We start from the raw sequence: 57,671 nt of genomic DNA on the forward strand, positions 1-57,671 counted from the left end.
GTTGATTCGCCGTCATCAGCACAATTCTCCCTTTGAGAACCCCATCTTTGAACTCAAACACGGGCACGTGGAATACACCGCAAAAACCATTTTTACCGAGGTGAATTGGCGCATCGATAAAGGCCAACATTGGCAAGTGAAAGGCCCGAATGGTTGTGGTAAAAGTACCCTGCTCGGCATGATCTTTGGTGATCACCCGCAGTGCTACAGCAATGACATTCACATTTTCGGTAAGCAGCGTGGTTCTGGCGAAACCATCTGGGAAATCAAAAAGCACATCGGCATGGTGTCGTCAGCCTTGCACCTGCAATATCGGGTTAATTGCAGCGCGTTAGAGGTGATTATTTCGGGTTTCTATGATTCTATCGGCCTGTACAACCAACCCACACGCAAAGAGCGAGAGCTTGCCAAAGAATGGCTGGATATCCTCCATATGGGCCAGTACGTCAAAACTCCATTTCGCCAATTGGAATACGGGCAACAACGCTTGCTACTCATCGCCCGCGCCATTGTAAAACAACCCACCTTGCTGATCTTGGACGAACCCTACCAAGGCTTGGATTACCTCGGCCGCAGGCTGATGAAAAACACCTTGGAATTGATCGCCAAAGAAAACCTCAGCCAATTGCTCTATGTTTCACACTATCAAGATGACGAACTTGAAAGCATTCGCAATACGCTAACGTTTGTGTTTGATGAGGCGAGTGAGTGTTATCGGGCGGAGATTTCAGGGTGTTAATTGGCTTGATGAATAGTGCTACTCGCCCCACCAACAAAACTTGTTTTCGTAGCTTGGTGATAAGGCCGACGCGATCCAAACACCGGGACCGCAAGCATAAGTGTCACCCGCTATTCGTTCTCTGCTCATCGTTTTTACATTGTCTTGTTCGAAATCAACCAGAACATTTAAATCCCCCAGAGGGAACTTGAGAGGGATGGGGATGACAACCGCCCAAACAATAATGCCTTTATAAAATGTTTCGTCAGGATAGATCCATCGCTCTCCACCATGCGCATTTTTGGCGATCAACAAAGGCTCCCCCCATGCTTCTTTTATACCCACTTTATTGCGCTGTTCATCCTTTAAGTACGGGTATTTTTCCTTCGGGTCATTTTCGTGAAAGCGTCCATAAAACTCGTCGACCTTTTTATTTGTGTTATCCGTGATACCCACACAGCCATTCAAAAAAATCAGTCCCAAAAAGGCTAAGACTTTTGCAAAACTCAATGTATCGCTCCATATTTCGCGTTGACGACACGCCGATCTTTGTTACAAAAAAATAATAATTCGGCATATATTCAACAAGTTGAAACCTAAAGAAAGTCATTTATAGAATATCTTTCTTTCTCTTCATAGAATGCATCATCAATGGGAAACATGGCTAATGGTGTGAAATATCTAGCGTTTAAGCCTCGATTTCAATTCAGCTTGTTTTTCTTCTAGCCAGCGAAGGAGCCTTGGCATATTCATGGCAACCATACCAATGCTACACATCACCATAAGATAAACCCATGCCATCCAGCGCAAAGAATCAGGCGCGTCGGGGAGAACAATGAGAGCAATGCCCCACGCCCACTAACAAGCTTATAGTGCGAAAAAACATGACTGAACGCTCCGTGTTAGGTTGATATCACAAGCATACCGCGACATGTTTTGAATTCACTTGCAAGACCAAGATCAAACATCTTCTTCCAGCCTTGGTCGTCGGTGGTTATTCGCTAAGGGTAATGCGCGACAGTAAACACAGAATCATTGAGGTGAACGGGTTTGTTGATGGCATTTCCCGCTCGTCCAACCGTAGCGAATTTCTCTCGCTACAATACCTAGCGACCTAACGTTGTATTATCACGCTTAATTTTTGTTATTGAAGGAAAGCTAATGCTAGAGTGTGATTTGTCTGGAGATTAGAGAACTAGACCCGTACCACCTCAAAGTGCTCGTTCAACGAGAACTTCTCGGCAACCAAACCACACTTTGAGACTCGTCGGTTAACTAGCCTATCATTGATGTTTAAGGAAAAACCATGAGCGACAACCAATATACGCCGCCAAAAGTCTGGGAAAATGCACCCAGCACGGGTAACAAATTCGCAAACATCAACAGCCCTGTATCAGGCGCACGATTTGAGCGAGAATTACCTGTTGGTAATCATGCCTTTCAGCTCTACTCGCTTGGCACCCCAAATGGCCAAAAGGTCACCATCATGTTCGAAGAGCTATTAGCACTTGGGATTACAGAAGCCGAATATGACGCATTCTTGATCAACATTGGAGATTCAGACCAGTTCTCGTCTGGATTTGTCGGAGTGAACCCGAACTCAAAAATCCCTGCGTTGGTTGATAAATCCGGTGATGAACCCGTCAATGTGTTTGAGTCCGCGTCGATTCTGGTGCATTTGGCAGAAAAATTTGGTCAATTCTTACCAGCAAGTGGCGCAGCAAGAACCCAAACCTTTAACTGGTTGTTCTGGGCACAAGGGTCAGCGCCATTCTTAGGGGGTGGTTTTGGTCACTTTTATGCGTACGCCGATGAAAAGCAAGAATACCCCATCAATCGATTTGCGATGGAAGCAAAGCGCCAGTTAGATGTTCTCGACAAGCAACTTGCCAACAACACCTACATTTCTGGTGAAGAATATACGATTGCAGACATGGCGATTTGGCCTTGGTATGGCAGTCTAGTGCTAGGCCGGTTATATGATGCCGCTGAGTTCCTACAAGTACACACGTATAGCAATGTGGTTCGTTGGGCAAAGCAGTTAGATGCCCGTGAAGGTGTACAGCGTGGCCGTGTGGTCAATCGTTCGTTTGGTGAAGCGTGGGAACAAGTCCCAGAACGTCATTCAGCGGAAGATATTGATAATGTTCTGAAATTACGCCCGTAGTGTTGACGTGATTTGAATGTGAAAAGCGCATCTTGATGATGCGCTTTTTTGTGATCCAACACTTAAATGACAAATAGAACCCTTACCTCAACGCCACGATCTTGGATTTGCCAGCGCCTAAAGTTTAATGTCCAACTTGTTTCGCACATATGTTGGGATTGCCAGTTGCTCATCAAGGTCATTGAACGCCGCTTGCTTAGGCATGGATTCGACGATTGTCGCTAGTTCTTCGAAACTGATGCCAACGACTCTGCATGCTGTCATTAGGCCATTTATGAAGCACTTTTTCTCACGCTTTTTTCGATCCTCACTGGTGGGAATGGAAGCGTAAGCTTCACACTCTTTTGATAACAGCGTTAACAACTCCATTTTTTGCGAAACCATACTTTTCTCTGATGATTAATAGGTGTTCGACTCATTATCAAACAATATAAACATCAATGCCAAGATATTGATCTAGTTAAAGATATTGGGAATGAAAAAGTACGCAGCATCAGACTTAGCGAAACAAACAAGACACCACACCGGTCCATCCTAATCTTATCCCCAATTTCTGTGGGTAAGTGTCGCGCAATCGATCGCTTCAATGACTTGTAGATTGCAAGCTTTTGCTCAAATTTCGTTCACTTCTACGCCGTAAAATCCGAATGCAAAAAGGGCAGAATCATCATTCTGCCCTTTTGTTTTTCAGCCCTTTATTGTGGGGCAGGTTGTGCTAGAAGATTGCCTTAAGGCTGGATCACACTTCCGTACTCATCAACCTGTATCACATAGATAGATTTGTCGCTGCCATTTTCAGCGGAATCCACACCTTCATACGTGATGGTAAAAGCACCTTTGTCACCAACCGGAGTGATATCGAAATTAAGGCTATTCACGCTGGTATTTTGACCTGTGAATGTCATTTCAATACCAACTTTCGCACCATCTGAATTGAACTTTTGGAAGTGGACTTCATATCGTTGGCTGTCACCGATTGACGCCCATACAACCAAGTAGTCCCCTGCTGTGCCAACACCAGTAACCTTAGCTGGGCCGTGACCGCCAGATGCCTTGAATTTTTCAACAGCCTGAATCGACATGCCATCAGCACCAAAGTGCTGCATGTAGGTGTACCATTCATTGTTTTCTATGCCACGCCAAACAACAACAAATTGACCTTCTGTCCCTATCTGTGTGATCGAAGGCATATCGTTTTTAGTGGTGCCAGATAAGTTCAAGGTTCGGATTGAATTCGCCACTGGTTCATTGGTCGTTGCATCCATCAACGCTAATTTCACAACACCACCCGATGAGCCAACAACGGCATATTTGCCACCGCCAATACTGACAATGTTGGTTTCTTTATCTGCGTTGCCATCGGTGCCGCCGATAGTGAGTGTTTGTGTATTGCCAATTTTGCTGCCACTCGAAGATAGCATCACGACGTTAGTGGCAGTGCCTGTCGAACCTTGACGCCAAGCGATGGTGTAATTGCCATTGTCCAAGACGCTGATTTCTGGCGCTGCCACAATGGGGTATCCATTTGAGTTGGCGGAAACGGGACCAACGACCTGTGCGCCACCTACTTTGTTTCCGGCATTATCGAGTAACTGCATATAAAGCGAGAAACCGTTATGCCAAACGATCACGCTGGTATTACCTGAACGCTCAGAAGTCACAGATCTAAGCTCTGAAGGACCAAGATCCATCACAGGTCCCATCACCGCACCATTGTGTTGGCTAGGATCGGCATAAATGACCTGAGCATATGAATGTACTGCAAGGCTGGTGCTGTTGTTGTAGCCCGTCCAAGTCACCAACAGATCACCACTATTATTTAGCGCAGTGACCTCTGGCGACTCTATTCTAGCTCTGGTGCCGAACGTTAGCTCGTCACCTTTGAGCGTACCGTCGGCATTAAAGCTTTGCAGATAGACTTTGTTATTCCCACCATATCCTGTATCCCATCCTCTCCAAACAACCGTGTAGCTGCCATCAGGATTGGTCGTAGTGACATAGGCAGAGTCATCGACGGTATTGGTTCCGCTCCCTTCTAGGTTTGTAGAACCTGTACCTGAGCCATCGTCATCAGCGATAACAATCGATGCGCTGCTGAGATCACTCTTGTCATCTTTCGCCCAAGCATTGATGGTGAAATTCTCACTGCTTTCGGCTGCACTGTCATTCACGGTAGGAATTCCTATGCGCACTGAAGTGACGCCTGTTGGTACGTTGATTTCAGTCAGCGTCGAGGAAATAGTGGCCGTCCCCGTCGTTCCATCTGAGTAGAGCAGTGAGACGGTGTTGAGATAATCGCTGTTGAGCGCCGCTGTACCATCTTTAAGCGACAAACGAAGCCTAGATGTCGTTGCCGTTTCACGGTCAAAATTAACAGTCGCGTAGGCAACCGAACCTTCGCTCACAGACGCTGAGGCGAGAGTAATTCCTGTTACGTCAGGGTTTAGCTCACTTGGGAAAACGGTTTTGGGATAACACGTATGGTCTTCCGATGTTACCGTGCCCATTGCACTGATTCGGCTTGGGAAGAGGCCAACTTGCACTCTCTCGCCAGTCGACGGATTAACGCGGAACAGCATATTGCTGTTCACGTTTCCAGATACATTCTGGTTTTTTGCTGCAACCAACAATTGGCCATTCTGATCCAAGGTGGCAGCCGTGACGAAATCGATAAAGTGGAACGCTTTAAGTGATTGAGCGCCAGTGGCGGTATCGATATTGAACGTGCGACTATTGGTAATAAACAAGAGCTCGCCTTCATAAAACACAAACGAGCCCCAGCTTGTGAAACCACCGAAACGCAGGTTGTTATCAAAAGTACCAATATTGGTCGTTTCACCTGTTTCTGGGTCTATTTTAAAGATAGTGCTGGCATCAGACGCATACAGCTCACCCGTATTTGGGTTGAACGCCATTCGCATGATTTGTTTTTTTACTGTCGGTCCAGCAACATGCTCTCCGGTATTGGGATCCATATAGGCAAGCTGGTATTGCTTGTTTGTGCTGCCATGAAGATCAAGCCCAGCAAGCTCTTCCGCCGTGAAATCGCTTTCTTGGACAGCCACATGAAAAGCCGTCGGCTGCGGTGCATTAGCGTAATAGAGACGGTCTGTGATGGGGTTATACGACATCGCAGGCCCGCTAAATAGACTGCGAGAATGATAAATGGAACGATTTTTTGCATCCGTTGTGTAGATACCTGTCATCTTGTCTAACTCTTGAACATCCAAGAGAAGGCCAACGTGGTTACGCCCCGCATTCATCGAATAGACGTTACCTGCACAGTTAGCGATTGCTTGCGCTGATGCGAGTGCTCCGGCTAAAACTGCTATTGAAATCAAAGATTTTTTCATTGTGAGAGACACCCATCGTCCATAATTTTTGGTTAGTGTATAACCCCACTCAACGCGCCTTTTTGAAGTCATGCTTGCCCACACAACTTGACTGTCTTAATCAACCATCAAAAGCGGCGACATTTCTTCGTCGTAATTTTTTTAACGAGTGGGATGTTGTGGTGATCTTATCTTCATGTGATGAATATAAATTTCTCATTATTGGGATGACCTTGAATTTGATGTTTTTACATCAGACTCTTTCATCTTTCTGTTGATGGAGAATGACAAATGAATTGCATAAAATGGAAGAAGAGCATGACGAATGAATGAGAAAGGTGTGTTGTCTGCTACTAAACATTTCACGTAAATGGTAAATATTCGAGCGTATACTCACTCCCCCCCCCAACCTTATCCCCAATTTCTGTGCATAACTCCCAGGTAATCGATGGCTTCAATGGCTTATGGATTGCAAGTGATTGTGTGATTTTTGTTCAACTTTTTCTGTGAATGTCAGGCACAAAAAAGGGCAGGATTTTCATCCTACCCTTTTGTGTTTATCCGCCGTTGTTTGGGGGGCGATTAACACGCTCTGTGCTTATGCGTTGATGGCTTACACGTCATAGGTGGTAGACGATATGTCGCCGCCTGTGCCCGTCCAGTTAGTGTGGAAGAACTCGCCACGCGCTTTGTCAGTGCGCTCATAAGTGTGCGCGCCGAAGTAGTCACGTTGTGCTTGAATCATGTTCGCTGGAAGGCGAGCCGTTGTGTAACCGTTCAGGAAAGTCAGTGCAGAAGACATGCAAGGCATTGGTAGGCCGCTTTCGAACGACTTAGCTACCACTTTACGCCATGCTGGCAGGCTGCCTTGTAGGATGTCTTTGAAGTACGCATCTGTGCCTAGGAACGGCAGTTCTGAGTTTGCTTCAAACGCATCACGAATGTTGCCAAGGAATGCGCTACGGATGATACAACCGCCACGCCACATTAGCGCTACGTTGCCGTAGTTCAGTTCCCAGTTGTTCGCTTCTGACGCTTCGCGGATCAGCATGAAGCCTTGCGCGTAAGAAATGATTTTAGAAGCAAGCAACGCTTGGCGTAGGGCATCTAGCCACTCTGACTTGTCGCCTTCTACCGGTTGGATTGGGTTATCGAACAGCGCAGCGGCTTCTACACGTTGGTCTTTCATTGAAGACAGCACGCGCGCAAATACAGACTCAGTGATCAGGGTCAATGGAATGCCTAAATCAAGCGCGTTGATGCCTGTCCATTTGCCCGTGCCTTTTTGGCCCGCTGCATCCATGATTTTCTCAACCAGTGGCTCGCCGTCTTCGTCGCGGTAACCCAAAATGTCAGCTGAGATTTCAATCAGGTAGCTGTTTAGCTCAGTGTTGTTCCACTCTGCAAAGGTCGCTTGCATTTCATCATGCGTCATACCCAACCCTTCTTTCATGAAGTGGTAGGCTTCGCTGATCAGCTGCATGTCGCCGTATTCGATACCGTTATGCACCATTTTCACGAAGTGGCCTGCGCCGTCACGGCCAACCCAATCACAACACGCTTCACCGTCGTCAGTTTTCGCGGCAATGGCTTGGAAAATAGGCTTCACGAAAGGCCATGCTTCAGGGTTACCACCTGGCATGATTGACGGCCCAAAGCGTGCACCTTCTTCACCGCCAGAAACGCCGGTACCCACAAAGCGAATGCCTTTTTCGCTCAGCTCTGCCACGCGGCGGCTGGTGTCTGGGTAGTTAGTGTTACCACCATCAATGATGATGTCGCCTTCGTCTAGCAAAGGAACGAGGGCGTTGATGAATTGATCGACAACGTCGCCAGCACGAACCATTAGCATCACTTTACGTGGTGATTCTAGCTTGCTCACCATGTCTTCTAGCGAGGTTGCACCAATGATGTTGGTACCTTTCGCTGGGCCTTCAAGGAACTCGTCCACTTTGGCGACAGTGCGGTTAAAGGCTACGACTTTGAATCCGTGGTCGTTCATGTTCAGGATCAGGTTTTGACCCATCACGGCCAGTCCGATGACTGCAATATCAGCTTTCATTTATCTATTTCTCCTTAGGCCAGCTCTTTCGCTGCGTCTGAATCTAAATACCACTCGGTAATACCGGCTTTTGAGCGAACTTGTGCTGCAGGATAAGCTTTTGCGGCTGGCGCGTTGTCAGCGATTTCTTTTAATACCGCTGATTTGCTCGCGCCCAATACCAAGTAGGTAATGCGTTTTGCGTTTTCCAATAAATGCGCGGTTTTCGACACACGAAGCTGATGGCTTTCAGGGTGTGAAGCAATAATCGCTATTTCTTTGGTTTTGTAATCTGTTTGGCCCGGGAACAGGGAAGCGGTGTGTCCGTCTGTCCCCATGCCGAGCAAAATCCAATCGAAAGCAGGAACGCCTTCTTGATCCACTTTGCCTTCTGTATTCGGAATGGTGTCTAGCATTTCTTCCGTAAACCGGATCACTTCGGCTGCTGCAAAATCTTCTCCACGAATGCGGTGAATGTTCTCGGCTGGGATTTGAATGTGGTCAAACAACAATGCTTTGGCTTGGCCGTAGTTGCTTTGCTCATCTTCCGGTGCGACGCATCGTTCGTCGCCCCACCAGAAATGAAGGTTTTGCCACTGAATACGGGTCGCGTAATCTGAATTTGCCAAGTAGCTGAAAAGCTGTGAGGGCGTGCTGCCGCCAGACAATGAAATGTGGACAGGTCGACCCATTTCGCTGTATTCCAACAAGCTCAGAGCAAGGGCTTCAACCACTTGCTGAGCGTCGTCGAATACGCGGTAATTCATGTTACTCATAGTTCGCAATAATCCGTGCTTGCTAGGTTCTTACAAGGAAAACGCCACGAGCGATCTTCTTCATGAAGCAGTTCATCGGCTTCTTTCGGCCCCCATGTGCCTGCGGCATAGCCGTAGAGATGCTCTGGATTTTCCTTGTATTCCAAAATGGGTTGTACAAATTCCCAACACGCTTTCACGGCATCGGTGCGGGCAAACAATGTGGCATCGCCTTTCATTGAGTCCAGCAGCAGGCGCTCGTAAGCGGTGAGCATTTGCGTTTCTTCAAGCGTGTCGTAGTGGAAATCCATCGACACTTCTTTGGCATTAAAGCCTGCACCAGGCTCTTTCAAGCCAAAGCTCATTTGAATGCCTTCGTCTGGCTGAATACGAATAATCAGCTTGTTCTCAGGGGCATTCGCGCCGAACACAGGGTGCGGCGTTTTCTGGAAGTGGATCACCACTTCGGTCACGCGTGTTGGCAAGCGTTTACCGGTACGCACGTAAAACGGCACGCCGTTCCAGCGCCAGTTGTCGATAAACATCTTTAAACCGACATAGGTTTCTGTGCGGGAATCATCCGCTACACCATGCTCTTGGCGATAGCCTTTGAGGTGAGTGCCGCGCACATCTGACTCGGTGTATTGTCCCAGTACCAAATTCTTCTGCAACTTTTCTTCGGTCAATGGCTGCAAACTGTTAAGCACTTTCACCACTTCGTTACGCATGGAATCGGCGTTGATCACCGCAGGTGGCTCCATACCTACCATGGCTAGCACTTGTAGCAGGTGGTTTTGGAACATGTCACGCACTGCGCCCGCGCCGTCGTAGTATCCGCCACGTTCTTCTACGCCAAGGAATTCTGCCGCAGTAATTTCAACGTAGTCGATGAAGTTGCGGTTCCAAAGCGGTTCAAACATGCCGTTAGCAAAACGGAAAACCAGCAGGTTTTGGACGGTTTCTTTACCGAGGTAGTGGTCAATACGGTAGATTTGATGTTCTAAGAAGGCTTTGTGAAGGTTGTTATCAAGCTCTTCAGCGGTGGCAAGGTCATAGCCAAATGGCTTTTCAACGATAAGGCGTTTCCAGCCGTTATCTTCGGTGTTGAGGCCATGCGCGGCGAGGCTTGCAGGGATCACACTGTACAGACTTGGCGGCGTTGCCAAATAGAAAGTGGTGTTGCCATCGGTTTCATAGACTTGCTCGATGTCTGCCAAACGCGCTTTCAGTTTGCCATAATCATCAACATCTGACGTATCAATCGGCTGGTAATGCACGCGCTGTAAGAAATCAGCCAGCATCTGCTGATCGACTTTCTCATTGGTAGTTAGCGAGGCTTGGAGTTTTTCTTGGAACTCGGCATCAGAGTACTGAGTACGGCTGACACCAAGAATAGCGAATTTTTCTGGTAGCAATCCATTCGCAAAAAGATGATAGAAGGCGGGAATCAACTTGCGATGGGTCAAATCACCCGACGCACCAAAGATGACAATACAATTATTTTCTGGTTTGACCATAATGCTATCCCACTTGTCTGATGCTCTCAGCGCAAGTCATTCATTTTTTAGTGACAGAACTATAAACAATAGGAAGAAAAGTAACAGTTGTTTCTGCCTATCGAATTGATAGACGAAGCTTGTTGAGCATAAATTCACCTCATTACTGTGGCACTGTTGACCATTGTCTGGCAGAAGGTGCAGGCAATTTTGAACAGCGCGATTATCCGTTAAGGATGCTCAACGTCCAATTTTGGCAACGGCGAAAAACGAATAGGTGACAAATATGCCGCACCTTCACTTTTTGAGTTATCACTGTCAGACATGATAGACACGGCCGTTAAAGTATCGTATTCCTTGCCATAAAGACGCTTAAAGTCATCTCGTACATTTCTACTCACAAACTGCCACGCGCCCATTTCTTTATTGATATTTGCCGACAGCATTTTAAACGCGTTCGGGGCAAAAGGATTTCCCCACGTGTTGTTATAAGTTTGGTTTGGCGTCCAAACGTAGTAGATGGTTTTACTGCTCATCATGGTAAAACCCGGTGTGACGGTGACGCCAATCCGCAAGGCAAAATCATCTTGGGGCTTTTGCGTTTCGTTGGTTACATTGGGCGGCTGAACCACTTTCCAGTGCCACGATATCCACGGCGTTGTGACCAAATCAATGTCCATTTCTCTAATCAACCCCGACGCAGAAGCGGCACTTTGAGCGAACAGGACAGGCGTGTCGAACTGATCATCTTGAATAACCTGATACTGTGTTTCCCCTTCAAAGCGCTTTTCCTCCCAACCAGACATTGGCAAAAACGCCAATTCCACATCTGCATTGGCATACAAAGAAAACAGCGAGCCCACCAGCGCTAACACGTATCCGTTTTGTGCCATCACAACCTTCCTGTTTGTTTCTTCCTGTTTGTTTTTAGTATGGTTCTTGATGAAATGAACTGCTAACGAGGATTAAATTTCATTCCATCACGAATAAGGTACGAGCTTATTGCAAATAGGGATGACGCTAATTTAAACAATGTTGGTGCTACAGATGGCCGTGCATGATGGAGGTGAAAACAAGAAACGATGAATTGAGGAAGCAACGAGTGAATGCGAACGCCAGTGGACAAAAAGAAAGAAAAAAGCGAAGGCGAGCCTCCGCTGATGAGATTTACACGAAATCAAACATGCTGGCATCCAGATCGGACGCGTTGAACTTATCTAGGACGATTTTAGTCGCTGCGTTATCGAACGTCATGATCACGTCTTCGCCAGACTGACGGATATTAATATCACCCATTTTGGTTGCGAGTGTTTTCTGAAGCGCAATGGTGTCGTACTTGCCGTTGAAATCAAGAATGATGTCGTTTTCGCTGCTGTTGTTAAAAAAGAACACGTCACGACCTGCTCCACCGGTCAGAATGTCGCGCCCCATGCCACCATCAAGGTAGTCATCGCCGCCACCACCGTTTAGGCGATCTAAGCCATCATGACCATACAATTTGTCGTTATCCGCTTCACCAAACAATTTGTCATTACCCAATCCGCCACGAAGCGTATCTTCACCAGACCAACCGTACAGCACATCGTCTTCGGTATGACCGTCAATGTAATCATCACCAAGGCCACCATAGATGGTGTCGTTACCTTCAAGTCCTATCAAGTAATCGTTACCTTCTTCGCCAAGAATAGTGTCATCACCTGAGCCACCATTAACATGATCGTCACCCAGACCACCACTGACGTAGTCATTGCCCGCACCGCCGAATACAAGATCATTGTCGCCACGACCAAATAAGGTGTCATTTCCTTCCCCGCCGTGCAGCTCATCTTCACCATAACCGCCATTTAGCATGTCATGGCCGTTACCGCCGTTCAGCAAATCGTTATCGATACCACCATATAATTCATCGTTCCCGTCACCGCCTTGAAGGTTATCGTCGCCTTCTTTGCCATAAAGAAAATCGTTACCGGCTTCGCCGAACAACTTATCGTTGCCAAGATTGCCGTTTAGGATGTCATCGCCTGTGCCGCCGTATAATTTGTCGTCACCTGCTTGGCCGAATAGTTGGTCGCTTCCGGCGTCGCCGTATATCGCATCGTTACCATTTTCACCGAAGATCACGTCATTGTCTTCGTTGCCGTGCATCACATCAGCACCGTCACCACCGCGTAAGGTATCGTTACCCGCTCCGCCGTTCATGGTGTCGTTTCCAGCGTCACCCCAAAGCACGTCGACACCGTCATCGCCATTTAATGTATCGTTACCTTCACCGCCAAACAGGACATCGTTACCAATACCTCCGTTTAATGTGTCGTTACCGACGCCACCAAACAGACGATCATTACCGGCATCACCAAACAGCGTATCGTCGCCTTCATCACCACGCAGTACGTCGTTACCATTGCCACCATAAAGAAAGTCAACGCCAATGCCGCCTTCTACCGTGTCGTCGCCGTCATCGCCAAACAATTCGTCGTCACCAAATCCACCGCGTACCCAGTCATTACCCTCGCCGCCGCGCACGATGTCATCGCTGTCGCCACCAATCACTGTGTCGTTTCCACGTCCACCATCCACATAGTCGGCATCGCCATCGGCCTGAATAAAGTCATTGCCGTCAAAGCCATAAATCTCGTCCGCACCTTCTGTGCCACGAAGAACGTCATCGCCATTGGTTCCATTAATTCTATTAACCATCGTTATTTCTTCCATATTGTTTTCATTGATGAATGCACATGAAGAAACCGCTTTCACGCACATGCCATAAATACTGCCTGCAATAGAAATAAAGTCATTTTCGCCAATGAGACGATGCCCGCTCAAACGACTAAAAGGCAGTTATCTGAGCAATCACCAGTAAAAAATATCAGCCAGAATTAGTATGGAAATTTCTATTTTGCTGTGATTTTTTCCGCGTGAAGAGTTTGGTCTTTTGAAAGTTTGGGAAGGCGCTTCAAAAGCAATCGATTCCGGCTCATTTAAGCGTCAATACAGAGGCAGGAAATGAGCACGAATCGTTTTCAAGCTATTGAACACATTTAAAAAAGAGTGAAACGAAAACTGTAGTGCTTTTGTCGTACTGATCAAACGTACAATGGATATCGAGAATCACATTGCGACTGGTGATAGCGATTAAATAGGGAAGAAAGTCATGGATGCAAACCCATGCACCACCTGATTGATGTGACGGTTGGTGCTGTCTGCCACCATTTTTGCCATCATGTCTTGGATCACCATCATCTGCCCTAACACGCGTTCATAGCTGTAGTTAGGTACGCCATCTTCGGCAATCCCATTGCTCAACAGCATGAGGTTTCCATTGCTGTCTGTGCGTGTATTGAGTAGCCATGCGACCGTTTCTAGATTACGGGCGCTGTTGTAGAGTTTTTGCTGATCGATATCGTCCAGCAAATAGAACTCCAGTTGGTTGTTGTAACTGCTGCTGATCATGCCCGTAATACCGACCATAAGCGCGAACACACGATCCCCTTCAAATTCCTCATCAAAAGCAAGGTGCAAGGCATCTACCCCGTCTATATTGCCAAGTTCTTCATAGCCATTCACTGGGCGTTTGACGGTCATAAAAGACGCCAGCCTGTCATTGACCGTCGCTCCGGGGACTTTGATCAACTCTCTAGGGTTGCGCTTGTAGAGTTTAATGGTGAGGGTTTGAATGAGATCGCGGATCTCTATGATGTGAATATCCGTGATCAAATCCATGTCAGATTTGGCGAGGTTTTTAAATGCAAAGGGGCGACTGTTACTGCTGCAGGCACTCAACGCAAAAACCAGTACCACACACAGCCAATGTCGACGCATCATCCCTACCCCATGTTTAACAGAACCCAAAGAGTGTAGGTGGCGCATTATTAGTTTGGAAAGCGCTCGGTATTGTGTCTGGGGGATGAATCTAAAAAAATCGCGATATTGTTACTCGCTATGCCATCCTTTAGAATTCGCCCAATCAAATTGATTTCCCAAGGCAAACCATGAACAAAAGTTTTCTGACTAATCTCGTCGCTGCTGCCGTTTTCGCGGCAGGCTATTATCTTGACCAACCCATAGCCCTTTACGGCGGCTTATTTGCGCTGTCTGGTTCACTAACCAACTTGCTGGCTGTGCACATGCTGTTCGAGAAAGTGCCGGGGCTTTATGGTTCAGGGGTGATTCAGGCGCGTTTCGAAGCCTTCAAGTTGGGCATCAAGTCCTTGATGATGGATCAGTTTTTTACCAAAGAGAACATTGACCGTTTCCTTAACAAAGAAATGTCTGGGGGCGCCAACCTGAACCTTGACCCTGTGATTGAGAAGATTGATTTTAACCCGACGTTTGACGGCCTGGTTGACGTGATCAATAACAGCCAATTCGGCGGCATGTTAATGATGCTTGGTGGCGCTGAAGCGCTGACACCATTGCGTGAACCGTTCGTGGCGAAAATGCGTCAGTCGGTCATCGACATTACACAGCAAGAAAGTTTTCGTGATGCGCTGAAAAGCCAAATCGAACAACCGGAGATGCTTGGCGATATCACTGCTAACATCGAAGCTGTGATTGAACAACGCCTTGATGAGCTCACGCCGAATATGGTGAAAGACATTGTTCAGACAATGATCCGCGAACACTTGGGCTGGCTGGTTGTTTGGGGCGGTGTGTTTGGTGGTTTAATCGGTGTGGTTTCTGCACTGGTCACGGCGTAAACATGCTTCCACCTTATCGGTTAGCGGGCGTCTAGCGAACGCTGACACCGTAACCGCAACGGCACCTTCGGGTGCCGTTTTTGTTTCACTAGGTCTCGCCACGCTTTGGGACAGCTCACAAATCTCTGATCTTCATATAGAAATCACCTCAAGTTCCCCACAGAAGAGCCGATTCACTCCTAGACTAACGCAATACATGCGTCGCATAACTAACACTCTTTAATCGTCTTTCACATGAGGTGAAATTATGGCCAAAACACGGATTCTCACATTAGCTTCAGCGCTCATTGGCGCCATGTTTGCTTCTTCTGCTTCAGCAATGGTTCTGCCACTGACCATTGGTGCAGATGCTGGCGTGGCAGATGTGAAATACAAAGGACGCAGTGCGACGGGCTATTTTTGGGCGTTAACGGGTAACCTAAAACTCACCAGCATGACCAGCATTTACTCAGGTTATGGCGAAACGACCGCTGAAATACCCGATACAGATGGCATTGATCAGGATTTCACGTCGATCTCTGTTCCATTGGCACTGCAAGTCACTGTGCCGATTGTATTAGGTGATGTGTATGTGCGCGGCGGTGGTAACTATTATGAAAATACCTACGGCACGGAAGTCGAAGATGGCTACGGCTTGATAGGTGCAGTTGGCTTAAGCCTCGCGCCAGCGATTGGCCCAGGTATGGCAATTGAGGTGGGTTATCGTGACCGTGGTAATGCGGAAACCAGCAGTATTTCAATTGGCGCTCGTTTAAATTTCTAAGCCGACTAAGCCTGTGTGGCCAAGGCCACGAATAGATTATCCAAAAACAGCGCCCTATCGGCGCTGTTTTTATTGGGTGCTTATATCAAGAGCGAGACCAAGATCTAGAGCATACACTTAAACCTTCAACCTTAAGCCATAAGTCAGCAAGGTTTGGCTAAAGCACTTGATGGCTTTCGAGGTAAGTCTCTGCTTGCTCTTTGCCCATGTAGCGCCCCAATGTCTTGGCTTGCACGTTTCGTAAATCCACCACAATCAAGCCGTCTAATGCGTTGTTAAACGCCGGATCGACATTGAAGCACACCAACTTACCGTTTAGGCCAAGATACTGACGCAGCAACACAGGCACGCCTAAACCACTACTCATTCGGCTGATCACTCTCGACAACACTTGCATATCACCCAGCGCTGACAGCATGGAAGTGTGCCATGGCACAGGCTCTGAGGTTTCCAATGGCGTGGTCGGTTTCACCAACTGCGCCATGTTGTCGTCGTAATGGTGAATACTCAAACTTTCAGCCAGCAGACGTCTCGCCTTCAACGGATAGTCATTGCTGATGCTTACCGGGCCAAACAAGGTGGTGATATGCGAATGACGGCTCACGTATTCCGCAATGCCTTTCCAAAGCAACAGCAATGCCGACAAGCTGCGCTGATATTTTTCATCGATCACCGAGCGCCCCATCTCCAGCGATACGTTCATGCTCTCGACAAACCGCTGATCATATTGAAACAGACTACTCGAATAAAGCCCTTCAATGCCGTATGTTTTCACGATGTCTTGCACTTGGCCTAAGCGGTAAGCCCCCACCATTTGTTGCGCATCTCTGTCCCATATAAACAGGTGCAAATAATAGTTATCGTAGTCATCCAGATCGCACGAAAGCCCAGTTCCCTCGCCGACGGCGCGGAAGTTGACTTCACGCATGCGCCCGATTTCTTTAAGAATACTGGGGATATGCTCGCTGGTTGTGCAATACACATCAAATTCGCCCGACGACAGTAACTTGGCATCATCTGGCAGGCTTTTGATTTCTGCCTCAATAACGTCTGCGCCAACCGAATCAATGATGGGTACGCCATCAATACTGGCTGCCACATTGGGGGCTTTTTCTTGATTTAGCAGGTAAGTGTTCAAGCGCAAGTAATTAACAAGCGCATCATCATTTTCAAATGCCCGACACTCTTTCCATTTCAAGGGTTCACCGATGGTGAGAGGGATAGGTTGCCCACGCTTGTTCAGTAACTCTCGCCCAAGTAATACGGTGCGAAGCATCGGGTGAATCGTCCCTGCACGATAAAACTTACGGCTGTTACGCCCACCAATAAACACGGGCACAACAGAGGCTTTGTGCTTTCTGACAATTGCCGCCACAGAGCGGCTCCATGCTTTGTCATTCAAGGTGCCATGTTCATCAAAGGTAGACACTTCGCCGGCAGGAAATACCAGCAGTAACCCACCTTGACCGACATGCTGATGTGCTTCCCGCAAGGCTCGCATATTGGCGCGACGTGCACTTTCGCCCTCGAATACATCCACACCAATGAACAAGTCACTTAGCTCAGGAATACGCTTGAGGTAGTAGTTGGCGAGCACTTTCACGTCAGGTCGCACTTCACGCAGCACTTTGGCAAGGATCACCCCTTCTACGCCGCCGAGCGGATGGTTAGCAACCACCACTGTGCTTCCCGAGCGGGGAATATGATCGACTTCTTGCGTCACGACACGATAGTCAATGCCAAGTACATCAAGGGTATAAGTCAGAAAATGATCGGTATCGATACCTTCAGGGCGAAGGCGATAATATTTGTCTAATTTGCGGAGCCCTGTGAGGGACTCCACCGTTTTTTCAACCACGCCAAATGGCGTTTTTCTTGGCAACAGAAAGGGGCTGGTATTCATTCTCTTTCCCTCATAGAACGTTGTGTGTTCAGCACACAACGTTTCCTTGCTATACGCCCAATGGCAAAGTGATATTAAAAAGTCCCTAACTGCTGCCCACTCACAACTCAATGGTTTAGAAACATGAGACCCTGATGATCTTTAACGTTTCGCCCAGTTTTTATCGCCTCTTTGAATGAAGCCCTCAATATCTTGCTCCCACAAAGCAAACGTCTTGGCGCTGTAGTTCAGATAAAGTTTGTCATTAACGATTTTCCAAATCGTTGGATCACCCGGTGCGAGACCATCATTTTCAGCAATTGCCCATGCGCAGTGCCCACCGTATTGAGGCGCATACTGCTCTGGGTTTGCCAAAAATTTGTCCAGATTCGCTTGATTAACAAACTTCCAGGTCGCGCCTTCATATTCTGTTTTAAATTCACCTTTTCCTTCCAATGGCTTGCCATCAAAAAATGAAACGGTGTCATACCCACTTACAGCGTCATTATTAAAAAAACCCGTGTAGATCTCTTTTGCAGCAAATACGTTGGTTGAGAATACAAGCATGAATAATGACAGTAATAGCGATTTCATGAAAATAGTGCCTTCTTAGCAATGTTAGAATGAATGTTGCGTTGAAAATACAGTCGCAGGTTGATTACCGTTTTGCCCAGTTCAGATCACCTTGAACAATGAACCCAGGAACATCTTTTTCCCATTTGTTCTGCACGGATTCGTCGTAATTAAGGTACAGCTTGTTATCAACGATTTTCCAGTAAGCAGGGTCACCAGGCGCAAGGTCATCTTTCTCTGCAATGGCCCATGCGCAGTAGCCGCCATATTGCGGGGCATACTGCTCAGGATTGGCCAAAAACTTGTCGAGGTTGGCTTGGCTTGAAAATAACCACTCCGCACCTTGGTATTCTGTTTTAAAGTCAGATTTTCCTTTGACTGGCCCGCCTTCAAAATAAGAAACCGTGTCGTAGCCACTCACGGCTTTATTACTGAAAAAACCTGTATATACCTCTTCAGCTGCGAACGTCGCCGCGGAAAATAACAGTGAGATCAGTAGTAAAATTCGAGACATTTCATTACTCCATTTTTTTAATAACTCGTTGTTGATAGATATGACCGAGCAGTGCACTTTTCCTTTCACACTCGTTCGCAATTTGCGACGTTTCTAATCACTTTTTTTTGAGTCAATGCTCACGTCAATCTACCTATTCAACCCTGATCACTTACCACCAATTTAAGTGACAATGACTTTCTCGCCAGTGCTCTCGTGACCGCTTTTCCATGTTGGCATGGCGGACCATCCACGTAGACCATTTCCACCTGATCGGGGGTCACTTTGAGGTGGGTAAAACTTACGGTATTGGCGTCTTCACGGTGCATACACACCGATTTATAACCCGCATCGGGAACGTGAGAACGATGAAATTCCCACGCTTTTTTAACACTGCGTGGCTCTGTCATCATCGCGGTATGTGCCTGTCGGCGCGCTTGCATCACTTCGGCAAACGCAACCGATGAAGAAATCATGGGTTCAATACTTGGCCTTTGGGTCAGCACATGACCGTCCCATTGAAATGCGATCACATGACCTTGGCGCGTCGACAAATCAGGCGCAAACACCAACAGTGTGAATGGCGCGTAAGAGCCTAGATGGAGAGTGTTTAGTGTCGCGACCACATCTGCCACTAGAGCAGACGGCGCGAGCATTTTCACCAATAAGCCTCGGCTTATCAGTGGCAATTCGGGAATGTCACCTTGGTAGTAATTCAATAAACAAAGCGATAATCCATGCTGATTGGTCGCCATCCACGTGCCGCCACCATCAGGGTCCACGGGCATCATAAAAGCAGTATTGCGGTGCGAAAACGTTTGAGGAGATAAGGCGATCGCACGCCCTTTTTGTTCATCGCGATTAAAAAACACGTCGTAGCCCGACTCATTCAGCAACCAACTTACCGTGCACATTTAGTCGCCTCCTCGATAGAAAGTCGCGGTCGCAGGCGCCATACCAAAGGTCTCTGCGGTGGATATACCCTGCGCGCACAAACTCACGCGAATCAACGCAAAGTGATGCACCGCATGGCTAGCAACGAAAGACAACTCTCGACCAAGCGTAGATTGTGTTACTGACGCCACATGGTGCTTCAAGCTCACTTCACCACTAATGTTCATGACCGTTGAAAGATCCGCTTCGCGTATCGTTTCCAGCCAAGAATAGAGTGATATCCACTCATCAATGGCAATGGTTTTGTTTTTCTCAACAGGGTGGGCACGGCGACGAAGGTCGTAATCAACGAAATCAGATTGTGGCCACGCTGTGATGGCGTGAAAAACATCAAGAATGTGGCGCATGTGCTGCCCGATAGTGCTTTGCAGGTAAGGCGATGCCACATGGTTATACTGTTCATCAGACAGCTGATGGAGCAGCTCTAACGCTTGCGCGGCAACATCCATCCCTCCGATGACTTCGGCTGGCGCATTGACTGACGCGTTATTTACAGCGCTGGGATTGTGATTGCTCACGGCATCCTTTGCTAACATGCTTTCCCCTTCATTTTTTGCATACTCTTATTCTTAGTTTTCTGACCCAAGCTCATTGATCGACAAACGCTGTCATCCAAAGAAGATTAATCCGTCGATGGATAGTGCTGCACTAAAGCTTTTTCACGCCGCCACGCCTTATAAAGCGAAATCAATGTCGGTACCTTGTGACCCGATTTACGCTGTAAATCGCCAATTTCAAACAAGATACGATACTGTTCTAACAAGGTTGAGAAGGCGTCTTTTAGCGTCGCGCCTCTATCCCAGATATGGGCAGCCTCACTACTCGCACCATTGACTTCGATAAGCGCAAAGTCGTCACCGCGCATGAGGCTTTCAATATCACGGAACTTGAGATCGATACGCCCGTAGTGATAACCGGGAAAGTCATCGAAAATTTCATCCAGCCTTTCCACCAAGGCGTCAGTGATGTATTCACTGCCATTTCTAAAGATAGCGCCTCGACAATGACTACCTGCAAACGCCAACCTAAATGTTTCACCAGCCGCTAACACCAAATCGAGCCTGTCTTCATGCCTAGCGCGATACAGATGGCGTAATTTTCCAGCACGGGGGTCATCATCAATTAACTGCGCTAACGATCGTTTCCCATCGCCCACCACAAACGGGTTGTACTTCAGCGTGAGTGAAAATATCCGACCACGCTTTTCGCCAGGATAACGCACGTAAAACACGCCTGCTTCGGCGTTGTAAGGGGCTTTCTTTTGCAGCATGAGTCGCGCCCCATCAGGGAAAAGGCGCAGATATTCTTCTAATTCAGCCTTGTTCTCGACCAAACGTACGCCCGCACCACGACACCCTAAATCCGGTTTTGCTACCACAGGAAAACCTAACCCTGCTTGATGTAACGCCGCGAGCGCTTGATGCGCTTGCGTTTCTGCTGACACGGTCGATTTTTCCCACATCACATAAGGCAAAATCCACGGCTTGGCTATTTCTCCTGCCAACGACAAAATCGCGTCTTTGGATTCCCCCACCATGCCACTTAACTCAATACCAGGATTGGCGATGAGGGGTAAACTTGCACTGCGATATTTAATGCCGTGCCAAATCCATTGCACAGCTACAGGTGTGTAAAACACCCAACCAGGCCAAAATTCAAATGCGGAAACAGGGTTACCATCCATGTTAAGCGGCGGCATTCCATGGTTAACAGGCAGAGCCGGTGCTGTTTTTTCTTCCACCAATTTTAATGTGTGCAAACCGCTTTCTCCTTAAGCTTGTTGCCTGCAAAACGGTTAATTGCAATAAGCAAAATCAATACGATAGGGATGAGCGCCCAACTGATATTGCTGTTGACCCACTCGATCGCCCCGAGTTGGTAAACCAAGGTAAACACAATGGCTGTCCATAGTGCGGTCGCCAATAATACGGCGGGCAAAAATGCGCGAAGCCCAACGCGGAAAAAACCACTCAGGCAAAAACCCACAAAGCGCAAACCAGGAACGAAGCGGATGAGGAAAAGATTACTGACCGCATGTGCACGTAATTTTTTGCGAATAAGCCTAACGCTCGGCTTGGTCAGCAGGAATCCGCGCAACCTTCGCCACTTTCTCGCCCAAAGCCCCAGCGCATATAAACCGACATCACCACTGGCAATACCCACAAAAATCGAAAGCAATGCCATAGGCGCTGACATCACCCCCTGAGACGCGGCAACACTCGCGGTAATAATGGCAAGATCTTCAAGCAGGTATGACAGTAAGATCACAGCAAAAAAGAGCGTTAGCGGTGAATACTGTAAAAGGGTTGTCGTTATGTCATTCAAAGAGTTGGCCTACATGGCTGTTGTTCACTTAGAGAATAGACAGGATCAGACTCATTTCGCTTTCAGATTTTTCATAAAGTCTTAAAATTCACAAAAATAGGACACTGCATACTCCAATTTTGTACCACCACCTCAGATTTGCGGATGTCGACTTGTCTATGCTCACGGCTATTTTCGCGGTGTGATTAACGTGACAAACTGAAGCGACACTTACCCAACGACGCTTACCTAACGAGTAAAAACAGCATGAAAGAGACATCAGCATCCCCTTTTCTTCGCTTGCAGAATGAAATGGAAGACTTCGCCAAAGCGCGAGATTGGGAGCAATTCCACAACCCCAAAAACCTTGTTATGGCTTTAAGCGGTGAGGTGGGCGAGTTGGCGGAATTGTTTCAGTGGTTAACGCCAGAACAAGCCGCAGATTTTCCCGCAGAAAAGAAAGAAGCCTTGGCACATGAACTGGCAGACATTCAGCTTTATCTGCTTCGGATTGCCGCAAAATGCAACGTTGATCTCGAAGACGCCTGTGATAAAAAGCTCGCGCTTAACCATGAAAAATACCCCATAGAAAAGTGCTTTGGTCGCGCGGTGAAATACAACGAGCTGTAAATCCCCTCGCTACAAACGACTAAAAAGCCTAATTTCGCATCCCATTAATGAGACTTAGGCTAAACTTTTCCAATGAGCACACACATATCGCGGTCCCCCTTTGGGCGGCGGCTAGGGTAGTGCTCATCTAATCCCGCTAGCAGTCAGGATAAGCAATTAATTTTTCACCATTAAACAATTTTTCACCATTAAACAATGGATGAGTAGATGACACTCTCTGACGAGCAGGCACATTCTAAAGACTTGTTTCCAGACGATGCCTTGCTCACACGGGCGATCCTGCTTTTTATTGCCTGCTTAACCCTTTCGCTTACATGTATCTACTTGCTTAGGCAACCGGGTAGCGCAGCGTTCACTTGGTACGCGAATGGCTTTGCCATCGCGATGGTTGCACTTGCCCCCCAGTCACAGCGATTGGCGCTCATTGGCAGTGCATTCGTGGCTATTTTGCTGGCAAATCTCCTCTTTGGTGATACACCCTTTCAAAGCATTCAACTGGCACTCTCCAACACCGCCACGATAACCGCAGGAAGCTATTCACTCGTTTATGCCAGCAGACACGCATCACCATTTCTGTCCATGCCGAGTTTTTTCCTTTTCATCGGCCTCACTGTTACCCTCAGCCCGTTGCTTGGCGCTATCGCAGGTGGCTTTACGTTGCACCAAGCGCTGGACATTCCGTTTCAAAACCTAGCATTGGCTTGGTATTTCGGCGACGTAATCGGCATTTTAGCCATTACCCCTGTGACTTATGTTTTGTTAAAACGGCCAATCGAACTGCCATCGTCGTTCTCCAAAGTGAAAACGATGAGCTTGATATGCGGTATCACCCTGCTGTCCGGCTACCTTCTTTCACATATGACATACCCTTTCATCGCAATCGCGTTTGCATTAACTTTCGCCTGCGCAATCTTGGATCGACTATCCGCGTTTATTACCGCATTTCTGGTGTCATTTGTTCTCGATATTCTGCTCATTTCACCATCAACCAATCTCACCCTCACGGACGTTGCCGTTAATCCCGGGAACTTGTTGCCGCCGATAGCGGGTGCGATGTTGATTGGTATTTTACTGGCGGTGAAATCTGCCAAGCTGCGGCAAATTCAGAAAATGAGTGATGAGAAAGCGGCCTTATTTTCTGGTGCGATGAATACGTCAGTGATCGGCATGGTCATCATGTCACCTGAAGGCAACATGATTAAAGCTAACCGCAGTTTCCTTGCCTTTGTCGGCCTGAGCGACGAAGCGCTTCAAAAAAAGAATTTCTATCAACTGATTTTTCATTCAGACAAACACAACCTTAATGAGCAATGCCAAAAACTGATAGATGAAGAAACCGACAACTTCCAACTGGCATTACGTTTTTTAACCAAAAACAAGCACGTTGTGTGGGCAAAAATTGGCGTTTCTGCGGTCAAGGACCGTTGGACTGAAGATGTGATTCATTTTGTCTATCAAATACAAAACATCGACAAAGAGCGCCGCATTGATGCGGAGCGAAGCATATGGGCTCAGAAGTTTGAATTTGCGCTGGGCATAAACCGTATTGCGGTTTATGAAATGGAGTGCCACACCAAGTACATGCACCTTTCAGAAAATGCGTATCAATCCATCGGCATTCACGCTCACAACGTTAAACGTTTGTATGAGTGGATGGCGCTCATTCATCCTGAAGATCTCAGAGAGTACCAACATTCTGTCTCTCGCATCGGTTTAGAACCCGTTGCCATGGAATATCGCTTACTTGACGATGAACAAACCTATCGATGGATACGCGATTGCAGCCAGCCCATTGAACAAGCGCCTCACAATACAACCAAGATTGTGATTGGCACGATTACGGACATTAGCCATGAACACAACGCATCGAATGATAACAAGTCGCTGGATCGCCTTGCATTGGCGTTAAAATCTGCGCAGTTCGGCGTTTGGGAATACGACCCTTACAACGATGTACTGTTTTGGAATTCTGAAATGTACACAATGTTTGGGATGCAAATTGGCGAGTTCATTGATAAGCGCATGTGGCGCAACTTGCTTCATCCTCATGATCGCCGCCAATTTGATTCCATGTTCACTCTGGCGAACAATGAATCTCACTACCAGACCCATGTCAGGCGTATGCTAGATGGTGAGGATGGTCTTCATCATTCAATCATGGTCAAAATCACCAACGACGGAGTGCAATCACATTTGGTCGGTGTCTGCGCACTCACGCCAAACCCCTCAGCGCCACAGCGACAAGCAACTGCACAGACGCAGCTTGCCTCCGCCATTCATGCTGTCAGTGAAGGTATTATCGTGTTGGACACCCATCTCAATATCCAAGTGATCAACCAAAGTGCCCGCGATATTACCCATTGCACCGCTGAAAGTATTGGCAAAAGTATCGATGCTTGTTTCACTTTGTTTGATGATGACACTTTGCTAACGTTTGAATATTTACTGATACGAGAACCTAGTGATGATTTTCTACAGGGCAAGGCATTCTGGCTCCAGACCAATCAAGGCCTAGACGTTCAAGTTGCGTTGTCGGTCAAGCCTGCGCTATCAGAAGGCGGTACACTCGATGGGTGGATTCTTACGCTACAACACACAGCGAAAGCCAGTTGGATGGACAGATCCGACAACGATTTACGATTGGATAGAGTCACTGGCCTGCCCAATCGCCGCGATTTCGAACATGTCTTACAGCACCATATTGATACGCTTGCACATAAGCAGGGGGAGCACACCCTTGCAGTCGTTGAATTGCAGGGGTTAGGGGCGCTGACCGATTCACTCGGTCGACCTGCACGTGATCAGGTGATCAAATCTGCAGCACTGGTTCTTAAAGTCAGTGCACACAAAACGGGATACCTAGCGCGGATCAGCGATGACAGGTTTGCTATTTTGCTCCAACACTGCTCGCCATCTCATGCGATTGAAGTCGCTAAAGAAATCACCATCAAATTGAACCAGATCAAGTACACCCACAATACGGAGGCGTTCTCAATAGAAAGCGCCATCGGCCTTGCTGCTGCGGATTCGATAGACATTCTCCCTTTGCAATTGCTGTACCACGCTGAAGTTGCCTTGGCACTTGCCGTTGAGGGTGACACACCCAAAGTGTCACTCTTTGATGAATCAACATTGAAGAAAAGTATGCAGCTCAGCAGAGATAATCTGTTGCAACAAATCGACACAGCGATTGATCAAAACTCATTCACTTTGCTTTGTATGCCGATTGTCCCTCGACGTAACGGCCTTTCAACATGGCATGAACTTTTGATCAGAATGATCACAGAAGAGGGGCAGTTACTGCTTCCTAACCAGTTTTTCACTGCCGCTGAGCAGACAGGACGCCTGATAAATATTGAACGCTGGGTTTTCACTGAAGTACTGGAGAACCAAGCTCAGGCGCTGCATAGCGCCAATTTGTCTGTCGCTATCAACATTTCATCAGAGGCTTTTTACAACAGCGCCTTTATTGAGCATTGCACGGCACTGATCAAGCAAAGCGTGCTACCTGCTTCGAATCTGTGTATCGAAGTCAAAGAAGGCACACTGCTGATAGACCTCATCAAAGCCAGAGAGATCATCTCAGCCTTCCGTGCACTGGGTTGTGAGATAGCTATTGATAATTTCGGTTCAGAGCTCACCTCGTTCACCCATTTGAAAACACTCAACATCACTATGCTGAAAATTGATGGCAGCATTATTTCTCTGATGCGATCGAGTCGCGTTGAAAAACGTATCGTCGAATCCATCAAACAGATTGGCGATACCCTCAACATCAAAACTGCCGCGCAGAAAGTCAACAATGAAGATGACTATCAGCAAGTACAAGCTGCCGGGCTCGACTACACGCAAGGCTATGTGTTTGGTGAACCGCTTCCGCTTTCTCGCGTCATCAGTTCAGCAAAAGCGGGGATCAGTAACAGACTCATGTTCCCAAAATCTGCCAGCTAACACTCTCCAGCCACTCTTTCGCATCACAGCCTCACAATCCCTTCATTTTCATTTCGGTCTTTTTCGCCTTCAATGCTAACGTTGAACGACACGAATTGGACGCACAGCTAGGATTGGCAAATGAAGAATTGTGACTATCTGATAATTGGTGCAGGCATTGTCGGGCTTAGCGTGGCGCATGAACTGCAAACTCGCTATCCCGATGCGCACGTCGTGGTGGTGGATAAAGAAGATCACGTCGCCAGTCATCAAACCGGTCGCAACAGCGGTGTGATTCACGCCGGTGTCTATTACACGCCGGGCAGCATGAAAGCCAAATTCTGTACCGAGGGGAACCTAGCGATTAAAGCGTTTTGCCGCGAGCACGACATTCCTTTTGAAGAGTGCGGCAAACTGCTGGTGGCCACGAATGACGTAGAACTTGGTCGCATGGAAGCATTAAAAACTCGCGCCCAAGAAAACGGATTGGAATTCGAGGTTTTAGACGCCGCGCAACTCCACCAGAAAGAACCCAACATTGAAGGCGTTGGCGCGATATTCGTGCCCTCAACGGGCATAGTCAGTTACCGCCAGATCTGCGAGAAACTCGGAACACTGATCAAGGAAGGTGGCGGCGAAGTTTTATTTAACGCCAGTGTTGAATACATACAAGAAACCAATGAGGGCGTGACCGTTGTTGCCGGCACCCAGATCATACATGCAGACAAAGTGATTGCCTGCGGCGGTGTCATGTCAGACCGCATTGTGCGAATGCTCGGCAAAACGCCAGATTTTCAAATCGTGCCATTTCGCGGTGACTATTTCCAACTGCCGCCAAAACACAATGCGATTATTTCTAGCCTGATTTATCCCATTCCCGATCCTGCACTGCCCTTTCTCGGCGTCCATCTCACCAAGATGATTGATGGCTCGGTCACCGTCGGCCCCAATGCGGTGTTAAGCCTTGCCCGGGAAGGATACTCGCGGTTTTCATTTTCTTTTAAAGACACCGCAGAGATGCTGCAATACGTCGGTTTTTACCACGTTATCAGACGCAACTTTACTTCGGCGATGAAGGAGTTACGTAATGGGATATGGAAACCGGGTTATCTGAAGGAAGTACAGAAATACTGCCCGTCACTGACTCAAGAGGATTTACTCGCGTATCCTTCCGGTATTCGAGCGCAGGCGGTCTATCAAAACGGCGACATGGTGGACGATTTCTTATTCCATCAAACCCCACGCACCTTGGTGGTATGCAATGCGCCATCGCCTGCCGCCACGTCATGCTTTCCGATTGCGAGCTTCATTGTTGATAAATTAGACGCATAGAAATGGTTTGTTTCGAATGTAAACCACACAGGCAGTTATTAGCTTAATACACTACTCGCCAGAATCTGTTACTTGATTTGCCCCAGATGAGCCAATGGGGCTTTTTGAGCGCAGTGATAACAAAAAGATTGAGCTTGTTGTGGCGTTTAGGCGAGAGCGGTTGAATGTTGGGTCTATGCATACTAAAAAACAGAAACCCCCGCCTAGGCGAGGGTTTATGTATCGGCAGCACCATAATAGCTTGTTATCGCCTTTGTATGGGCTGGCTGTATTCCGTGAATACAGTCTTAGTGCATCTCTACAAGTAAAATTGTAGGAGCGGGAACACATTGATCATAAGGTTTCATTATGGATAAATCAACCTAGGTTTACATATTTGCGATACTTCTCGGTAGTTCAGCGCGATTTACAGATGTTCACAAAGGTGTCCCAAATTCATGCCATGAAGTACGCAGCTAAGTACCTTCCTCATGTTTTCTCGGCTGAGACTCTGTTTAAAGTAAATGCGTTTTTGGTTGTCTCGCCCCAAACGAATGTAATCGAGTCGATCAAATGAAACGGTGTAAAGCATATCTCCTTTTAACCATGTTTCTTTGCCCTGAAAAAAATCATCCCTAGGTAAAAATTTATCTTCAATATGCATGTGATGGTTTAGAGTTGGCTCAGGCTTGGCCGTGCTTAAACACGCAATTTGAACCAGTTTTGGTCCCTTACGACTAGATCTTGTCACAATAACAGGGCGCCGCTTTACCATTTCAGGTTCTTTCATCCCTTTGAAATCGCACATTAGGATTTGCCCTACTTGCGGGGAGTACTGTATTGCCAAACTAGTTCCTTTTTTATAAGAGTCATATGAGCAAAGTTGCTTAACTGTAAATGTTGTTTACTATTTTCTAGCTTGTTATGCAAATAGTGAGGCGATAACTAATTGTGTGCCTCTCAAAGAATATTTAGGGTTCGATGCTCTGTTGGCGACTCGACCTCCTCGATTCAATATCCTTGTGCAAACACGCAAAACGCTCCTTCAATCAATAAAAAATACCGCAAATCTTCCTCGGCAATCCTGTCTTGATGTCTGTTGAGATAGCATTTTGCTAGAAAATGCTCATAATCTGGCTACAAAATACTTAAAGAAAAATGACCTATGACTGAGTTTCAATATTACTTTCATCAACTTCCTTGTTTTAACTGTAAAAAAACCACAGTCAGCACGGATCTTGGGTGGTTAACGACTGCGATGAAAGATGATGTCGTCGCGCAGATGGCTGCGATTATCGCGCAAGGCAAGGTTGAACCCGACCTTTCGGTGAACGTGACGTGCACAAAAGAGGAAGCGCGTGATTACTTATTGCTGAATTTCTACGGTTACTCAGAAGAAGAACTGGCAAATGAAGTGAAAGCGGAAGATGAGCAAGAAGTCGCGGATGAAATAGCAGAGCTGCTGGCAGAAGGCAACGAAGCAGCCGTCTTTGAACATGAAATCGTACTTCAAAGTTGTACTGATTGCGATATTGATTAAGCGTCAAACCACGAGCAACCATTACACGTTAAGATGTACGTCATCCGTGACATGATGTTCAATTTATTCAAGGCGTTAGCAAGCTAGGGTTTGTTAACGCTTTTTTCGTTTTTGCGTCAATATTATGATGTAAGCACCCTATGATCTTCCATAAATTCCTTTTCTTTTCTTAAGCCTAGGCATAGCATCGTCGCCTCTATTCAATAGGCGGCCGCTTTCCATCACATTCATCCGCCAACCAACTAATTAAAAGACACTCTTCCTTTAGAAAAGAGCTCACAACAACACTATGAAAAAATCTATTCTATTTCTCTGTACGGCTCTCATGACGGGCTGTGCAATACCACCTGAAAGCAATGACCATTACACGCCGCCTATTGCGGGTGAGCCAATTTCCGATAGCAACAAAAAAGCCATTGCGGCGCTGTTTTCTCTGCTCGCCAAAGAAGCGAAGAAACAATGGGGCGAAGACGAATACATCGAATCCAGCAAACATCGCTACGTCAAGTATCTCGACGGTTACCAGACTCGCGCGCACATCGACTTTGATGCGGGAAAAATCTATGTTTCAACCGTGTCGCAACAGAATCCAATGGAAAAACTGCACAAGGCGATTGTTCAAACCGTGCTTATGCCTGCCGATCCAAAAGATGTTGAACAGTTCTCAGACAAGGATATTCAACTCAAAGGTAAGCCATTTTTCTTGGGGCAAGTGGTCGATCAGGAAGGCAAATCAATCGAGTGGGAATGGCGAGCGAATCGCTTTGCGAGCTACATGATTGATAACAAACTGCAATCCAAAACCATCAAGAAAGGTAACGCCTACTACGTGCAAATCGACATGGTGAAAGATCACCTTGCCCAACGCGAATATCAATACGCCCACTTGGTGCGTGATGCTTCTAAGCGCTATGACATTCCCGAAGCGTTGATTTATGCGGTGATCAAAACCGAAAGCAGCTTCAACCCCTATGCAGTGAGCCATGCGGGTGCGTATGGTTTGATGCAGGTGATCCCAAAAACAGCCGGGGCGGATGTGTTTAATCTGGTGAAGAAAAAGCCAGGAATGCCAACCAAAGAATACCTGTTTGACCCTGCTAACAATATCGATACTGGCGCAGCGTATTTATACATTCTAAAAACGCGATATTTACGCGACGTAACCAACCCCTCTTCACGGCATTTCAGTATGATATCGGCATATAACGGCGGAACTGGCGGTGTACTGGCGACATTCCACACTGACAGGAAAAAGGCGATGGTGGTATTGAATCAGCGCTCGCCAAGTCAGGTTTACGATGCGCTCACGACGAAGCATCCTAAAGATGAAGCCAGACGATATCTGCAAAAAGTGCTCTATTTCCAAAAGGACTTTAAGGAAGGGAAGATCTAGCCACACTTGCCTGATTGAAACAGCGCCCCCTGCAGATTTTTCTGTATCGGGGGCGTATTGGTTGGCGGCGTGGCTTAGCGTGGTATGGAAACCATCACACCCAACCCCGGCTTGCGGTCGGTCAAGATGATCACACCGTGGTGCAACCCTGCTACGGCTTTAGCAAGAGAAAGCCCTAACCCTAGCCCGCCGTCTGTTCGGCTCTTGTCGACGCGATACAAGCGCTCGAACACGCGCTCTTTTTCAGCATCAGGAATGCCGGGACCGTTGTCTTCGACTTTGAGCCAGACTTGATTGTTTTCTCTCTCGTAACCACAGCTTAGCGAGATCTGGCTTCCTTCAGGGCAATACCGCAGGGCATTTTCGATCAGATTCGCCACTTGTTGGATCAACAGCTCTCTGTCGCCTTGCAGCAGCAAAGGCATATTGGGCTTTTCAACCACCAGCGACATGCCCGCATCTTCCGCAACATCGCCATAGATTTCGGCCACCGTATCGATGATGTGTACCAAATCAATCTGCGAGAATCGACTGCGTCTCGCGCCGGATTCAATTTGTGAAATACGCAGCAAGGCATCAAAAATGGAGGCTAATCGCTGCGAGTCCGCCAATGCATGATCTAATTCCTGCATAAAGGGATCTTGTTCCGTCACCTTCAGCGTTTCCGCTTCTTCTCTCAGCGTCAATAGATTATGGCGTAAACGAGTGATTGGCGTTTTCAACTCGTGCGCAATGTTGGATGAAATATCACTCATGGCGGCGACAGAACCTTCAAGGCGTGACAGCATTTCGTCAACCGACACTGAAATACGCGCCAAATCATTGTGCGTATGTTGCTCTCCGGTTCGGACAGACAAATCACCATCCGCTGCCGCATTCAACACACGCTCAATGCGTGTCATGCGTTTTTGACTATGCCGCCCCATCGCCACCACTAGCACCGTGGTCAGCAAAGAGACCAAAACACCAGCTAGGATGAATCCTGATGTTAATACCGCGAGGATTTCGTCATCTTCAATCGGGTCGTCATCAACCTTCTGCTTTCCGTGGCCTTCGATTAACGCGCGGGATTCTTTTACGATCTCGCTATTTTGATCGCTAAGTTCATGTTCGACATAGACAAACGTCACCGCCGCCATCAAAAATAGGCTGAGCAGTGACACGGCACCAAACATTAACCCTTGCTGAGTGGCAGAGGTTTTCATCCACTTTGGAAGCGCATCAAGCAAGCGACGGATTGATAAATACTGACGCGCAGAAGCAGTGAGCTTTGCGATCATTTCACTTCTCCGCCGTCTTTATTTTCTAGCTTGTAACCCACGCCGCGTACGGTTTGGATCAGTGAGTCGCCGAACGGCTTTTCAAGCTTGTTTCTCAGTCGGCTAATATGCGTTTCTACCACGCTTGTTTGCGGGTCGAAGTGGATATCCCACACGTGTTCTAGCAGCATGGTACGTGTGATAACTCGTCCAGGATGGCGCAGGAAGAGTTCTAGAATACGAAACTCTTTCGGTTGCAAATCAAGTGCAACACCTTGGCGAATCGCGGTATGTTCAAACAAGTTTATCACCACATCGCCAAAACTCAGTTCAGGGTTGGTTTCGTTGGATTTGAGTACTGAGCGACGCGACAATGCCGTGACGCGAGCCAGCAATTCAGAAAAAGCAAAGGGCTTAGTCAAGTAGTCATCGCCCCCAGCTTCTAACCCTTCCACTCGGTCGTCAACGCCACCAAGGGAGGTTAGAAATAAAATCGGAGTGCCAATTTGTGCGGCACGAAGTGCTTTTACGAGTGACAAGCCATCCAGTCCGGGAAGCATTCTGTCGACAATCGCCACATCGTATTGTTCTGCCATGCAAAGGGTCAGCGCATATTTTCCGTTGTCGGTCACTTCGACCTGATGACCTGCTTCACGTAACCCTTTTTCCACAAAACTGCTGAGACTTACATCGTCTTCAACCAGTAATACTCGCATGAGAACTCTCTCTTGAAAGCGGCAGCTTAAGCCGCAGCGATAGGTGCTTCGTTAGTCGTGTTATTGATTGGATTGGCGACGTCGTTTTTAAACTGACGCTGTTTCCAAGCGGCAATAATCACCGCAGTAACACCAGCTAACAGTGTGATTCCTAGTGTAACCAGTCCTAGCATGAAAAGCAGGGAAAAGCTCAAAACCCCAGCAACCGCTGCGAAACCATTCTCTCGAACTTGTTTTGCCAGTGCTTTGGCGCGCAGCCACAGCTTGGACATAGATAGCTTGGACATAGATAGCTTCGAGATAGATTGACGGATAGATTTAACCATTATTCACTCCTTGAGGGCGTCAAACGACGACGCCCCTTATCTTTATTGACTGCGGCGGTATCGGCGCAGCCATCACGTTCACTTTGCTTAGGTATGTTTTCGCTCACTGAAAGTGCGACGACTTATTTGGCCGCCACAGCGACAGCATCAATGCGTGTTTCAACACGCTTGCCGTTGGCATCTAACAGTTCAACGTCGTACGTCAATTTGCCGAAATGATCATCCGCATCCACGCTCCACGCCTTGCCGTTAAACTCCGTTTCGGCTTGCATCACGGCTTGCTCCATAGAAAGAAATTTGCCACTGTTTACACCTGACAACCACATGGCGTCTTCAACTTGGTCATCATGGTCATCGTCATGATCACGGCGCTTTTTGGTTAAAATTACGTCGCCAGTTTGGGCATCTACCACGGTGTGAATTTCTTGCCCGTCAGCGGCCGACAATTCGATTTCATACACCGCTTGACCTTTTTTCATGTCGCGCTCTGCTTCAAGCGGAATACCGCCTGTTTCATTCTTTGCGATTTCTACGGCTTGAAGAAGAGATACCGCATCTTGATTTAGCGATGTTGGTGCATCACCTGCGTTCGCTGTACCCATTGCCATCATGGCGCTCATACCAAGAAGTACAGAAATAGCAGCAGGCTTAAAATTGATGTTCTTTTTCATGGTGAAGTCCTCGTTATTAGTTTTGGTTCAACCGGAATGTCTCTGTCGATGGAGCCACTTTACGCGCTGACGTTGTCAGGAAGTTTTCCTGAACTATACATTTTCGTAAGGTTGGTGCCAGCGGGTTGTCTTCTTAATAACAATTCCGGAAATCAGGGTTTTACACTGTAAAAAGCGGATATCCGTAAACATGATCTAGGCTTCATCATTGAGGCGCGGTCAGCCTATTCAATGTGACAATGAAAATTTTTTTGCAACAGTGGTGAGACACACCAGCGTGTTGCCCACTTGAGGAATGGCTTCGCACGCTCCAACATGGCACTGTTAATCATCCCCTTCCGTATCTTGGAGTCTTATTGTGCAACTGGCTGAATTGAATATCGCAAAAGCAAAAGCGTCAATGGACGACCCAATCATGCGTGATTTTGTCGATAACCTAGACCCCGTCAACGCCACTGCGGAAGCCTCACCGGGTTTTATATGGCGGCTAAAAGATGATTCAGGTAACGCGACCGAGCTTCAGGTATTTGATGACCCTAATTTACTGGTCAATTTATCGGTTTGGGAATCGGTAGAATCATTAAAGACGTTTATGTTCAAAACTCATCATTTGGGCATCATGAAACGCCGCGCAGAATGGTTTGAAAAGCCCAAAACACACACCTACGTGATGTGGTGGATTGAAGACGGACACATCCCGACGACACAAGAAGCCATCGAACGCTTGGCGTATCTTCGCGAACATGGCGAAAGCGAGTATGCCTTTACCTTTACAAACCTATTTTCACCCCCTGCATAACATGACTCTGAGCCTGATCAATATCCCTGTTTTGGGCTGCAACATACGCAGGCGTTCCGGCACGTTGAAAGCCGTGTCACCACACGGCATTTTGTTTACCGACACTTACGTTAGCATCGCTTAGAAAGTGGCCTTGATCTCAATGGATTGAGGCGGCTTGAATTATCATCACCTCAATCCATTCTCAAAGGCTGCGCGGTTTTTAAGCCAAAACGGACGTTATTTATAAAATCGATATCGTATGTTTTACCCGCCCAAGCCCCCCCCCCCTCAATTGGAGCACGCCAATGAATCAACACGGCAAGATCAACTACGTCGAATTTCCCGCTTGTGACCTTCTCGCCACCAAGTCTTTTTTCTCTGAAGCATTTGGTTGGACGTTCACAGACTTCGGGCCGGATTACACCGCATTTTCTGACCAAGGGTTAGATGGTGGATTCTTTCGTGCCGATCAGCACGCTGACACAGCCAATGGCTCAGCCCTGATCGTATTATTCAGTGACTCACTAGAACAAACAGAAATCAACGTACGCCAAACTGGCGGCAAAATCGTGAAACCTATCTTTGAATTTCCAGGCGGGCGACGCTTTCATTTTACCGAACCCAGCGGCAATGAATTTGCGGTGTGGTCGGATAAATAGAGAGCGAGCCCATTCAATAACATGATGTGAAAGTTGCAGAGATACCATGATCCAAAAGGGGTGCCACATTGGCACCCCTTTTCGATGTTCATTTAATGCGATCTCGCATTACGCACTTAGCTGATTCGGTAAGGATGTTCCGACACGGAAGAACTTGCGGCAGCGCTCTAAAAACACGCCATATACCACACCCAACATGCCGGAAAGCAACGCATTACTCGCCACTGCCGTGACAATTTGGCTTGGCTCTGCACCCACACTGAACAATATGCCTGCGTACACGGGAGACTGGAACGTCACGTAAGCAAAGAAATCTGCTGCGCGCTTGCTCAGACGCGATGCGGAGTGGCGCTTTGCAAATGTCAGTACGCTGTCGCGAAACACGCCATAAGGCCACGCGATCAAAATATTGACCGGGATCGATAGCAGCCTCGATGCCAGCGATTGTTCAAAAGACATACCCGACACGAAGATTTCAATCATCATGCCGGTGACAAAGCAGAAAATAACCATGGCGAACATGTCAGCCACGACAGAACGAACGCGGTTAGCGCCTTTCATTTCTCACCCCAAATATCACATCAAACAAAAGCAACAAAACGCTGCAAAAAAGTCTTAAAACGTAAACACGTTATTCGGCTATTAGACCAAAACACTTACAATTTTAGGTGCTATTTTTTAAAAAATATTCAGACTTTAATGCTATTAATTTCCAATATATCGGAATTTATTTCTGGAGTGACACTTGTGAATTTTGGCGAGTATTTAGCCTATTGGTCGCGCTTCCTTGAAAGGTCTCTTGCCATGATAAGCGCCAGCCCAAGAACCTGAAGGAACAAGGCAAGGTTTCGAAAGAAGGAGATATTACTGCTCAATTCTCGATGGGAATCTGCCAAATGGAGATTATCAAGATATAGCGTGTCGATTTTATTTCGCAGGAGATCCTGCTGCTGGTCAATCTTATCCATAATAAGTGGCATATTATGCTGTGTCAGGGCGGTGTTGGTCATATCGGTGAACGAATCCAACAGTCTCTCACCAAATATTGTGGGTAGTGACTCCATGCTCGGTTTAACCGCCAAAATGACCATGATGGTTTCTCGACGACGCTCGAGCGCATCGAGTTGCTGCCAGCTCAGTTGGATAAGCTGGTTATTGTTGGTTTGTGCTTCGATGACTGACGCTGACTGTTCACCTAAATCATCGATCACGAAATTGGTCATCAACGCTGCAACAATGTTCAACACCAAACCTGTGGCTACAACCACCCACGTGGGTATTCCTATTCGCACGTTTTCGTCCTTTTTCTAAAGGTATAGTTGAGAACAGAACGTGGCGAGACATCAATCCTTTCAATGATGGGCTTTTCTCAGCGATAAAACGCAAAAAGACCAGCATGTGCTGGCCTTCAAATAGCATTCAGGTTTGGCTTTGTCTCAAATAATAGGAATTAGGCGCTTTGCGCCACAGGCATGATCTGCACAAGCTTGAGGTAAGAGTGCAACGCATTGTTCTTATATTCGATAGCAGAGTGGATATTCACTGATTTATTGGCAATCACACGGCTACGATACTTATTGCTGCCTTTGGTGATTTCAATATCAAGGACGCCTTGCTCCAACTTCCAGTGGCCTTTTGTCGGGCGACGATTGAAAAGCGTATATTCTTCTAGTGACCCATCAGCATGCAAAAACAGCTCAGTGATGTAACCGGCACTACACGTTTTTATCCAACGCTGACCGCGAACCTCCGAGGTAGAAAAAGAACGTTTGCTAGACATCCAATCAAAAAGCGCAATCGCGTCAACGTCTGACACATCAGGCAGTTGCTCAATATCCAGCATCGCTGCAGTACCGGACTCACGCATAAAGAGTTGTAAATATGAACTGTTCACCTGTTTTTGCATCTTCTACGCCGCTGTCGTTCCTTGAAAAAGAAGAAGATACCGCCAAACATCAGTTTGCTTCATCTCTCTTTTCGCAGGAATGTTAACCTACGCCGATATCAGTGCACATTTTCAACAACCTGACAGCAAATATCGACAAAGCCGCTAAACAACCGTTCAACGCAGACAATCTTGTTCTGCATCAATAATCAATCATCCGTCTCAGTGGAGAGGCAGGCGTGTGTGAACTATCTTTAATCATGTCATCACATTATGAGGCAACACAGATGCGCTATCTCCTTGTAAAAGCTTTGATTATTGGAATTTTGTCCACACCCACTGTTTTCGCCGCAGAGAAAGAATCTGTGGGGGAAGTGGTTACCGAGAAAAACGAGTCGATCTGTAAACAAAAATTCACTCAGGCGTTGTTTACCCAGCAGCGTATTTTTAGCTCTAATCGCAATGGCGCTGACAATCGTCGTATCGCAGAGAGAAAAATCGAAGCGGCGCGAGAGAAATACAACCTCACCGCCAGCTATTGTGACGCTTACAACGAGCTAAAATCATTCAACCCTGAAAACCTAGATCGCAAGCCCGGTGATGCTCAGTTCAACTGAACACGTCTAACAGTGAACGAACTCGCGCAGCTCAGCGCGTTATGTGACCAATGAATGGCATGACAAGTCGTTGTTAGACAAACAAGGCTTGCCACTGTTAGAGTGAGTCAGCATATTTTCACAACAACGATTAGCAGGTTACCCCGCAATGCGACCCAATTTTTCCTCTGTAGTGTCACTTTCAACATATTCGCGCCCTCTTGTTGCCGCCTGTTTGCTCGCACTGACCATGACGGGCTGCTCGGATAATGAAGTAGGAGATGTAAGCTTGGGTCTTTTCACCACCAAAGACATCAAGATTCAGATTTTCAATGATCCGGAAGTACCGGGCGTGACGTGTCATATCAGTCACGTAAAAGCTGACTTAGATTTTTCTGACCCTTCAGACATGGGCATTTCTTGTCGTCAAACGGGCGAAATTACGGAAGAGATGATTGAAAATGTCGACAAAACCAAATCCGGTGAAGTGATCTTCACTGCCTCGAAAAGCATTTTGTTCAAATCAATGAAAATTCGCCGTATTTTTGATACTGAAAATCAAACTCTGATGTACCTTTCTTATTCCACCAAAGAAACACAAGGCAGCCACAAGCACAGCCTATCAACGGTGCCGCTTTGGGGCACCAAGGCATGGAAAGCGCCTGTTGCGGCGAATTAATCAGCAAGCAAGGGTGATTTACCGTGTAAATCGCCCTTGTGCATAGGCATTTCGCCAGACCCTCGCTACTATAGCCCCTCACAGTCAAAGGGGATTTTTCATGACGACACAATGGTCTGTTCAAGACATCGAACAACAAACCACAGAATGGTTAGAACAGGTCGTCATTGGCCTAAATCTCTGCCCTTTCGCCGCTAAACCACAGCGTAACAAGCAAATCAAAATCGAAGTGTGTTCAGGCACCGACGATCAAGCAGTGATGGATTGCTTGCTCGCGGAACTGACGTTGCTAGACAAAAGTGATGCCGCTGAGCTGGAAACCACACTGGTTGTCACTCCCCATCTTTTTCAAGACTTCGATGACTACAACCAGTTCTTGGATGTGGCCGACATGTTGATTGATCAGTTTGGCTGGCGAGGCACTTATCAAATCGCCAGTTTTCATCCGGACTATTGCTTTGCCGATGTGGAACCTGAAGACGACAGCAACTTAACCAATCGTTCGCCATTCCCTGTATTTCATCTGATCCGCGAAGCGAGTATCGAGAAGGCGTTTAAGTATTACGGTGGAAACGCGGAAGACATTCCACAAATCAACATCGACCGCGTTTGCGGGCTTTCCGACTCAGAGAAAAAAGCCCTGTTTCCCTATTTATTCAGGGCTCAATCGGTTTAGCGCACGAGCAAATTAGGGCGCAGCCACACAGCAAAAATTCGCGAGAATGTCACCCGACAACGATAACACCAGTTCGTCGCCCGCATGCAGTTGGCCGACACCTTTTGGCGTTCCTGTCAGCACAATGTCCCCCGGTAATAGGGTGAAGTATTGAGTAAGATGACAAATCAACGCGATCACGGGTGTTATCATTAGTTGGGTATCGCCTCGCTGACGCGCTTCGCCATTAATATCCAAGCCATACTTGATCGACGCTAAATCCAGTTTTTCATTCGCCACAAACGGGGATTGTACGCAACTGCCATCGAACGCTTTCGCTAGCTCCCACGGCAACCCTTTTTCTTTTAGCGCGCTTTGCGCTTCTCGTCGCGTCAGGTCAAGTGCAACACCTAACCCCACAATCGCTTCTCGCACCTCCGCTTCCGTTGCATGGGTTAACGGCTGACCAATCAGCACGGACAGCTCTGCTTCGTAATGTATAGGGGATAGGGTTTCTTTTAGCACCAGAGAAGAAGACGAGCCCACCAGCGCTGTGGAGGGTTTAATAAACAACACGGGCTCATCAGGAATTGGGTTGTTCAGCTCTTGGGCATGTTCAACGTAATTCCGGCCAATACAAACCACTTTTCCGGCCGGTAACGCAATGTCTTTGCCGTCTTTCCATGTGTGCGAATACATCCCTTCTCCTTTTATTGAAAACATACACCAAAGCAACCTCAAGATGCTTAGGTACAACACCTAACATTGAAATATCAGTGTACTCGATTCCGCCCACAAGCCCACGCCTCAAACAAAAATGGGGAATGACTGTCATCGCTGTTTGTTGGTTCAAAATTATTGGGCATACAAACCATGAGACGGAATGAAAATTCTTATACACTGACAATGCCTTATCCGTGCCCATATCTATTTATGTGTTCAAATGTAGGCAAACAGGTAGGTTTATATCAATATCAAAATTTTAAGGATGAAAAATGAACCTTGATTACATCGCGCTGGCGCTGCTGATTTTTGTCGCGCTGGTGATCTTCTATGGCGTGATAGTGATTCATGACATTCCCTATGAAATCGCGAAAAAGCGAAATCACCCTCACCAAGATGCAATTCACCACGCTGGATGGGTCAGCTTGTTCACGCTGCATGTCCTTTGGCCTTTTTTGTGGATCTGGGCAACGCTGTGGCAACACGACAGAGGTTGGGGCATGAGTACGCTTGAGCACAATCAAGAGTCGATACAGGAGGAGTTAAACGCCCTCAAACAAAGAGTGAAAGAGCTGGAACAACAGCAACCTGCCTCAACGACATCTTCAAACGACAACCAAGCGCAACAGAAAGGTGAAAGCTAATGGATTTACTGCTGATTCTCACTTATACCGCGCTGTGCATCGCTATTTTCAAAATATTTCGTATCCCTTTAAACAAGTGGACAGTGCCTACCGCTGTATTAGGTGGCGTAGTGCTCATTGGTTCATTGATTTTGCTAATGAACTATAACCACCCGCACACATCGCTAGGTGGCAATGTGTATGTCACCACCCCTATCATTCCCAATGTACGCGGACAAGTGGTGGAAGTGCCGGTACAACCCAACCAGCCTTTAAAACAAGGAGACGTGCTATTCAAAATTGACCCAACACGTTTTGAAGCGCGGATGATTGAAGCACAAGCTGCAGTGATTGCGGCAAAACAATCAGCGCTTGCCTTGGAAGCGTCATACCAAACTGCAAAAGCGAACACATTCAAAGCCAAAGCTGAACGTGACCGTACTAAGTTGGAATTTCAACGCTACGAGAAAGGTGCCAAGAAAGGCGCATTTACCGCATCAGACGTTGACAACAAACGTCAATTCTATCTCGCGGCGCAGGCCTCTTTAGCGGCTGCGGAAGCGGAAGAAAGTCGTCAACTGATTGCCCTCGAATCAGTCATCAATGGTGTTAACACCCAAGTTGCTCAGGCGCAGGCGAATTTGGAGCAAGCCCAGTTTGACCTAGACAGCACCATAGTCCGCGCACCAACAGATGGCTTAGTGACACAACTTACACTTCGCCCAGGCATGATGGCAGTACCTATGCCTTTACGTCCGGTGATGACATTTGTGAACGAGGAAAACGATCGTTTTGTGGGCGCGTTTAGACAAAACAGTTTGCTTCGATTGAAGAAAGGCTTTGAGGCTGAATTTATTTTCCGCGCTTTACCCGGCAAAACGTTTAGTGGTGAAGTGGTGGAAGTCATCCCCGCCATTGGTGAAGGGCAAATTCAGGCTCAGGGAGCACTACTGGGAGATGCCTTGTTCAATAAGCAGGGGCGCGCTTTGGTTGTGCTTCAAGTCAACGATGATATGAGCGAGTACAACTTACCAAGCGGCACAAATGTCGAAATTGCGGTTTACTCTGACAGCTTCCACCATGTTTCGATTATGCGTAAAATTCTTATCCGCATGAAGAGCTGGCAGAACTACTTATACCTAGACCACTAACGTTCATTGACACACGTTTTATCTTCTCAAATCCTCGGCTTCCTGAGCCGAGGATCGCTTTCCTCAGTCCCACTTCTAACACATTGACTCACTGATAATAAAACCCGATCTGGCGTTGATTTTTCCCCCGATTAACCACCAATGACAAGACCTAGTTGGCAATTTACTAAATAGCACTTGTCGAATTTCTTAGTCAGGTCAAGGCTTACAGTATGCCCGGTTGTTCAGCCAAGTAAGCAGGTTAATTAAAATCAAATGAATCTTTTTGACTACGACACCCCTTTGTCCTGCGTTATTTTCGACTGTGATGGTACGCTGGTAGACAGTGAAGTTCTCAGCCAAATGGCCATGGTCGACGTGTTCGCCCACTATGATGTCGTGCTTGATTTACAAGAATGTTTGGACAACTTTCAGGGTGGAAAACTGGCGGATGTGTTGCTGCAGACCTGTGAAAGATATGGGTTGTTAATCTCTTTAGATGAGCTGGAACCCCTTTACCGGCATAAGTGCGAATCCTTATTCAAGACTCATCTCACCCCCATTAAAGGCGTGCCTGATTTACTTAACATGCTTGAAGAGGCTGGCGTTGATATGTGCGTCGCGTCGAATGGGCCTGTAGAGAAAATGGAGATGTCACTGAGTATGACGGGATTGCTGCCACATTTTACAGGTCGACTATTCAGTGCGTTTGATGCTAACAGCTGGAAACCTGCGCCGGATTTGCTTCACTACGCAGCGATGAACATGGCATCACCGACAGACCAGTGTTTGTTTGTGGATGACACGATTCTTGGTGTGCAAGCTGGGGTAAACGCAGGCATGCGCACCGTGTATCTGAACGATGGCAAGAAGATGCAAATCGATCACCCTTTAGTAACATGCGTGGGTTCAATCAAGGAGCTCAAATCTTTGATATCATGCCTTCCGCTGTCTAATACTTGGGCGTAGATGGCGCATCAGGAGCTATTGATGTGCTATCAGCATCCCATCTTCGACCATTCGCCCTAGGATTTCAGCACCAGATCCATTCGAGATACCCAGCACGTCGTGGCTGAGATCTGTCAGTGACTTGTTCTCAAACACAATCACTTGGTCTGCGGTGTCGCCATCACTTGCTACCGTCAATGTGGCCTTTCCGTTGTCCTCGATCAGAGACACTAGGTAATCATTAATGTTCTCTGTATTTGCGCCATCGAGTAGATCGGACAAATCCAAGGTGTCCTCGGTAACATCAAAATCGGTAATAATGTCGATGGAATATATGTCTGCGTCACCTTGAAGAAACGCAAAGACATCCGCGCCGACATCTCCGGTAAGGGTATCGCTCCCTTTACCGCCTACAATCAAATCATCACCCAATCCAGCATCAATCACATCATTGCCAGCGCCGCCATACAATTGGTCATCACCCTGATGACCCGCTAACAAATTGGCGTTTTCGTCACCCATCAGCTCAGTCGTATTCACGAGATCACTTAAATCCTGATCGGTATCGTCTATCATCCGAATATCCAGCGTACTTTCAAAATGCAGACCGCTGCTATCATTCACCAATTCATAACTAAACGATTCCAACACGTCGTTTTCGGTGACATCTGTCATCAATTGATAGATGAAATCGCCTTTTTGGTGAGCACCTCCTCCCTCTTCACCATAAATGGTCAACAAGCCATAGGGTGTTTCAATCAGCATGATGCCTTCTGTTGCGTTGTATACCGCCCCGTCAAAGCTAACCGAAGACAGAGACCATTCGCCTGTAAGCTGATCATTGTCGAGCAAGTTACCTTCGGCAATATGCGCACCACTGACTTCACCACTGAGCCCTGCTGTTTGTACACTCGCAACCAAACTGGTGGCATCATCAAAGCTTATCGTCAGCGTGGCTTGATCTAGGTTTGAATCGCTATCAACAACCGTGTAAGTGAAAGCTTCGTCCGCAAGAGACAGGGTTTCTAACGATCCGTAAAGCGCTTCCACTCGCACATTGGCATTGTCTATCACCAAGTAGCGAAAAGAGGTATTTTCTGGCGACTCGATAGTCACATCGCTGCCGGTGTAGGTCGACGATCCCTGACCCACTTGCTCACCATTCGCGCCATACAGATAATAATCGAAGGTGTCATTGGTATTGAGCCCACTCAGAACTAAGATGCTCTGATCAATGTCATCACTAAACCCATACACCAATGCTGCGTAATCACCGCCAGTAACGGCACCTTCAAAAGTAAAGTTATCTGCGGCTAACTCGCTTATCTCAATGTCTTTTAAAATCAGTTTGCCAGTGTCCAGCGTGATATGGGTATCACCATCGACTTGCACCATCACGAGTTCATCGAACGTGTCGATTGAGGTGGCATTCTTGATGATGATGCTGTCGTTACTGGTTTTGAAACCATTCACAGTGTCAGTGCCGGATTCAAACACCACCACATCAGGGCCATTGCCCAATGTTAACGTGTCGTCACCTTCGCCACCGACAAGACGGTCTCCACCTCTGCCGCCGTCCAGAGTATCGTTCCCCGCATCACCATAAAGCACATCTTTGCCATTGCCACCGGAGAGTGTGTCGTTACCTTCTCCGCCATGCAGCTCGTCGACACCATTGCCGCCTTCAATGGTATCGTTCCCGCCATATCCGTAGAGAACGTCATCACCATTGCCGCCATCAATCACATCGTCGCTGGTGTTGGTTGGTGCAGGATTGTCATCATGAATTTCTTGGTTGAACAGGGTGTCCAAATCTAGCCCTGCAGCGGCATTGCCACTAAGGAAGATGTTTTGGTCTAAGCCGGAGCCATAGAAGGTCACGCCATTTGAGCTATCAAATGCCGCGGTAAGCTCGCTCGCATAGAATTGAGTTTGAATGGATGAGATATAGGTGTAGTTGCCGTCTTCCGTCATGGTGAAAGAACCAGACTCAGTCGCAATTGTCACGCTGCCTTCCGTCAGCACGTAGTCATCACCCAGATAACTTACCTGCGTCACGGTAACACCATCGTGCACAGTATCGCTGCCATCGCCATTTAGCCCTGAGAGCACATTGCCAGTAACAGTACCTTGTGCTGCAACCTCATCTTGGTCATCTGCCGCCACAATATCTTCAATACGTGTCACTGACACAGTGGCAGAGGCTTCTGTGGTCGTTGTGCCATCGTTTGCTGTCACAGAGAAAGACATGGATGTGAGCACAGGATCTGCACTGTCGCTATTGATAGCTGCCACACCCGAGGCAGTCAGCAGTACCTGAGTACCACTCAATACAAAGTAGTTGTTGTCGTTGTTGATGAGCGCAATCGATAACTCGTCTTCATCGGCATCAGAGACGGTCAAGGTCGCCACCACATCGTTTTCTGACACAGATTCTTCGGTCAGGTCGTTCACCGTGAGGCTAATCACAGGGTCATTGTCGTTGACACGATTCACTGTAACATCGGCGTCCACGCTGGTTTGACGTTCGCCGTCATCCGCCGTCACACTGAAACTGATGCGACTTAACTCAGCCTCATCATCATTGATGGCGGCGACGCCATCAGCAGTCAATCGCACTTCATTCCCAACGATTTCCAGCCAATTAGCATTGGCAGTCGTCAGGCTGTATTCCAGCGAATATGAATCTAGATCTGATGCAACAATGGTTGCCAGCACTTGGCCTTCAGTGACAGATTCTTCCATGGCGTCGGAGATATTCAACGTGATGGTTGGATCGTTGTCGTTGACGCGATCAATGCTCACTGATTCTGTCACTACCACGGAATAAGTGCCATCAGACGCTTGTACTGATAACGACATCTCCGTGAGAGGGTCTACGCCATCTTGATTGATGGCAGCAACGCCTGTCGCAGTGAGGTACACTTCGTTGCCGGATAGAACGAAGTAGTCACTTTCATTATTTGCCAATGTAAGGGTTATTGGATCATTATCTGCATCGCTCGCTGTCACCGTGGCGACTAACGTCGATTCCGACACCTCTTCTTCCACCAGTGAACTCACCGATATTGATACATTAGGCAAGTTGTCATTGGCGCGACCAACCAAAATCGTATCTGTCGCGGTTGTCTGGTTTTCGCCATCAGAGGCGGTGATAGAAATCGACAAACTGCGTATATCCAACTCATCATCTTGAATCGCATTAACGCCCGTTTCAGTCAATACAACCGTGTTACCAGAAATCGCAAAGTAGCCACTGTCATTGTTTAACAGTGTGAAGTTCAGTTCATCAACGTCAGCATCTGATGCCGTAAACGTCGCGATGGTTTGCCCGACTGATACACTATCTTCCGTTACATCACTCGCAATCAGTGCAATGTCGGGCGCGTTGTCATTTACACGCGTGACCACCACAAGATCAGAAGCACTGGTCTGGAAATCGCCGTCACTCACCGTAATATTGACGGCGATGCCCTCAACGGATAAAGCATCGTTATTGATGGCAGCAACACCTTCTGCGGTCAAAATAACAGTGCCATCTTGCAATGATAGGTACCCGTCGTCATTGTCAGTGAGGGTAAACGTGAGGGTGTTCCCATCAGCATCACTGGCGCTGTAGGTTGCCAATACCATGCCTTCAGTGACCGCTTCTTCAGTTACATTGACTGCATCCACAGTCAGTGTGGGCACGTTGTCGTTCACTTTATTCACGTTCAATGTGCCGCTTGTTTGTTCAATCAATTCGCCATCACTGGCTTCAACAACAATTTCCAGCGAATCAAGCCCAAGGCCATCATCATTAATGGCTTCTACACCAGCCTGCGTCAGAACAACCTGACCATCTTCAATGCGAAAATAGCCTGCTTCGTTGTTGAGCAAGTTAACCGTGACATCGTCATTGTTTGGATCCGTTGCGGTAATCATCGCCACAGCTTGGCCTTCTGACACAGATTCTTCCGTGACATCACTCATCGCCAGCGTCACTGCGGGTGCATTGTTGTCCGTATCAGAATTTGACGGGTCTGAGGGATCTGAAGAGGGTGAAGAATCATTGGGCGATGTCGTGTCTGACGATGGAATTGAAGATGTAGGGGGAACAGAAATCGTCACATCAGGCGTCGTGACGGAGACGATAGACTCTTCGTTTGTTTCGCTTTGATTCAGACGATCGAGAAAGAATCGTTGTAATGCTGACAAAGAGCCCAACTGAAACGACGAGAGGTTATTGGCAGTAAGAAGCTCGACACTTTGGGCGTCTTCTCCTTTGGCTTCTTGCAATAGCTCACTCAAACTAGGGCGGTCACTGCCTGAAGCTTGTACAATCACATTGCCAGCGCCAAAAAATACGGACGAACTGCTTTGTTCTCCCGCCGCAGGATCAGCGCCTTCTGATGGGTCATCGCCTTCTTCGACCCCACGCTTCAACGCATTTACGTCATTATCAGACTCTGGTGGTGGTTCGAAAAGAAAGCCGCTGTTTGGGCCAAGTTGTATCTCACGGTCGCCGTTTTCTTTTAACACGGCACCACCGTTTTCAGTCACAAGCACTTCATCGGGCTTCAGCTCTGCATATTGCTCTGCCGCCCTTACACTTCCATCAGCGGCAAAGATCAGCGCATTGCCTTCAAGCTGTGTAATGATTAATTTGCTCGCCATATTGACGCCCTCGGCTTCTTTCTAACGTTTTGGTGAAGTCATTCGACACGCAATTAAAGTTATAAGACGCATATCCCCATCAGTAACTGTAGCTCATTGATTTCAATTTTGAGCCATTTGTTCCATTTTCAATGCAACAAATGCGCAACAAGCAAGGCTTAATCCAAGATAGTGCCCCTACTAACATATTGATAGAAAATAAAAAAAGGGACGCTTCCGCGTCCCTTTACTGTGTAACCCTGTGTGCAACCATGCTCTAAGTAACTGTGTTCCACTTAGTGTCCACTTAGTTCGAATGCCGCATAAAGCATTCCGTATGTTGTTAGTTTATGGCAACGTTTTTAGGCTCTGCTCATAATCATCGAATGTTTGCATGACCGTGTCCTGTGCGCCGCCTGTCATCTTGCTCACTGATATAATTGCTACAGAAGCAAGAATGAACCCAGGCACAATTTCATAGATATCAAAAATACCGCCCGAGATTTGTTTCCAAACAACCACCGTCGCACCACCGATGATAACCCCAGCAAGCGCACCGTTACGGTTCATGTCTTTCCAGAACAAGCTCAACAATAACGCTGGACCAAAGGCTGCACCAAAACCTGCCCATGCATAAGACACTAAGCCAAGCACTGAGCTTTCCGGATTCATCGCCAGCGCCAATGCCACAACAGAAAGACCAATCACGGCGAAACGACCCACCATCACCACTTCTTTGGTGGATGCTTGAGGACGGAAAACTTGCTTATAAAAATCTTCAGCCAATGCCGAGGAAGAAACCAGCAGTTGCGAGTCCGCGGTGCTCATTACCGCTGCCAAAATAGCCGCTAAAAGAATACCGGCGATAACAGGGTGGAATGCCGCATTCACCAGGTACATGAAAATGGTTTCGCCGTCAGCCAATTCACCACCAAGGTGTTGGTCGACATACAAGATTCCCACCAGACCGATCAGAACCGCACCAGCCATAGAGACCCCACTCCAGATCACCGCAATACGACGCGCTGTCGTAATATCTTTGTTGGTACGCGTCGCCTGAAAACGCGCCAGAATATGTGGTTGTCCGAAGTAACCCAGCCCCCACGCAACCAAAGAGATGATTGCAATCGCAGACAAAGGCTCACCATTGATATCATTCCAAAGCGTTAGCAATTCTGGGTTCTTCGCTTCTAATGCGCCAGGCAGCGCAGTAAACGCACCATCCATGGTCGCAATTGGCACGATCATCAAAGCAGCAGCCATCAACAAGCCCTGAACCAAATCTGTCCAAGACACGGCTAAGAACCCACCAAACAAGGTGTACGACACAACACAAACAGTACCAAGGATCACTGCGGTGCTGTAATCGAGGCCAAATACCGTTTCAAACAGCTTGCCACCAGCAACCAAACCAGAACTGGTATAGAAAAGGAAGAACAGCAAAATGAAGAACGCAGAAATGGTTTGCAGCAGTTTGGATTTGTCTTCAAAACGACGTGAAAGAAACTCTGGAATCGTCAGCGCATTGTCTACTTCGATACTGTATGTACGAAGCCGCTTAGCGCATATCAGCCAATTTAAGTAAGTACCCGCTAACAAGCCTGCTGCGAGCCACAAAGATTCCATGCCAGCGGCATAAGCATAACCAGGCAAACCAAGTAGCAACCAGCCACTCATGTCCGATGCACCGGCAGAAAGTGCGGCTGGCCACGGCCCCAGCGAACGACCACCTAGGAAATAGTCTTCCGAGCTGGATGTACGTTTGTAGGCATAAATACCAATACCAAGCATAAGAATCAGGTACACGATAAACGTGGCGCTGATTGCAACGCTGTTTTCAATCATTCTATTTCCCTCAATACACAGGCGCCCAAAAAGAGGCGCCCAATCCGGTTGGTTTTAATGTTCACCACTACCTAGTTCTAATAAGGTGGCATTGCCCCCTACAGCAGTGATGTTTATGGTTCGCGTTCGCTCTGTAATAAAGCGAAGCAAATAAGTTGGCGATGCCACGATAGGCAGCAGGTCGGCATTGTTCTCAGCGACAAATTGGACCAAAACACCGTCTCGGGCTGCCAAGGTTCGGTTCATTTCAATCAAAAGGGCATCACTGGCCACGGCGGCTACCCCACAAAGAGGCGCGTCCGCTAAAGCGCTGTCAACGTGGTTGAGATCGATCGTGGGCACAAGTCGGTCAGATACGCTTGTTTTGACCAAGTCAGCCAGCAGAGCGTCGGTGTCGTGACGCAATGCAGCAGGCACCGCCACCAGCGCACAATTTCCAGCGACCAAGGCTGCAGTCAACTGTCCAGAAAGAGCAGTCAGCGACAAGCCGTCATCACCCGTGATCAGGAATAAGCCTCGACCTGCGGTATACAATTCATTGGTTTCCCCTGTCGGGCCTGGCATATCATGCACTGGCTCAAGCAAGGTTTCGGCTTGTTGCAGATGGAAACGAATCATCTTTGCAGCAGACACAAAAGCGTCGCCACGTTGCTCTACAGTATCAGACCAAGATGCAAGTATGGTTCGCCGAGCACTGACGCCAATGCCATTCCACTCTTCCCATACCGCTAAGCTCTGAGCGGCCAAGCGCATTACTTCCGTCATATCCTTCATTCCTTGAATATTGCTCATGCCACGACCTCCTCTTTAGTGAAGCGATAGAGATAGTGCGGACCACCCGCTTTGGGGCCAGTGCCTGACAGGCCTTGCCCACCAAAAGGCTGCACACCCACCACCGCACCAACTTGGTCACGGTTGATGTAGCAATTACCGACTTTTACGCGTGCTTCAATGTGGCGATAGGTATTTTCGTTACGGCTGTGAACGCCCAGAGTCAAACCAAAACCTGCTTGGTTGATGTCATCAATCACACGATCAAGATGATCAGCGTGATAACGCACCACATGAAGAATTGGCCCAAAGTGCTCTTGCGACAGCTGAGAAATACTGTTGATTTCAAAAGCCACTGGCGCAATATAAGTACCTACTCGCGTCTCGCTGCCCATCGGTGCTTTCGCAATGAAGGTGCTCGATTTGAACAGTGCGTTCACGTGGTTTTGCAGTTTTTGTTGTGCTAATTCATCAATCACGGGGCCAACGTCAGTGGAATGCTGATAAGGCAAACCCACACGCATTTCGGCCATGGCGCCTTTTATTAGGCCAATAACACGATCTGCAACGTCTTGTTGAACATAGAGCACACGCAGCGCGGAACAGCGCTGTCCAGCAGAAGCAAACGCTGAGCGAATCACATCGCGTGCTACCTGCTCTGGCAACGCCGTGCTATCCACGATCATGGCATTCTGCCCGCCCGTTTCAGCGATGAATGGCACAGGAAGCGCGTGGCGAGATGCCAACGTTTGGTTAATGCGTTGCGCGGTAGGCGTTGAGCCAGTAAACGCGACACCGGCAATGCGATCATCACCTGTGAGCGCACTGCCGACCACGGCGCCAGTACCTGGTAGCAACTGGATAACCCCTTTTGGTATGCCCGTATCAAGCAACATCTCGATCGTGCGGAACGCAATTAACGACGTTTGCTCGGCGGGCTTGGCCACCACAGTGTTACCGGTGACCAATGCCGCTGAAATCTGACCGATAAAAATAGCCAGTGGGAAGTTCCAAGGACTGATACAGGTAAAAACGCCGCGACCTTCACGACGAAGCGTGGCGGTTTCACCATCAAAACGCGTAAAGGTTTGAAGATCACCCATCACTTGTTCAGCTTGCACAGCGTAGTAACGGAGAAAATCGACCGCTTCGCGCACTTCATCGATACTGTCGTGAATGGTTTTGCCCGCTTCACGGTGACAAAGGGCAACCAACTCACCCAAGTTCTCTTCCAGCTTATCCGCAAGCAGAAGTAGGTACTTACCTCTTTCTGTCGCGGGTAAGCTTTTCCATGCGTCTGAACTTTCAGCAGCAACAGAAAGTGCAGTGTCAACATCCTCGGCTGTTGCCCAGCGGATTTGACCGACGTCGATGCGGTGGTCATAAGGCGCAACGACATTGTGGTCGCGACCTAACATGCGTTCGCCATTAATAATCGGACCAGCTTGCCATTGGGTTGCCATGAAGCGTTGAACACTGGCATCGTAAACTTGCCATTCGCTTTCGATGTCAATGGCGACACCTTGCGAATTCTTACGTGATTCACCGAAAATCTCACTCGGCATGGGAATGCGAGGGTTATGCAGTGTCGGGCGCGACGTCAGCATATCGACAGGGTGCAGAGTCAAATCACTCACAGGACAACGCGCATCCACCAAACGGTGAACAAACGAACTGTTAGCGCCGTTTTCTAGCAAGCGACGCACCAAATACGGCAGCAGATCTTTGTGGCTACCAACAGGTGCGTAGATACGCACAGATTGGCCAAACATCGCATGAGCATGAGTATAAAGTGCATCGCCCATGCCGTGCAGGCGTTGGAATTCATAGTTATCATGGCAAGCCATGGCATGAATGGCAGAAACGGTTTGGGCGTTGTGGCTAGCAAACTGAGGAAATATCAGGCCGCTGACGTGCTTAGACAGAAGAAAGCGCGCGCAAGCAAGATACGCAACATCCGTGCCTTCTTTGCGGGTGTAGACCGGATAGCCAGGCAGGCCGTTTTGCTGTGACAGCTTAATTTCACTGTCCCAATACGCCCCCTTGACCAAACGCATTGGGATCGTAGTGTTATTTTCACGCGCCAAGGCGGCAAGCCAGACGATCACTGGCAGTGCGCGTTTTGAGTACGCTTGCACAACCAAACCAAACTGCCCCCAGCCTTTGATGTCTGCATGGGTAAACAGTTTCTCAAACAGCTTTAGCGACAATTCGAGGCGATCCGCTTCTTCTGCATCAATGGTAATGGAAACGTTCAGCTCTCGCGCACGTTTGAGCAAACCCAATACCGTGTCGAACATTTCGCTAAGCACACGATCTTCGTTTGCCACTTCGTAGCGCGGATGGAGCGCAGACAGCTTGATAGATACGGATGGAGAAGGCGCGTCACCAACAGTCAGATGCTTCGAGACGGTTTCTATGGCTTGCATGTAGTCATTGAGGTACTTTTGCGCATCTTGCGAGGTCAGCGCGGCTTCGCCTAGCATATCAAAAGAGTAGGTAAATCCCTTCTGGCGCAGCGGTTTGCCATTATCCAACGCTTCATTGATGTTACGGCCCAGCACAAACTGGTGGCCCATCACTTTCATTGCTTGATGCATCGCCTGACGGATCACAGGCTCAGACATCTTGTTCACTAAGCGGTTGATCACTTTAGTGGGGCCACCTTCTTCACGCTCATCCAAATTGACGACTTTTCCCGTCAACATCAGACCCCACGTTGAAGCGTTTACAAACAACGATTCCGAACCTTTAAGATGCGCTTTCCAATCTGCCACGCCTAACTTGTCGCGAATTAGCGCATCTGCGGTTTTCTTATCAGGAACACGCATCAAGGCTTCAGCCAGACACATCAGCAAGATGCCTTCTCGTGTGTCCAAACTGTATTCGAGTAGCAATGCATCAATCATCTGCACCGCTTTTTTGTCCGCTCGCACACGCTCAATAAGCTCAGCCGCTCGTGATTCTGCTTCACTACGCTCCTGCGCCGATGGCGTTGCCAGCGGAATTAATGATTCAAGCAGCGCACTTTCGTCCACACAGTAGTGGGAAGAAATGGTCGGCCACAAATCTTTCGATGGTTGCTCAAGATAGCTTGGCACCAACACATCGGTCGCTTTCAACATAAGCAGATTCCTCTCTCCTTGAAACCACGAGGCAGTGGTAGATGTTACTAATATGTTAGATTAACGACCGATTCTAGGTGTGATATGACGAGGAGTCTTTCAAAATTCTGCGGCATTATTGCAAAAAACTCCGATGATTAACAAACAGAGAACCGCTAACTCTATTGAGTCACAACAATTTCTTTAAGGTTTAATGACTTAGATCAGTGTTGCTGGCGGAAGCGAGATGGCGACATGCCGAAATATCTCGAAAATGCAGAAGTAAAGCCGCTCTGGGAGGAGAACCCACAGCTATCAGATATTTGGGTAAGGTTAAGTTCGCTGGTACAAAGCAGCTCTTGTGCAAGCTCGAAGCGTTTTTGCAAAACGTATTGATGCGGCGTCACGCCTACTTGCGCTCTGAAAAGCTGATGAAACTGGCTTTCCGCCAGAAACACTGAGCCTGCCATTTGCGCCACGCTGATCTTGCGGCTGATATGTTTGCGAATGTAGAGGTCAATAATGTCCATGTTCAGGCGATGCCCCTGACGACGTGGCGCGAGTTGGTCGCGGAAATGTCGCTCCATCACACAAAGCAAGGTGTCTGCGCACGCACGCCCCAACAACCTATCATCGGGATTGGCCACCATTTCAGCGGTCAGGGCTTTCACCAATACCTGAGCTTGGCTGTCCAACTGAAAATACGCATCGCGCTGAAACAAGGTATCAACCTTCTGTTTCATGTTCAGTTCGCCCATCAACACCGCATCTGGCAAATTGATCACCAAAATTTCATTGTGACCACGCCCAGAAAATGCGTGAAGCTCAGACTCTGACACTAGGCATCCTTGACCCGGCCCAACAAGACTGCCGCGCCCAGAAAGCTCGAACTCCGTTTGGCCTTGTAGCCCAATCACCACCTGACGGTAGTCGTGCGCGTGCAGCGACGGATGATTAGGTAACGCCATAACTTGTGAGTGCTTCAATTCAGATGCCATAGGTTTAATGATAGATGACTTAACTGCTTCCCATTCTGCCACGCTATCCCTGAAAACAAGAAGTAAAATCGAACCGGAAAGATGATCAAGAGATGGTCAAACTACGGGCGATGTCATTTCAACTGCAATTTTGTGCATGATCTCAACAAAAGCACGCCTAAGATCAAAGAAACATCCGCCAACCCACCGATGAACCAGCCACAAAGATAAACCTATATCATTGATAAAAATAAGAATAATAAATTTCAGGCACGATTCGGCAGTCATAATATCGCTTGATCATGCTTTCGATGTTTCTTGCACATGATCAAACCATGATCATCGTTCCGATGAAAAATGATCTTTTATATTTCATCGTACTGTTAAGCAGACCGCGTAATTCATATTCTCCAACAGATCGTCAAAAATATGGCGTTAAATATTAATTGGGTGTCAATGTTTATCATATTTTCATTCTCACCAAGGCATTCGCGCTCACTATTTTTTGGCGCATGACAAATGTGAGTAAATTTATTGAGTTATTTATCAAAATATAGATATTGATTAATAACGATAAGCATCAAATAATTAGTACCATGGACGAGCTAAATAACATTTACGTGTTAATCTAGCTATTTGGGACAAAGCTTTTCTATTGAAATTCTGAGAATAAGCAAGGGACATATGAAAAGTAATCGCATCACCGCGTTAGTATTCGCGTTATCGCCGATACTTCTTAGTGGTCAATCGCTTGCCAATGACGCCAATGTAGCAACCAGTGACCCGGTCGTTGCTCTGGAACAGAAGCTAGCAGACAAAAGAAGTGAAATTGGCATACACGCTGAAAACCTCCAGACGCAAAGAGACAAACTGGATGCTTTACTCGCAGAGCGTGAGTCATTAGCAAGTAAAGCGATCGAACTAGAGAAAAGACGGACAATGGCGCAAGAGCGTCTTGACGAACAATTCCGTCGCCTAATTGAAAATCCGGATACCGACCTTACGCAGTATAAAGATGACTATCAATCGGCATGGAAAGCCGTGAAAGAGAATCAAACTGCAACGCTTGAAAATGACCAACTTGTTGCGGAGCAAACCCGCATTGTTGAAGGCGAAAATCGCCAGAAGCAATTATTGGTAAGCGCACTCGACAATCTGCAAGAGTCGAAAAAAGAAGCGCGCGTGAAGCGTCTTCGTCAAGAACTGACCTTTGCCGATACTATCGAAGTGGTTCACACCATTACGTGTAGCGAATCCATGACGCTAGCAGCATGTTCGAATCAGGGTAAAACCCTGACGATGCAAAAAGCGGTGAATACGTTCCAATCACACGTGCTAGACAAAGTCACGGAATCATCGACTGCCAAGCTCAATGCTAACCGCGTGTCGTTCAACATTCATGTGATGAACAGTAACGTGGTTGATAGTGGTTTTAGCGGTAACAACCGTTACATCACTCGCATGCAAGCTGAAATGCGAAGCCAGCCAGATGAAAATGCAGCCTGTAAGCTCCTCGATTTTGCTGAGCGTTATTGTGTGGAGAAATCTTTCACATCAGCAAAAGCGACGCCAAAACAGCAAGCAAAACGCTGGGTAAATGTAAAAATCCGTTCAAACCGCTTTGAAGACAACGTCACCATCAATGGCGTAACTTACGGATCAACCCCTGTCGAAATCATGCTTCCAGCGGGTCAGCATCAGCTAACTGTTGAAAAGCCTGGCTTCGAACCTTACAGCCGTCAAATGTACATGAATAAAGATTCTGTCGTTTGGGCAAGCCTCAGAGAACAGGAGAACCGTCCTAAACCGGGAAAGCAATTCGCTGACAAACTCTCGAACAATCGGCAGGCCCCTAAAATGGTGGTTATTGGTGCAGGCCAATACAACGTAGGCTTTGAAGCCAAACAGCCTGTGGTTGTCGACCAACCTTTTTCCATTGCTGCGACTCCCGTAACAGTGAAACAATTTGGAGAGTTTGTCGCTGCGACAGGTTATGTCACAGAAGCCGAGGAGGGTCAGGGTTGTACTTCTCTCGTGAACGGTGAGCCTAAACAGCTTCTGAACCATAACTGGCGCAAGCCAGGCTTTGACCAAGCAGATAATGCACCTGTTGTGTGCATTACCCGTGACGATGCACTTGCCTATTCGAAATGGCTGAGCAAACAAACCGGCCACGATTACAAGTTGCCTTCAGAAGTTCAATGGGAAGTTGCTGCCCGAGCAGGTAGTGCTTCAGATTTCTGGTGGGGCAACGACATCGGTGTTGGCAATGCCAATACGGGTTGGAGTGGTACGAGTTGGTCAAACAAAAGCACATCACCCGTTGCCAGCTTCCCAGCAAACCCATTCGGTGTTTATGATACAGCAGGTAATGTGTGGGAGTGGGCTGAAAGTCAGACACCCGTCGCTCGCGGCGGCGCTTGGAGCTTTTCACCAAGCAGTGCGCGTGTTGCTGAACGTTTAGAGCTGAAATCTGACCTAAGCGCCAACTATCTAGGTTTCCGTGTGGTCAGAAACATCTAGTTTGTCCACCGATCACTGATTCAGTCCCTTAAAGCCCGTCACATAATATGACGGGTTTTTTTCATCAGAAATTCCGCAACAATGCATAGAAGACAAGGCAAAAAAATCGAGATCTATATCCCCAATAAAAAACAATTTCATCAATAAATTACAAACTAGTACATTCCCCCCCTGCCCGATTTTCTAGCATCTGAGTATAGTGACGCCTGAGCAGTACATATTGCAGTATGATGCTGTTTAATCACTGAAATTTACCTCGGTGACCCATGCACCCTCGACACATTTACCCAGATACTCGAGCGTACATGGTCTCTTCTACACGTCATACAGGACGACGCTTGTCATGAGCGGAACTCTTGTTTTTACCGGCTTTCTACGAGCCGGTTTTTTTTCGCCTTAAACGCCTAAATTATGATACATTGCCAAAAAACTGCAAACCATTACAATACAATGTAAGTTAAGGTGTTCACCAAGTCGTGCTATGAATATATCTTCTCACCCACCACTTACCGCTGTATTTGAGCATATGCCCGGCTGCTGGGGATGCAAAAACACAGACTCTTTGTTTGTACATGTCAATCAGGAGTTTGCTGATCTTGTCGGAGCAACATCTCCCGATGCGCTCATAGGAAAAACAGATTTCGACATGCCTGCAGCCTTGTCAGCCTATGCGAACACCTTCCAGCAACAAGACAAACAGGTGATGCAAACTGGCCGCTGCATGCGGGTGCTTAACATTCATCCTTACCCGAACGGTCAGTGGCACGCGCATGTCTTTACCAAGGTTCCTTGGTATGACGACAACGGCAAGATCAAAGGCACGTTGTTTCACGGTCAGGCCATCAATAACAGTGCCATCCTGGAAGTCGGACAATGGATTTGTAATGCCATTGGCCACGAGTCTCCCTGCCCACCAAATGCACCACTAACGAACACACATAAGCCGCTCCCATCTCTCACAACAAGAGAATCAGAAGTGCTTTTCCTGCACCTTTATGGCAAAAAACCGCAGCTCATCGCCAAGGTGTTAGGGGTGTCGGTAAAAACAGTCGAAAACCACTTTGCAAATCTGAGGATCAAAATGGGCGCTTCAAGCAAAACAGAGTTGGTCGATAAGGCCCTTGAGTGCGGAGTTGGCTTTTGCATCCCTAATTCGCTTTTGAAACAGCAAATGGCATTGGTGATT

The 57,671-nt window shown here is 47.6% G+C and carries 49 protein-coding genes (2 of these 49 cut by a window edge); 19 read left to right on the top strand and 30 right to left on the bottom strand.

Annotation, left to right across the window (positions count from 1 at the left end; all coding sequences use genetic code 11):
* A protein-coding gene (gene modF / locus AB8599_RS18290; RefSeq protein ID WP_407334430.1) for a molybdate ABC transporter ATP-binding protein ModF crosses the window boundary here: on the top strand, nucleotides 1–739 show its 3' portion. It extends 716 nt beyond the left edge of the window; the window shows 739 of its 1,455 coding nt (coding positions 717–1,455); its start codon lies beyond the left edge, outside the window; the stop codon is at nucleotides 737–739.
* 18 nt (nucleotides 740–757) lie between these two features.
* On the opposite strand, the gene AB8599_RS18295 is transcribed toward modF, so the two are convergent.
* Complete coding sequence (locus tag AB8599_RS18295) at nucleotides 758–1,228, bottom strand: hypothetical protein (protein WP_407334329.1); 471 nt, start codon at nucleotides 1,226–1,228, stop codon at nucleotides 758–760.
* 796 nt (nucleotides 1,229–2,024) lie between these two features.
* Between AB8599_RS18295 and yghU the strand changes: the two genes are divergently transcribed.
* Nucleotides 2,025–2,885, top strand: a complete 861-nt coding sequence (gene yghU, locus AB8599_RS18300; RefSeq protein ID WP_407334330.1) for a glutathione-dependent disulfide-bond oxidoreductase — start codon at nucleotides 2,025–2,027, stop codon at nucleotides 2,883–2,885.
* 117 nt (nucleotides 2,886–3,002) lie between these two features.
* On the opposite strand, the gene AB8599_RS18305 is transcribed toward yghU, so the two are convergent.
* The 8 genes from AB8599_RS18305 to AB8599_RS18340 all read right to left on the bottom strand — a co-directional run bounded on the left by AB8599_RS18305 (nucleotide 3,003) and on the right by AB8599_RS18340 (nucleotide 14,331).
* A complete protein-coding gene (locus tag AB8599_RS18305) occupies nucleotides 3,003–3,269 on the bottom strand; it encodes a hypothetical protein (RefSeq protein WP_017003914.1) in 267 nt (88 codons plus the stop codon).
* Nucleotides 3,270–3,613: 344 nt separating this feature from the next.
* Nucleotides 3,614–6,238 carry a hypothetical protein gene (locus AB8599_RS18310; protein ID WP_407334331.1) on the bottom strand — a complete coding sequence of 875 codons (2,625 nt, stop codon included), beginning with the start codon at nucleotides 6,236–6,238 and terminating at the stop codon, nucleotides 3,614–3,616.
* 592 nt (nucleotides 6,239–6,830) lie between these two features.
* Entirely contained in the window at nucleotides 6,831–8,279 is a 1,449-nt protein-coding gene (gene gnd, locus AB8599_RS18315; RefSeq protein ID WP_407334332.1) for a decarboxylating NADP(+)-dependent phosphogluconate dehydrogenase, read from the bottom strand.
* Between the two features lie 14 nt (nucleotides 8,280–8,293).
* Nucleotides 8,294–9,034, bottom strand: coding sequence for a 6-phosphogluconolactonase (gene pgl, locus AB8599_RS18320; protein WP_407334333.1), 741 nt, complete (start codon nucleotides 9,032–9,034; stop codon nucleotides 8,294–8,296).
* Entirely contained in the window at nucleotides 9,031–10,530 is a 1,500-nt protein-coding gene (gene zwf / locus AB8599_RS18325; RefSeq protein ID WP_407334334.1) for a glucose-6-phosphate dehydrogenase, read from the bottom strand. The genes pgl and zwf overlap by 4 nt, the downstream gene beginning before the upstream one ends.
* Nucleotides 10,531–10,739: 209 nt before the next feature.
* Nucleotides 10,740–11,402, bottom strand: coding sequence for a DUF3047 domain-containing protein (locus AB8599_RS18330; protein ID WP_407334335.1), 663 nt, complete (start codon nucleotides 11,400–11,402; stop codon nucleotides 10,740–10,742).
* Nucleotides 11,403–11,676: 274 nt separating this feature from the next.
* Nucleotides 11,677–13,206 carry a calcium-binding protein gene (locus AB8599_RS18335; protein ID WP_407334336.1) on the bottom strand — a complete coding sequence of 510 codons (1,530 nt, stop codon included), beginning with the start codon at nucleotides 13,204–13,206 and terminating at the stop codon, nucleotides 11,677–11,679.
* A gap of 435 nt (nucleotides 13,207–13,641) precedes the next feature.
* A complete protein-coding gene (locus tag AB8599_RS18340) occupies nucleotides 13,642–14,331 on the bottom strand; it encodes a hypothetical protein (RefSeq protein WP_407334338.1) in 690 nt (229 codons plus the stop codon).
* 167 nt (nucleotides 14,332–14,498) lie between these two features.
* On the opposite strand from AB8599_RS18340, the gene AB8599_RS18345 reads away from it, so the two are divergent.
* Nucleotides 14,499–15,206, top strand: a complete 708-nt coding sequence (locus tag AB8599_RS18345) for a DUF445 domain-containing protein (protein WP_407334339.1) — start codon at nucleotides 14,499–14,501, stop codon at nucleotides 15,204–15,206.
* Between the two features lie 247 nt (nucleotides 15,207–15,453).
* A complete protein-coding gene (locus AB8599_RS18350; protein ID WP_407334340.1) occupies nucleotides 15,454–15,969 on the top strand; it encodes a hypothetical protein in 516 nt (171 codons plus the stop codon).
* 157 nt (nucleotides 15,970–16,126) lie between these two features.
* Here AB8599_RS18350 and AB8599_RS18355 read toward each other — a convergent pair whose 3' ends face one another.
* The 7 genes from AB8599_RS18355 to AB8599_RS18385 all read right to left on the bottom strand — a co-directional run bounded on the left by AB8599_RS18355 (nucleotide 16,127) and on the right by AB8599_RS18385 (nucleotide 22,196).
* Nucleotides 16,127–17,872, bottom strand: a complete 1,746-nt coding sequence (locus AB8599_RS18355; protein WP_407334341.1) for a lysophospholipid acyltransferase family protein — start codon at nucleotides 17,870–17,872, stop codon at nucleotides 16,127–16,129.
* A 141-nt stretch (nucleotides 17,873–18,013) separates the two neighbouring features.
* Nucleotides 18,014–18,445 (bottom strand): YHS domain-containing (seleno)protein, encoded by a 432-nt coding sequence (locus AB8599_RS18360; RefSeq protein ID WP_407334342.1) that lies wholly within the window; start codon nucleotides 18,443–18,445, stop codon nucleotides 18,014–18,016.
* Nucleotides 18,446–18,509: 64 nt separating this feature from the next.
* Nucleotides 18,510–18,938 (bottom strand): YHS domain-containing (seleno)protein, encoded by a 429-nt coding sequence (locus AB8599_RS18365; RefSeq protein ID WP_407334343.1) that lies wholly within the window; start codon nucleotides 18,936–18,938, stop codon nucleotides 18,510–18,512.
* 137 nt (nucleotides 18,939–19,075) lie between these two features.
* On the bottom strand, nucleotides 19,076–19,831 hold the full coding sequence (locus tag AB8599_RS18370) for an NRDE family protein (protein ID WP_407334344.1): 756 nt from the start codon (nucleotides 19,829–19,831) through the stop codon (nucleotides 19,076–19,078).
* Nucleotides 19,832–20,407 (bottom strand): DinB family protein, encoded by a 576-nt coding sequence (locus AB8599_RS18375; RefSeq protein ID WP_407334345.1) that lies wholly within the window; start codon nucleotides 20,405–20,407, stop codon nucleotides 19,832–19,834.
* Between the two features lie 86 nt (nucleotides 20,408–20,493).
* Nucleotides 20,494–21,570, bottom strand: a complete 1,077-nt coding sequence (locus tag AB8599_RS18380) for a D-alanine--D-alanine ligase (RefSeq protein ID WP_407334431.1) — start codon at nucleotides 21,568–21,570, stop codon at nucleotides 20,494–20,496.
* A gap of 47 nt (nucleotides 21,571–21,617) precedes the next feature.
* Nucleotides 21,618–22,196, bottom strand: coding sequence for a DedA family protein (locus AB8599_RS18385; RefSeq protein WP_407334346.1), 579 nt, complete (start codon nucleotides 22,194–22,196; stop codon nucleotides 21,618–21,620).
* A gap of 246 nt (nucleotides 22,197–22,442) precedes the next feature.
* Here AB8599_RS18385 and AB8599_RS18390 point away from each other — a divergent pair, with 246 nt between their 5' ends.
* The 3 genes from AB8599_RS18390 (at nucleotide 22,443) to lhgO (ending at nucleotide 28,067) form a co-directional block, all read left to right on the top strand.
* Complete coding sequence (locus AB8599_RS18390; RefSeq protein WP_407334347.1) at nucleotides 22,443–22,805, top strand: nucleotide pyrophosphohydrolase; 363 nt, start codon at nucleotides 22,443–22,445, stop codon at nucleotides 22,803–22,805.
* 207 nt (nucleotides 22,806–23,012) lie between these two features.
* Entirely contained in the window at nucleotides 23,013–26,756 is a 3,744-nt protein-coding gene (locus tag AB8599_RS18395; protein ID WP_407334348.1) for an EAL domain-containing protein, read from the top strand.
* 120 nt (nucleotides 26,757–26,876) lie between these two features.
* The gene (gene lhgO / locus AB8599_RS18400) at nucleotides 26,877–28,067 is read left to right on the top strand and encodes an L-2-hydroxyglutarate oxidase (protein WP_407334349.1); all 1,191 of its coding nucleotides are present in this window, start codon (nucleotides 26,877–26,879) and stop codon (nucleotides 28,065–28,067) included.
* Nucleotides 28,068–28,473: 406 nt separating this feature from the next.
* Here lhgO and AB8599_RS18405 read toward each other — a convergent pair whose 3' ends face one another.
* Nucleotides 28,474–28,893 carry a type II toxin-antitoxin system PemK/MazF family toxin gene (locus AB8599_RS18405; protein WP_407334350.1) on the bottom strand — a complete coding sequence of 140 codons (420 nt, stop codon included), beginning with the start codon at nucleotides 28,891–28,893 and terminating at the stop codon, nucleotides 28,474–28,476.
* A gap of 318 nt (nucleotides 28,894–29,211) precedes the next feature.
* Between AB8599_RS18405 and AB8599_RS18410 the strand changes: the two genes are divergently transcribed.
* Together AB8599_RS18410 and mltC are read left to right on the top strand one after the other, a co-directional pair.
* The gene (locus AB8599_RS18410; protein WP_407334351.1) at nucleotides 29,212–29,586 is read left to right on the top strand and encodes a hypothetical protein; all 375 of its coding nucleotides are present in this window, start codon (nucleotides 29,212–29,214) and stop codon (nucleotides 29,584–29,586) included.
* Between the two features lie 289 nt (nucleotides 29,587–29,875).
* Nucleotides 29,876–30,979 (top strand): membrane-bound lytic murein transglycosylase MltC, encoded by a 1,104-nt coding sequence (mltC, locus tag AB8599_RS18415; protein WP_407334352.1) that lies wholly within the window; start codon nucleotides 29,876–29,878, stop codon nucleotides 30,977–30,979.
* Nucleotides 30,980–31,053: 74 nt separating this feature from the next.
* Here mltC and AB8599_RS18420 read toward each other — a convergent pair whose 3' ends face one another.
* The 4 genes from AB8599_RS18420 to AB8599_RS18435 all read right to left on the bottom strand — a co-directional run bounded on the left by AB8599_RS18420 (nucleotide 31,054) and on the right by AB8599_RS18435 (nucleotide 33,951).
* Nucleotides 31,054–32,259: a sensor histidine kinase gene (locus AB8599_RS18420; protein WP_407334353.1), complete on the bottom strand. Its 1,206-nt coding sequence runs from the start codon at nucleotides 32,257–32,259 to the stop codon at nucleotides 31,054–31,056.
* Nucleotides 32,256–32,954 (bottom strand): response regulator transcription factor, encoded by a 699-nt coding sequence (locus AB8599_RS18425; RefSeq protein ID WP_407334354.1) that lies wholly within the window; start codon nucleotides 32,952–32,954, stop codon nucleotides 32,256–32,258. Before AB8599_RS18425 ends, AB8599_RS18420 begins: the two co-directional genes overlap by 4 nt.
* A 26-nt stretch (nucleotides 32,955–32,980) precedes the next feature.
* Nucleotides 32,981–33,280 (bottom strand): hypothetical protein, encoded by a 300-nt coding sequence (locus AB8599_RS18430; protein WP_407334355.1) that lies wholly within the window; start codon nucleotides 33,278–33,280, stop codon nucleotides 32,981–32,983.
* Nucleotides 33,281–33,402: 122 nt separating this feature from the next.
* Nucleotides 33,403–33,951 (bottom strand): PepSY domain-containing protein, encoded by a 549-nt coding sequence (locus AB8599_RS18435; RefSeq protein WP_407334356.1) that lies wholly within the window; start codon nucleotides 33,949–33,951, stop codon nucleotides 33,403–33,405.
* A 358-nt stretch (nucleotides 33,952–34,309) separates the two neighbouring features.
* Between AB8599_RS18435 and AB8599_RS18440 the strand changes: the two genes are divergently transcribed.
* Nucleotides 34,310–34,750 (top strand): DUF3291 domain-containing protein, encoded by a 441-nt coding sequence (locus AB8599_RS18440; protein WP_407334357.1) that lies wholly within the window; start codon nucleotides 34,310–34,312, stop codon nucleotides 34,748–34,750.
* A gap of 287 nt (nucleotides 34,751–35,037) precedes the next feature.
* The gene (locus AB8599_RS18445) at nucleotides 35,038–35,391 is read left to right on the top strand and encodes a VOC family protein (protein ID WP_407334358.1); all 354 of its coding nucleotides are present in this window, start codon (nucleotides 35,038–35,040) and stop codon (nucleotides 35,389–35,391) included.
* Nucleotides 35,392–35,499: 108 nt separating this feature from the next.
* Here the strand turns inward: AB8599_RS18445 and AB8599_RS18450 are convergent, their stop codons facing one another.
* From AB8599_RS18450 to AB8599_RS18460, 3 genes are all read right to left on the bottom strand, one after another.
* Nucleotides 35,500–35,952 (bottom strand): L-alanine exporter AlaE, encoded by a 453-nt coding sequence (locus tag AB8599_RS18450; RefSeq protein ID WP_407334359.1) that lies wholly within the window; start codon nucleotides 35,950–35,952, stop codon nucleotides 35,500–35,502.
* Between the two features lie 209 nt (nucleotides 35,953–36,161).
* Nucleotides 36,162–36,683 carry a hypothetical protein gene (locus AB8599_RS18455; RefSeq protein WP_407334360.1) on the bottom strand — a complete coding sequence of 174 codons (522 nt, stop codon included), beginning with the start codon at nucleotides 36,681–36,683 and terminating at the stop codon, nucleotides 36,162–36,164.
* 158 nt (nucleotides 36,684–36,841) lie between these two features.
* Nucleotides 36,842–37,297: a hypothetical protein gene (locus AB8599_RS18460; protein WP_407334361.1), complete on the bottom strand. Its 456-nt coding sequence runs from the start codon at nucleotides 37,295–37,297 to the stop codon at nucleotides 36,842–36,844.
* A 266-nt stretch (nucleotides 37,298–37,563) separates the two neighbouring features.
* Between AB8599_RS18460 and AB8599_RS18465 the strand changes: the two genes are divergently transcribed.
* From AB8599_RS18465 to AB8599_RS18475, 3 genes are all read left to right on the top strand, one after another.
* Nucleotides 37,564–37,893, top strand: coding sequence for a hypothetical protein (locus AB8599_RS18465; protein ID WP_407334362.1), 330 nt, complete (start codon nucleotides 37,564–37,566; stop codon nucleotides 37,891–37,893).
* A gap of 148 nt (nucleotides 37,894–38,041) precedes the next feature.
* Nucleotides 38,042–38,551, top strand: coding sequence for a CreA family protein (locus AB8599_RS18470; protein ID WP_407334363.1), 510 nt, complete (start codon nucleotides 38,042–38,044; stop codon nucleotides 38,549–38,551).
* Nucleotides 38,552–38,651: 100 nt separating this feature from the next.
* The gene (locus AB8599_RS18475; RefSeq protein WP_407334364.1) at nucleotides 38,652–39,227 is read left to right on the top strand and encodes a DUF1415 domain-containing protein; all 576 of its coding nucleotides are present in this window, start codon (nucleotides 38,652–38,654) and stop codon (nucleotides 39,225–39,227) included.
* A gap of 12 nt (nucleotides 39,228–39,239) precedes the next feature.
* Here the strand turns inward: AB8599_RS18475 and AB8599_RS18480 are convergent, their stop codons facing one another.
* Nucleotides 39,240–39,905: a fumarylacetoacetate hydrolase family protein gene (locus AB8599_RS18480; protein WP_407334365.1), complete on the bottom strand. Its 666-nt coding sequence runs from the start codon at nucleotides 39,903–39,905 to the stop codon at nucleotides 39,240–39,242.
* A 296-nt stretch (nucleotides 39,906–40,201) separates the two neighbouring features.
* On the opposite strand from AB8599_RS18480, the gene AB8599_RS18485 reads away from it, so the two are divergent.
* The 3 genes from AB8599_RS18485 (at nucleotide 40,202) to yieH (ending at nucleotide 42,651) form a co-directional block, all read left to right on the top strand.
* Complete coding sequence (locus tag AB8599_RS18485) at nucleotides 40,202–40,573, top strand: DUF3302 domain-containing protein (RefSeq protein WP_407334366.1); 372 nt, start codon at nucleotides 40,202–40,204, stop codon at nucleotides 40,571–40,573.
* Nucleotides 40,573–41,703, top strand: coding sequence for an HlyD family secretion protein (locus AB8599_RS18490; protein ID WP_407334367.1), 1,131 nt, complete (start codon nucleotides 40,573–40,575; stop codon nucleotides 41,701–41,703). Before AB8599_RS18485 ends, AB8599_RS18490 begins: the two co-directional genes overlap by 1 nt.
* A 255-nt stretch (nucleotides 41,704–41,958) precedes the next feature.
* Nucleotides 41,959–42,651 (top strand): 6-phosphogluconate phosphatase, encoded by a 693-nt coding sequence (gene yieH, locus AB8599_RS18495; protein ID WP_407334368.1) that lies wholly within the window; start codon nucleotides 41,959–41,961, stop codon nucleotides 42,649–42,651.
* A 15-nt stretch (nucleotides 42,652–42,666) separates the two neighbouring features.
* Here yieH and AB8599_RS18500 read toward each other — a convergent pair whose 3' ends face one another.
* The 5 genes from AB8599_RS18500 to AB8599_RS18520 form a co-directional block, all read right to left on the bottom strand.
* A complete protein-coding gene (locus AB8599_RS18500) occupies nucleotides 42,667–47,286 on the bottom strand; it encodes a hypothetical protein (protein ID WP_407334369.1) in 4,620 nt (1,539 codons plus the stop codon).
* Nucleotides 47,287–47,613: 327 nt separating this feature from the next.
* Nucleotides 47,614–49,110, bottom strand: coding sequence for a sodium/proline symporter PutP (gene putP, locus AB8599_RS18505; RefSeq protein ID WP_407334370.1), 1,497 nt, complete (start codon nucleotides 49,108–49,110; stop codon nucleotides 47,614–47,616).
* Nucleotides 49,111–49,164: 54 nt separating this feature from the next.
* Nucleotides 49,165–49,902 carry a delta 1-pyrroline-5-carboxylate dehydrogenase gene (locus AB8599_RS18510; protein WP_407334371.1) on the bottom strand — a complete coding sequence of 246 codons (738 nt, stop codon included), beginning with the start codon at nucleotides 49,900–49,902 and terminating at the stop codon, nucleotides 49,165–49,167.
* Entirely contained in the window at nucleotides 49,899–53,006 is a 3,108-nt protein-coding gene (gene putA / locus AB8599_RS18515) for a bifunctional proline dehydrogenase/L-glutamate gamma-semialdehyde dehydrogenase PutA (protein WP_407334372.1), read from the bottom strand. The genes AB8599_RS18510 and putA overlap by 4 nt, the downstream gene beginning before the upstream one ends.
* Before the next feature lie 203 nt (nucleotides 53,007–53,209).
* Nucleotides 53,210–53,983: a helix-turn-helix domain-containing protein gene (locus AB8599_RS18520; RefSeq protein ID WP_407334432.1), complete on the bottom strand. Its 774-nt coding sequence runs from the start codon at nucleotides 53,981–53,983 to the stop codon at nucleotides 53,210–53,212.
* Nucleotides 53,984–54,646: 663 nt separating this feature from the next.
* On the opposite strand from AB8599_RS18520, the gene AB8599_RS18525 reads away from it, so the two are divergent.
* Both AB8599_RS18525 and AB8599_RS18530 read left to right on the top strand, forming a co-directional pair.
* A complete protein-coding gene (locus AB8599_RS18525) occupies nucleotides 54,647–56,485 on the top strand; it encodes an SUMF1/EgtB/PvdO family nonheme iron enzyme (RefSeq protein WP_407334373.1) in 1,839 nt (612 codons plus the stop codon).
* A gap of 481 nt (nucleotides 56,486–56,966) precedes the next feature.
* Nucleotides 56,967–57,671, top strand: the 5' portion of a protein-coding gene (locus AB8599_RS18530; protein WP_407334374.1) for a PAS domain-containing protein. It continues 9 nt past the right edge of the window; only the first 705 of its 714 coding nucleotides appear in the window; it begins with the start codon at nucleotides 56,967–56,969; the stop codon falls past the right edge of the window.

It is taken from the genome of Enterovibrio litoreus (assembly GCF_045679545.1).
Lineage (GTDB): Bacteria > Pseudomonadota > Gammaproteobacteria > Enterobacterales > Vibrionaceae > Enterovibrio.

Bases quoted from the DNA above. Each gene is read 5' to 3' on its own strand.
- AB8599_RS18330 (WP_407334335.1), bottom strand. From the start codon at position 11,402: ATGGCACAAAACGGATACGTGTTAGCGCTGGTGGGCTCGCTGTTTTCT.
- AB8599_RS18335 (WP_407334336.1), bottom strand. From the start codon at position 13,206: ATGGTTAATAGAATTAATGGAACCAATGGCGATGACGTTCTTCGTGGC.
- zwf (WP_407334334.1), bottom strand. From the start codon at position 10,530: ATGGTCAAACCAGAAAATAATTGTATTGTCATCTTTGGTGCGTCGGGT.
- AB8599_RS18460 (WP_407334361.1), bottom strand. From the start codon at position 37,297: ATGCAAAAACAGGTGAACAGTTCATATTTACAACTCTTTATGCGTGAG.
- AB8599_RS18470 (WP_407334363.1), top strand. From the start codon at position 38,042: ATGCGACCCAATTTTTCCTCTGTAGTGTCACTTTCAACATATTCGCGC.
- AB8599_RS18420 (WP_407334353.1), bottom strand. From the start codon at position 32,259: ATGATCGCAAAGCTCACTGCTTCTGCGCGTCAGTATTTATCAATCCGT.
- AB8599_RS18340 (WP_407334338.1), bottom strand. From the start codon at position 14,331: ATGATGCGTCGACATTGGCTGTGTGTGGTACTGGTTTTTGCGTTGAGT.
- AB8599_RS18485 (WP_407334366.1), top strand. From the start codon at position 40,202: ATGAACCTTGATTACATCGCGCTGGCGCTGCTGATTTTTGTCGCGCTG.
- mltC (WP_407334352.1), top strand. From the start codon at position 29,876: ATGAAAAAATCTATTCTATTTCTCTGTACGGCTCTCATGACGGGCTGT.
- AB8599_RS18475 (WP_407334364.1), top strand. From the start codon at position 38,652: ATGACGACACAATGGTCTGTTCAAGACATCGAACAACAAACCACAGAA.
- AB8599_RS18360 (WP_407334342.1), bottom strand. From the start codon at position 18,445: ATGAAATCGCTATTACTGTCATTATTCATGCTTGTATTCTCAACCAAC.
- yghU (WP_407334330.1), top strand. From the start codon at position 2,025: ATGAGCGACAACCAATATACGCCGCCAAAAGTCTGGGAAAATGCACCC.
- pgl (WP_407334333.1), bottom strand. From the start codon at position 9,034: ATGAGTAACATGAATTACCGCGTATTCGACGACGCTCAGCAAGTGGTT.
- AB8599_RS18305 (WP_017003914.1), bottom strand. From the start codon at position 3,269: ATGGTTTCGCAAAAAATGGAGTTGTTAACGCTGTTATCAAAAGAGTGT.
- AB8599_RS18395 (WP_407334348.1), top strand. From the start codon at position 23,013: ATGACACTCTCTGACGAGCAGGCACATTCTAAAGACTTGTTTCCAGAC.
- AB8599_RS18445 (WP_407334358.1), top strand. From the start codon at position 35,038: ATGAATCAACACGGCAAGATCAACTACGTCGAATTTCCCGCTTGTGAC.
- AB8599_RS18410 (WP_407334351.1), top strand. From the start codon at position 29,212: ATGACTGAGTTTCAATATTACTTTCATCAACTTCCTTGTTTTAACTGT.
- AB8599_RS18490 (WP_407334367.1), top strand. From the start codon at position 40,573: ATGGATTTACTGCTGATTCTCACTTATACCGCGCTGTGCATCGCTATT.
- AB8599_RS18365 (WP_407334343.1), bottom strand. From the start codon at position 18,938: ATGTCTCGAATTTTACTACTGATCTCACTGTTATTTTCCGCGGCGACG.
- AB8599_RS18350 (WP_407334340.1), top strand. From the start codon at position 15,454: ATGGCCAAAACACGGATTCTCACATTAGCTTCAGCGCTCATTGGCGCC.
- AB8599_RS18465 (WP_407334362.1), top strand. From the start codon at position 37,564: ATGCGCTATCTCCTTGTAAAAGCTTTGATTATTGGAATTTTGTCCACA.
- AB8599_RS18310 (WP_407334331.1), bottom strand. From the start codon at position 6,238: ATGAAAAAATCTTTGATTTCAATAGCAGTTTTAGCCGGAGCACTCGCA.
- putA (WP_407334372.1), bottom strand. From the start codon at position 53,006: ATGTTGAAAGCGACCGATGTGTTGGTGCCAAGCTATCTTGAGCAACCA.
- gnd (WP_407334332.1), bottom strand. From the start codon at position 8,279: ATGAAAGCTGATATTGCAGTCATCGGACTGGCCGTGATGGGTCAAAAC.
- AB8599_RS18345 (WP_407334339.1), top strand. From the start codon at position 14,499: ATGAACAAAAGTTTTCTGACTAATCTCGTCGCTGCTGCCGTTTTCGCG.
- AB8599_RS18430 (WP_407334355.1), bottom strand. From the start codon at position 33,280: ATGGTTAAATCTATCCGTCAATCTATCTCGAAGCTATCTATGTCCAAG.
- AB8599_RS18425 (WP_407334354.1), bottom strand. From the start codon at position 32,954: ATGCGAGTATTACTGGTTGAAGACGATGTAAGTCTCAGCAGTTTTGTG.
- AB8599_RS18510 (WP_407334371.1), bottom strand. From the start codon at position 49,902: ATGAGCAATATTCAAGGAATGAAGGATATGACGGAAGTAATGCGCTTG.
- AB8599_RS18390 (WP_407334347.1), top strand. From the start codon at position 22,443: ATGAAAGAGACATCAGCATCCCCTTTTCTTCGCTTGCAGAATGAAATG.
- AB8599_RS18375 (WP_407334345.1), bottom strand. From the start codon at position 20,407: ATGTTAGCAAAGGATGCCGTGAGCAATCACAATCCCAGCGCTGTAAAT.
- AB8599_RS18380 (WP_407334431.1), bottom strand. From the start codon at position 21,570: ATGCCGCCGCTTAACATGGATGGTAACCCTGTTTCCGCATTTGAATTT.
- lhgO (WP_407334349.1), top strand. From the start codon at position 26,877: ATGAAGAATTGTGACTATCTGATAATTGGTGCAGGCATTGTCGGGCTT.
- AB8599_RS18450 (WP_407334359.1), bottom strand. From the start codon at position 35,952: ATGAAAGGCGCTAACCGCGTTCGTTCTGTCGTGGCTGACATGTTCGCC.
- putP (WP_407334370.1), bottom strand. From the start codon at position 49,110: ATGATTGAAAACAGCGTTGCAATCAGCGCCACGTTTATCGTGTACCTG.
- AB8599_RS18480 (WP_407334365.1), bottom strand. From the start codon at position 39,905: ATGTATTCGCACACATGGAAAGACGGCAAAGACATTGCGTTACCGGCC.
- AB8599_RS18355 (WP_407334341.1), bottom strand. From the start codon at position 17,872: ATGAATACCAGCCCCTTTCTGTTGCCAAGAAAAACGCCATTTGGCGTG.
- AB8599_RS18370 (WP_407334344.1), bottom strand. From the start codon at position 19,831: ATGTGCACGGTAAGTTGGTTGCTGAATGAGTCGGGCTACGACGTGTTT.
- AB8599_RS18500 (WP_407334369.1), bottom strand. From the start codon at position 47,286: ATGGCGAGCAAATTAATCATTACACAGCTTGAAGGCAATGCGCTGATC.
- AB8599_RS18525 (WP_407334373.1), top strand. From the start codon at position 54,647: ATGAAAAGTAATCGCATCACCGCGTTAGTATTCGCGTTATCGCCGATA.
- AB8599_RS18520 (WP_407334432.1), bottom strand. From the start codon at position 53,983: ATGGCATCTGAATTGAAGCACTCACAAGTTATGGCGTTACCTAATCAT.
- yieH (WP_407334368.1), top strand. From the start codon at position 41,959: ATGAATCTTTTTGACTACGACACCCCTTTGTCCTGCGTTATTTTCGAC.
- AB8599_RS18435 (WP_407334356.1), bottom strand. From the start codon at position 33,951: ATGAAAAAGAACATCAATTTTAAGCCTGCTGCTATTTCTGTACTTCTT.